40 protein-coding genes, 2 tRNA genes, 5 rRNA genes and 3 riboswitches (2 of these 50 only partly in view) are annotated in these 57671 nt (G+C 44.8%); of the genes, 40 read left to right on the forward strand and 7 right to left on the reverse strand.

Features of this window, described 5'->3' with window-relative positions:
* The 8 genes from AC4E8A_RS01520 to tsaD all read left to right on the forward strand — a co-directional run.
* Positions 1 to 1258: ribosomal RNA gene (locus AC4E8A_RS01520) — 23S ribosomal RNA — on the forward strand (it extends 1678 nt beyond the left edge of the window).
* Between the two features lie 129 nt (positions 1259 to 1387).
* Positions 1388 to 1504: ribosomal RNA gene (gene rrf, locus AC4E8A_RS01525) — 5S ribosomal RNA — on the forward strand.
* A gap of 19 nt (positions 1505 to 1523) precedes the next feature.
* Positions 1524 to 1597: transfer RNA gene (locus AC4E8A_RS01530), tRNA-Met, on the forward strand.
* 143 nt (positions 1598 to 1740) lie between these two features.
* Positions 1741 to 1817: transfer RNA gene (locus tag AC4E8A_RS01535), tRNA-Asp, on the forward strand.
* A gap of 164 nt (positions 1818 to 1981) precedes the next feature.
* Complete coding sequence (gene tsaE, locus AC4E8A_RS01540) at positions 1982 to 2437, forward strand: tRNA (adenosine(37)-N6)-threonylcarbamoyltransferase complex ATPase subunit type 1 TsaE (protein ID WP_490196407.1); 456 nt, start codon at positions 1982 to 1984, stop codon at positions 2435 to 2437.
* Positions 2434 to 3123 carry a tRNA (adenosine(37)-N6)-threonylcarbamoyltransferase complex dimerization subunit type 1 TsaB gene (gene tsaB / locus AC4E8A_RS01545; protein ID WP_490196408.1) on the forward strand — a complete coding sequence of 230 codons (690 nt, stop codon included), beginning with the start codon at positions 2434 to 2436 and terminating at the stop codon, positions 3121 to 3123. Before tsaE ends, tsaB begins: the two co-directional genes overlap by 4 nt.
* A gap of 15 nt (positions 3124 to 3138) precedes the next feature.
* Positions 3139 to 3597, forward strand: a complete 459-nt coding sequence (rimI, locus tag AC4E8A_RS01550) for a ribosomal protein S18-alanine N-acetyltransferase (protein ID WP_490196409.1) — start codon at positions 3139 to 3141, stop codon at positions 3595 to 3597.
* Positions 3590 to 4609 (forward strand): tRNA (adenosine(37)-N6)-threonylcarbamoyltransferase complex transferase subunit TsaD, encoded by a 1020-nt coding sequence (gene tsaD / locus AC4E8A_RS01555; protein ID WP_490196410.1) that lies wholly within the window; start codon positions 3590 to 3592, stop codon positions 4607 to 4609. Before rimI ends, tsaD begins: the two co-directional genes overlap by 8 nt.
* A gap of 661 nt (positions 4610 to 5270) precedes the next feature.
* On the opposite strand, the gene AC4E8A_RS01560 is transcribed toward tsaD, so the two are convergent.
* Positions 5271 to 7205 carry an ABC-F family ATP-binding cassette domain-containing protein gene (locus tag AC4E8A_RS01560; RefSeq protein WP_490196411.1) on the reverse strand — a complete coding sequence of 645 codons (1935 nt, stop codon included), beginning with the start codon at positions 7203 to 7205 and terminating at the stop codon, positions 5271 to 5273.
* Between the two features lie 463 nt (positions 7206 to 7668).
* On the opposite strand from AC4E8A_RS01560, the gene AC4E8A_RS01565 reads away from it, so the two are divergent.
* The 5 genes from AC4E8A_RS01565 (at position 7669) to AC4E8A_RS01585 (ending at position 12130) form a co-directional block, all read left to right on the forward strand.
* Positions 7669 to 8343, forward strand: coding sequence for a redox-sensing transcriptional repressor Rex (locus AC4E8A_RS01565; protein WP_490196412.1), 675 nt, complete (start codon positions 7669 to 7671; stop codon positions 8341 to 8343).
* A gap of 49 nt (positions 8344 to 8392) precedes the next feature.
* Complete coding sequence (locus AC4E8A_RS01570) at positions 8393 to 8569, forward strand: twin-arginine translocase TatA/TatE family subunit (RefSeq protein WP_490196414.1); 177 nt, start codon at positions 8393 to 8395, stop codon at positions 8567 to 8569.
* Between the two features lie 19 nt (positions 8570 to 8588).
* Positions 8589 to 9362 (forward strand): twin-arginine translocase subunit TatC, encoded by a 774-nt coding sequence (tatC, locus tag AC4E8A_RS01575; protein WP_490196415.1) that lies wholly within the window; start codon positions 8589 to 8591, stop codon positions 9360 to 9362.
* A gap of 124 nt (positions 9363 to 9486) precedes the next feature.
* Positions 9487 to 9720, forward strand: a complete 234-nt coding sequence (locus AC4E8A_RS01580; RefSeq protein WP_490196416.1) for a spore coat protein — start codon at positions 9487 to 9489, stop codon at positions 9718 to 9720.
* Between the two features lie 2257 nt (positions 9721 to 11977).
* A complete protein-coding gene (locus AC4E8A_RS01585; protein ID WP_490196417.1) occupies positions 11978 to 12130 on the forward strand; it encodes a hypothetical protein in 153 nt (50 codons plus the stop codon).
* Positions 12131 to 12723: 593 nt separating this feature from the next.
* Here the strand turns inward: AC4E8A_RS01585 and AC4E8A_RS01590 are convergent.
* Positions 12724 to 12930 carry a YdiK family protein gene (locus AC4E8A_RS01590; protein ID WP_490196418.1) on the reverse strand — a complete coding sequence of 69 codons (207 nt, stop codon included), beginning with the start codon at positions 12928 to 12930 and terminating at the stop codon, positions 12724 to 12726.
* Positions 12930 to 13670 (reverse strand): CPBP family intramembrane glutamic endopeptidase, encoded by a 741-nt coding sequence (locus AC4E8A_RS01595; RefSeq protein ID WP_490196419.1) that lies wholly within the window; start codon positions 13668 to 13670, stop codon positions 12930 to 12932. Before AC4E8A_RS01595 ends, AC4E8A_RS01590 begins: the two co-directional genes overlap by 1 nt.
* A 387-nt stretch (positions 13671 to 14057) precedes the next feature.
* Here AC4E8A_RS01595 and groES point away from each other — a divergent pair, with 387 nt between their 5' ends.
* Together groES and groL are read left to right on the forward strand one after the other, a co-directional pair.
* Entirely contained in the window at positions 14058 to 14345 is a 288-nt protein-coding gene (gene groES / locus AC4E8A_RS01600) for a co-chaperone GroES (RefSeq protein ID WP_148942392.1), read from the forward strand.
* Between the two features lie 50 nt (positions 14346 to 14395).
* Positions 14396 to 16027, forward strand: a complete 1632-nt coding sequence (gene groL, locus AC4E8A_RS01605) for a chaperonin GroEL (protein WP_490196421.1) — start codon at positions 14396 to 14398, stop codon at positions 16025 to 16027.
* Between the two features lie 320 nt (positions 16028 to 16347).
* Here the strand turns inward: groL and AC4E8A_RS01610 are convergent, their stop codons facing one another.
* Both AC4E8A_RS01610 and AC4E8A_RS01615 read right to left on the reverse strand, forming a co-directional pair.
* Positions 16348 to 17295: an IS30 family transposase gene (locus AC4E8A_RS01610; protein ID WP_490196423.1), complete on the reverse strand. Its 948-nt coding sequence runs from the start codon at positions 17293 to 17295 to the stop codon at positions 16348 to 16350.
* A 231-nt stretch (positions 17296 to 17526) separates the two neighbouring features.
* Positions 17527 to 18396, reverse strand: a complete 870-nt coding sequence (locus AC4E8A_RS01615; RefSeq protein WP_490196424.1) for a helix-turn-helix transcriptional regulator — start codon at positions 18394 to 18396, stop codon at positions 17527 to 17529.
* A gap of 139 nt (positions 18397 to 18535) precedes the next feature.
* Between AC4E8A_RS01615 and AC4E8A_RS01620 the strand changes: the two genes are divergently transcribed.
* The 3 genes from AC4E8A_RS01620 to AC4E8A_RS01630 all read left to right on the forward strand — a co-directional run bounded on the left by AC4E8A_RS01620 (position 18536) and on the right by AC4E8A_RS01630 (position 23217).
* Complete coding sequence (locus tag AC4E8A_RS01620; RefSeq protein WP_490196425.1) at positions 18536 to 19186, forward strand: hypothetical protein; 651 nt, start codon at positions 18536 to 18538, stop codon at positions 19184 to 19186.
* Positions 19187 to 20801: 1615 nt separating this feature from the next.
* Entirely contained in the window at positions 20802 to 21674 is an 873-nt protein-coding gene (locus AC4E8A_RS01625) for a YitT family protein (RefSeq protein WP_490196426.1), read from the forward strand.
* 496 nt (positions 21675 to 22170) lie between these two features.
* Entirely contained in the window at positions 22171 to 23217 is a 1047-nt protein-coding gene (locus AC4E8A_RS01630; protein ID WP_490196428.1) for a lactonase family protein, read from the forward strand.
* 204 nt (positions 23218 to 23421) lie between these two features.
* Here the strand turns inward: AC4E8A_RS01630 and AC4E8A_RS01635 are convergent, their stop codons facing one another.
* Positions 23422 to 24249: an alpha/beta fold hydrolase gene (locus AC4E8A_RS01635; RefSeq protein WP_490196429.1), complete on the reverse strand. Its 828-nt coding sequence runs from the start codon at positions 24247 to 24249 to the stop codon at positions 23422 to 23424.
* A gap of 549 nt (positions 24250 to 24798) precedes the next feature.
* A riboswitch (cyclic di-GMP riboswitch) is annotated at positions 24799 to 24885 on the forward strand.
* A gap of 100 nt (positions 24886 to 24985) precedes the next feature.
* Here AC4E8A_RS01635 and AC4E8A_RS01640 point away from each other — a divergent pair.
* The 22 genes from AC4E8A_RS01640 to rrf (AC4E8A_RS01745) all read left to right on the forward strand — a co-directional run bounded on the left by AC4E8A_RS01640 (position 24986) and on the right by rrf (AC4E8A_RS01745) (position 56355).
* On the forward strand, positions 24986 to 25354 hold the full coding sequence (locus tag AC4E8A_RS01640; protein ID WP_490196430.1) for a hypothetical protein: 369 nt from the start codon (positions 24986 to 24988) through the stop codon (positions 25352 to 25354).
* Between the two features lie 50 nt (positions 25355 to 25404).
* A complete protein-coding gene (locus AC4E8A_RS01645) occupies positions 25405 to 26115 on the forward strand; it encodes a hypothetical protein (protein WP_490196431.1) in 711 nt (236 codons plus the stop codon).
* 817 nt (positions 26116 to 26932) lie between these two features.
* Complete coding sequence (locus AC4E8A_RS01650) at positions 26933 to 27613, forward strand: methyl-accepting chemotaxis protein (RefSeq protein ID WP_490198748.1); 681 nt, start codon at positions 26933 to 26935, stop codon at positions 27611 to 27613.
* A gap of 597 nt (positions 27614 to 28210) precedes the next feature.
* Positions 28211 to 29191, forward strand: coding sequence for a YncE family protein (locus tag AC4E8A_RS01655; protein WP_490196432.1), 981 nt, complete (start codon positions 28211 to 28213; stop codon positions 29189 to 29191).
* On the forward strand, positions 29188 to 29859 hold the full coding sequence (locus AC4E8A_RS01660; RefSeq protein ID WP_490196433.1) for a response regulator transcription factor: 672 nt from the start codon (positions 29188 to 29190) through the stop codon (positions 29857 to 29859). The genes AC4E8A_RS01655 and AC4E8A_RS01660 overlap by 4 nt, the downstream gene beginning before the upstream one ends.
* The gene (locus AC4E8A_RS01665) at positions 29837 to 31276 is read left to right on the forward strand and encodes a sensor histidine kinase (RefSeq protein WP_490196434.1); all 1440 of its coding nucleotides are present in this window, start codon (positions 29837 to 29839) and stop codon (positions 31274 to 31276) included. Before AC4E8A_RS01660 ends, AC4E8A_RS01665 begins: the two co-directional genes overlap by 23 nt.
* Before the next feature lie 19 nt (positions 31277 to 31295).
* Positions 31296 to 32072: a FixH family protein gene (locus AC4E8A_RS01670; protein WP_490196435.1), complete on the forward strand. Its 777-nt coding sequence runs from the start codon at positions 31296 to 31298 to the stop codon at positions 32070 to 32072.
* A 285-nt stretch (positions 32073 to 32357) separates the two neighbouring features.
* Complete coding sequence (locus AC4E8A_RS01675) at positions 32358 to 33374, forward strand: LLM class flavin-dependent oxidoreductase (RefSeq protein WP_490196436.1); 1017 nt, start codon at positions 32358 to 32360, stop codon at positions 33372 to 33374.
* Between the two features lie 81 nt (positions 33375 to 33455).
* Positions 33456 to 33710 carry a hypothetical protein gene (locus AC4E8A_RS01680; protein WP_490196437.1) on the forward strand — a complete coding sequence of 85 codons (255 nt, stop codon included), beginning with the start codon at positions 33456 to 33458 and terminating at the stop codon, positions 33708 to 33710.
* A 509-nt stretch (positions 33711 to 34219) separates the two neighbouring features.
* Positions 34220 to 35692: a nicotinate phosphoribosyltransferase gene (locus tag AC4E8A_RS01685; RefSeq protein ID WP_490196438.1), complete on the forward strand. Its 1473-nt coding sequence runs from the start codon at positions 34220 to 34222 to the stop codon at positions 35690 to 35692.
* A gap of 82 nt (positions 35693 to 35774) precedes the next feature.
* Positions 35775 to 36605: an NAD(+) synthase gene (nadE, locus tag AC4E8A_RS01690; RefSeq protein WP_490196439.1), complete on the forward strand. Its 831-nt coding sequence runs from the start codon at positions 35775 to 35777 to the stop codon at positions 36603 to 36605.
* Between the two features lie 110 nt (positions 36606 to 36715).
* Positions 36716 to 37615, forward strand: a complete 900-nt coding sequence (locus AC4E8A_RS01695; RefSeq protein ID WP_490196440.1) for a nuclease-related domain-containing protein — start codon at positions 36716 to 36718, stop codon at positions 37613 to 37615.
* Between the two features lie 1981 nt (positions 37616 to 39596).
* Positions 39597 to 40553: an AAA family ATPase gene (locus AC4E8A_RS01700; RefSeq protein WP_490196441.1), complete on the forward strand. Its 957-nt coding sequence runs from the start codon at positions 39597 to 39599 to the stop codon at positions 40551 to 40553.
* On the forward strand, positions 40554 to 41771 hold the full coding sequence (locus tag AC4E8A_RS01705; RefSeq protein ID WP_490196442.1) for a DUF58 domain-containing protein: 1218 nt from the start codon (positions 40554 to 40556) through the stop codon (positions 41769 to 41771).
* Positions 41768 to 43972, forward strand: coding sequence for a transglutaminase TgpA family protein (locus AC4E8A_RS01710; RefSeq protein ID WP_490196443.1), 2205 nt, complete (start codon positions 41768 to 41770; stop codon positions 43970 to 43972). The genes AC4E8A_RS01705 and AC4E8A_RS01710 overlap by 4 nt, the downstream gene beginning before the upstream one ends.
* Positions 43973 to 44013: 41 nt before the next feature.
* A riboswitch (purine riboswitch) is annotated at positions 44014 to 44115 on the forward strand.
* 133 nt (positions 44116 to 44248) lie between these two features.
* Complete coding sequence (guaA, locus tag AC4E8A_RS01715; RefSeq protein WP_490196445.1) at positions 44249 to 45802, forward strand: glutamine-hydrolyzing GMP synthase; 1554 nt, start codon at positions 44249 to 44251, stop codon at positions 45800 to 45802.
* Between the two features lie 95 nt (positions 45803 to 45897).
* Positions 45898 to 45999: riboswitch (purine riboswitch) on the forward strand.
* Positions 46000 to 46162: 163 nt separating this feature from the next.
* Positions 46163 to 47497, forward strand: coding sequence for an NCS2 family permease (locus AC4E8A_RS01720; protein ID WP_490196447.1), 1335 nt, complete (start codon positions 46163 to 46165; stop codon positions 47495 to 47497).
* A gap of 308 nt (positions 47498 to 47805) precedes the next feature.
* Entirely contained in the window at positions 47806 to 48648 is an 843-nt protein-coding gene (gene glcT, locus AC4E8A_RS01725; protein WP_490196448.1) for a glucose PTS transporter transcription antiterminator GlcT, read from the forward strand.
* 178 nt (positions 48649 to 48826) lie between these two features.
* Positions 48827 to 50893 (forward strand): glucose-specific PTS transporter subunit IIBC, encoded by a 2067-nt coding sequence (gene ptsG / locus AC4E8A_RS01730; protein ID WP_490196450.1) that lies wholly within the window; start codon positions 48827 to 48829, stop codon positions 50891 to 50893.
* A 404-nt stretch (positions 50894 to 51297) separates the two neighbouring features.
* Positions 51298 to 52848: ribosomal RNA gene (locus tag AC4E8A_RS01735) — 16S ribosomal RNA — on the forward strand.
* Positions 52849 to 53172: 324 nt separating this feature from the next.
* A 23S ribosomal RNA gene (locus tag AC4E8A_RS01740) occupies positions 53173 to 56108 on the forward strand.
* 130 nt (positions 56109 to 56238) lie between these two features.
* Positions 56239 to 56355, forward strand: a 5S ribosomal RNA gene (gene rrf, locus AC4E8A_RS01745).
* The 16S, 23S and 5S rRNA genes sit together here, the layout of an rRNA operon.
* Positions 56356 to 57541: 1186 nt before the next feature.
* On the opposite strand, the gene AC4E8A_RS01750 is transcribed toward rrf (AC4E8A_RS01745), so the two are convergent.
* Positions 57542 to 57671, reverse strand: the 3' portion of a protein-coding gene (locus AC4E8A_RS01750) for a hypothetical protein (RefSeq protein ID WP_456274736.1). Its footprint extends 131 nt past the window's final position; 130 of the gene's 261 nt are visible here — the last part of the coding sequence; the start codon falls outside the window, past its right edge; its stop codon occupies positions 57542 to 57544.

Consider the following 57671-nt stretch of genomic DNA (forward strand, 5'->3'; position numbering starts at 1 on the left):
AGGAGAGAATCCTAAGGTGAGCGAGAGAACTCTCGTTAAGGAACTCGGCAAAATGACCCCGTAACTTCGGGAGAAGGGGTGCTCTGGTAGGGTGCAAGCCCGAGAGAGCCGCAGTGAATAGGCCCAGGCGACTGTTTAGCAAAAACACAGGTCTCTGCGAAGCCGTAAGGCGAAGTATAGGGGCTGACGCCTGCCCGGTGCTGGAAGGTTAAGGGGAGTGCTTAGCGCAAGCGAAGGTGCGAACCGAAGCCCCAGTAAACGGCGGCCGTAACTATAACGGTCCTAAGGTAGCGAAATTCCTTGTCGGGTAAGTTCCGACCCGCACGAAAGGCGCAACGATCTGGGCACTGTCTCAACGAGAGACTCGGTGAAATTATAGTACCTGTGAAGATGCAGGTTACCCGCGACAGGACGGAAAGACCCCGTGGAGCTTTACTGTAGCCTGATATTGAATTTTGGCACAGCTTGTACAGGATAGGTAGGAGCCTTGGAAACCGGAGCGCCAGCTTCGGTGGAGGCGCTGGTGGGATACTACCCTGGCTGTGTTGAACTTCTAACCCGCGCCCCTGATCGGGGTGGGAGACAGTGTCAGGTGGGCAGTTTGACTGGGGCGGTCGCCTCCTAAAGAGTAACGGAGGCGCCCAAAGGTTCCCTCAGAATGGTTGGAAATCATTCGCAGAGTGTAAAGGCACAAGGGAGCTTGACTGCGAGACCTACAAGTCGAGCAGGGACGAAAGTCGGGCTTAGTGATCCGGTGGTTCCGCATGGAAGGGCCATCGCTCAACGGATAAAAGCTACCCCGGGGATAACAGGCTTATCTCCCCCAAGAGTCCACATCGACGGGGAGGTTTGGCACCTCGATGTCGGCTCATCGCATCCTGGGGCTGTAGTCGGTCCCAAGGGTTGGGCTGTTCGCCCATTAAAGCGGTACGCGAGCTGGGTTCAGAACGTCGTGAGACAGTTCGGTCCCTATCCGTCGTGGGCGCAGGAAATTTGAGAGGAGCTGTCCTTAGTACGAGAGGACCGGGATGGACGCACCGCTGGTGTACCAGTTGTCTTGCCAAAGGCATCGCTGGGTAGCTATGTGCGGAAGGGATAAGTGCTGAAAGCATCTAAGCATGAAGCCCCCCTCGAGATGAGATTTCCCATCACTTTATGTGAGTAAGATCCCTGAAAGATGATCAGGTAGATAGGTCTGAGGTGGAAGCGTGGCGACACGTGCAGCTGACAGATACTAATCGATCGAGGACTTAACCACGTTAAAAAGCGCAGGCGGTTTTAATAGCCGCCGGAGCTGGATTGCAAAATAGAAACTCGGAATCCTTTCTGATTTCTTCATGACCTTTATCTAGTTTTGAGAGAACGATGTTCTTTCAACTTCATACAGTCTGGTGATTAAGGCGAAGAGGTCACACCCGTTCCCATGCCGAACACGGAAGTTAAGCTCTTCAGCGCCGATGGTAGTTGGGGGATCTCCCCCTGTGAGAGTAGGACGTCGCCAGGCTGGTATGAACTTATATCGTCGCGGGGTGGAGCAGTTCGGTAGCTCGTCGGGCTCATAACCCGAAGGTCGCAGGTTCAAATCCTGCCCCCGCAATACCATTTTTGTCAAAAAAGTCCTACCCTGGGGTAGGATGTTTTGACGCTTATATCTCTCCTTATATTAAGGAAGGATATTTTCACTCTAGTATCTGCTCCTTACATTAGGGAGAGATATTTTGCTTATCAGCAAAAATCTTTGGTCCGGTAGTTCAGTTGGTTAGAATGCCTGCCTGTCACGCAGGAGGTCGCGGGTTCGAGTCCCGTCCGGACCGCCATCTACTAAATTATGAAATTAGCGAAACGATGTTTCGTTATTTTTTTTGTCCTCATGAAAGATTTTTTGCTCAACTTGGCAAAATCGGGTAAACTACATATATACTTCATCCTTAGGAAATGACCATGATCCTAGGGTTTTTTTATACTATTAAAGGAGAAATGTATGTCAGCATATGAATTTATGACAATCTGCCCTGAACAAACAACTGAATTTGCCGCTAGGCTTGCTGAACAGCTTCAGGAAAATGATGTTTTGACCTTAGAGGGCGATCTGGGAGCAGGAAAGACCACTTTTACAAAAGGTCTGGCCAAGGGTTTGGGGGTCAGACGCAATGTGAACAGCCCTACTTTTACCATCATTAAGGAGTATCAGGGCCGGCTGCCGCTGTATCATATGGATGTTTATCGGTTGGATGATTCTTTTGAGGATCTTGGATTTGATGAATATTTCAATGGCGGCGGGGTAACGGTTGTCGAATGGGCGCATTTAATTAAAGAGCAGCTTCCAGATGAGAGGCTTGCGATATCTATTTTAAGGAAATCTGATGATGAGCGAACCATTACGCTGGAGCCATCTGGAATGAGATATGAAACGTTATGTAAGGAGATTTTTAAATGAAAATCCTCGGGATTGATACTTCCAATTATCAGTTGGGAATTGCACTTGCCAGTGAAGAGGAAGTCATTGGTGAATATATCACAAATATAAAGAAGAACCACTCTCTGCGGGCAATGCCGGCTGTGGAAATGCTTATGAAGGAATGCGGTGCATCACCTGCTGAATTGGACAGGATCGTGGTGGCTGGCGGTCCTGGCTCTTATACAGGTGTAAGGATTGGTGTGACGATTGCGAAAACACTTGCCTGGACACTGAATATCCCTGTCGTCGGTGTTTCCAGCCTTGCTGTTCTTGCTTCTTCGGGAAGGTATTTCAATGGATTGATTTCTCCATTATTTGATGCACGGAGAGGCCAGTTGTATACGGGTCTTTACAGGTTTAAGGAAGGCAAGCTGATGTGTATCAGGGAGGATGCCAATCTGCCGGCGGAAGAATGGGCGGATAGCTTAAGCAAGTATGGGGAGAAGATTCTATTCGTCGGGCACGATGTAAAAATTCATCATGATGTGCTGAGAGATAAACTTGGAGAACAGGCAGTGTTTGCTGATACGACAAGCCACAATCCTCGTCCTTCCGAACTTATCAGGCTGGGTATGGAAATGCCGGAAGAGAACGTACATGGACTTGTCCCAAACTACATCAGGCTGGCTGAAGCGGAAGCAAAGTGGAGAGAAACGCAAAAATAGCAGGTAAACTGGGGAATGGTTATGAGTGAGTACACAGTAAGATTAATGAATACAGAGGATTTGGATCAGGTCATGGAAGTGGAAAGCCATTCATTTTCCATACCGTGGAGCCGGGATGCATTTTTTAATGAATTGGAAACGAATCATTTTGCTACATATATCGTCATTGAAGATAAAGGCAGGGTCATCGGTTACTGCGGGGTCTGGATCATTGTGGATGAAGCGCATATCACAAATATCGCAGTCCTTCCGTCATATAGAGGCAAGGGCCTTGGCGGTAAGCTGATGGGAAGTATGATGGAGATTGCAAAGGAAATGGGTGCCAGGACCATGACGCTTGAAGTGAGGGTGAGCAATGATCCGGCCCAGTCATTATATAGGAAGTACGGATTCCAGGATGGCGGGATCCGCAAAAATTATTATTCTGACAACCAAGAGGATGCATTAGTTATGTGGGTGAAATTATATGAGTAAAGACACGTATATCCTGGGAATGGAAACAAGCTGTGATGAGACTGCTGTTGCCATTGTCAAAAACGGAGTAGAGATTCTTTCAAATGTCGTGGCCTCTCAAATTGAAAGCCATAAACGGTTTGGCGGGGTAGTGCCGGAGATCGCTTCAAGACATCATGTAGAACAAATTACGATTGTCATTGAGGAAGCTTTAAACCAGGCAGGGATGACTATGAAGGAGTTGGATGCGATTGCGGTAACGGAAGGGCCAGGACTGGTAGGTGCTTTGTTAATCGGTGTCAATGCGGCAAAGGCTTTGGCTTTTGCCCACGGACTCCCGCTTATTGGTGTACATCATATTGCCGGCCACATTTACGCTAACCGTTTAGTGAAAGAGATGAAGTTTCCTCTTTTGTCCCTGGTCGTATCGGGGGGCCATACAGAATTGGTGTATATGAAAGAGCACGGCTCCTATGAGGTTATTGGAGAGACCCGGGATGATGCTGCAGGTGAGGCTTATGATAAAGTAGCCAGGACTCTCGGCCTCCCTTATCCAGGAGGTCCGCATATTGACCGGCTGGCGGCTGAAGGGGAGCCGGAGATCGATTTGCCAAGGGCATGGCTGGAAGCTGATTCCTTTGACTTCAGTTTCAGCGGGTTGAAGTCAGCGGTCATCAACACGGTTCACAATTCGGAACAACGTGGAGAAAAGATTGCACCGGAAACCCTTGCGGCGAGCTTCCAGGAAAGTGTCATTGATGTGTTGGTCACAAAAACGCTCAAAGCTGCAAAACAATATGAGGTAGAGCAGGTCTTGGTTGCCGGCGGGGTCGCAGCGAATAGAGGCTTAAGAAGCAGATTGGAAAAGGAGTTTGAGGCTTTGGAAGGTATAGATCTTGTGATACCGCCCCTCTCCCTGTGCACCGATAATGCGGCGATGATAGCGGCGGCTGGAACAATTGAATTTGAAAAGGGAAAACGAGGGTCAATGGCGATGAATGCTAACCCTGGTCTTGATATTGAGAATTTTTAGGCTTGAAAGAGAAATCTTTCAAGTCTTTTTTAATTTACGGCTTGGTTTCTTGAGTTATGGGGATAAATTGTGACTATCCTTATGAATCAATGAAGGATTGGCAAAGGGGTGGCGATAGTTGGGGTAGAGCCGGAATGGAAAAGTGGATACAGCTAAGGATGGTGTGTGGATTCGTAAGTGAGAGGAGGCAAAGCAGGGAAACACCTCCAAAAGGCAGGCTTATTTGTATCAGCGTTGGCAAGGGGACGGTAAACCTACAATTCCTGTGTTGATACGGAGGGGAACCGCCTGTCCAATAAAAAGTTATCCCCAAAGCATCCACAATTAAGAAGTTTACGTTTACTAAAAGCAGGGAAAAAGAAATTGTACACGTTCGCCCAAATAGGAACAAGTGTTTTGTACACAATCTGTGGATAAGTTGTTAGTAAGTGTAGAGTAAGGTGTGTAAAAATACAAGGAAAAATTTCCTATTTTTTTGTGAATAATGGGGATAACTGTGGATTAAATTGTGGATAATGTGGAAAAGTATTGTGAATAAAGTGAAATAAACAATTTTTCTGTGAATAACATTGTGGAAGAACACCTACATGTTAAGAGCAACTCATACATTCTCACCTAAAAGTGGAAAACAGTCCAAGGGATTCCCCCTTGGACCGTTTTTTTAAGGTTGAAGCAACTCTTCGATTTCTGTCCATTCCTCCATGTATTCTTCCAGCGACTGCCTTGCCGCTTCTAACTCTTCATTCAGCTTGGTCACTTTTTCATGATCTTGGAACACATCAGGATCACATAGCTCTGTTTCAATGCTGCCAATGGTCCCTTCCAACTCTTCCATCAGCATCTCGAGTTCTTCTACCCGCCTTCTGCGCTGTCTTTCCCGTTTTTTAGCTTCTTTATCCTGCTGATAATGTTGTTTCTCAGTTTTTACAGGAGTGCGGCTTTGGACATGCTTGCTTTCTTCCAATTTAGCCAGTTCAAGAATCTCGTTTTTCTTTTGAAGATAGTAATCGTAATCTCCAAGAAACACTGTTGCTTTCGTTGGAGATAGCTCGACGACCTTTGTCGCAATCCGGTTGATGAAATAGCGGTCATGGGAAACAAAAAGGATGGTTCCCGGATATTCAATCAAAGCTGACTCCAATACTTCCTTGCTATCAAGGTCCAAATGGTTGGTCGGCTCATCCAGGATCAACAGGTTCGCCTTCTGGAGCATCAATTTAGAAAGGGCGAGTCTTGCCTTTTCACCTCCACTGAGAGTGGTGACAGGCTTCAGCACATCTTCACCGGAAAAAAGGAAGTTGCCCAATACAGTGCGGATTTCCTTCTCGTCTTTCAAAGGATATTCATCCCACAGCTCATTCAAAACGGTTTTGTTGGAAGATAACTCGGCCTGTTCCTGGTCATAGTAGCCGATGGATACATTGGAACCAAAGGTAAAACTGCCGTTGATAGGCTGCAGCCTCTTGATGAGTGTTTTTAACAGCGTCGACTTCCCGACTCCATTAGGACCGACAAGTGCAACACTGTCCCCTTTTGACATCGTCATGTTAATTGAAGAGGAAATCACATCATCTTCATATCCGATTGCCATGTCGTTCACCTTTAAGACATCATTTCCGCTTTGGCGATCAATGGTAAAAGAGAAGGTCGCCGATTTTTCATCACCCTGAGGACGGTCCATCAAGTCCATTCTTTCCAACTTCTTCCGCCTGCTCTGAGCAAGCTTGGTAGTGGAGGCACGGGCAATATTCTTCTGGATGAAATCCTGAAGTTTAGCAACTTCTTCTTGCTGGCGTTCATACTGCTTTATTTCTCTTTCATACATTTCCGCTTTCATTTCAAGGAATTGGCTGTAGTTGCCGTGGTACTTCTTTGAATTGGTCCGGGAGACTTCATATACCTGGTTTACGACTTTATCTAGAAAGTAGCGGTCATGGGAAACAATCAGAATCGCGCCTTCATATCCTTGAAGATATAGTTCGAGCCATGACAATGTATCGATATCAAGGTGGTTGGTAGGCTCGTCCAGAATCAGGATATCAGGCTTGGTCAGTAAAAGTTTCCCCAGGGCAAGACGCGTCTTTTGTCCGCCGCTCAAAGTTGAAATTGGCGTATTATAGTCAAATCCGGCAAAATTCAAGCCGTGAAGTACAGAACGGATATCGGCTTCAAACTGATAACCGCCGGATTCTTTGAATTTCACCTGAATGGTATCATAATCTTTCAGGATTCTATTATACTTATCCTGATTCTCGTAAACGGAGGGATCAGCCATTTCCTGTTCGAGTTTCCGAAGGTCTTGTTCCATCTTACGGAGGCCGTCAAAAACGGATAGCATCTCCTCCCAGATCGATAAGCCGGATTCCAGGCCGGTATGCTGAGCGAGATAACCGATGGAGACTTCTTTAGGTTTGATGATCTCTCCTGAATCATAGGAGAGCTGACCGGAAATAATCTTTAATAAGGTAGATTTACCGGCACCGTTTCGCCCGACAAGAGCAATGCGGTCACGGTTTTGGATTTCAAGTTTAATATTGGATAGAATCACATCGGCCCCGAAGGATTTTACGATTTGATTCACTTGTAATAATATCAATTTATTCACCTCTAAATAGTAGGCTCTAATTTTTGGGAAGGGCTCTTTCGTAAACTTTGTAGCGCTTTAATGCAAAGTCAAAGGACCTATTTAAAAAAATTCTACATCCGGTTTTAGGAATTTTTCCGGAAGCAACCATTTATGCGAAAAAAAGACTTAGAAAAAGAGTACGGAAAACATGCTGGGTTATTCAAGGTTCTATTAGTATAGTGTATCTTAAAATCAATGAGGACGGAAGCGGAAGCCACGTGCAAGACAGACAGGATATGCAAAATAGTGTATGATAATAGAGACGGAAACAGAGGGAATGCAAGGAATGCCATTAAATGGAATTGACATATGGCTGTAACAAGCACAAAATGAAAAGGATGATTTCGCATGTTCATTTGGAAGCGTTGTCAGTATAGATGGAGTGAGAGGTAAGCTAAAAAAGCTCAAGCGAATTTAACGTGGGGGAATAGCAATGAATCAGGAAAGTACAAAGATTCCACAAGCGACAGCTAAACGGCTGCCGTTATACTATAGATTTATCAAAAACTTACACTCTTCAGGAAAACAGAGAGTTTCCTCAAAAGAGCTGAGTGAAGCGGTAAAAGTAGACTCCGCAACGATCAGGAGAGATTTTTCGTACTTTGGTGCATTAGGAAAGAAGGGGTATGGGTACAATGTTAACTACCTGCTATCTTTCTTCAGCAAAACGCTCGACCAGGATGCTTTGACAAAAGTCGTGCTGATAGGTGTCGGAAATCTTGGAACAGCCTTTTTACACTACAACTTTATAAAAAATAATAACACAAAAATTGAAATGGCATTCGATGTCGATCCGGAAAAGGTTGGTTCAGTCATTGGGGATGTACCGGTGTACAGTCTGGATGACATGGAGAAGCATCTTGAGGATAATGGAATCGAAGTGGCTATCATGACGGTTCCGGCAGGTGCTGCCCAGAATATCACCGACAGGCTGGTACAGGCAAATATCAAGGGCATCTTGAACTTCACCCCTGCCAGGCTGACTGCCCCGGAGCAGATCAGAATCCATCATATTGATTTGGCTGTAGAGCTCCAGTCGCTGGTCTATTTCTTGAAAAATTATTCTGAAGATGACACCGAAATGTCACAAGAAGAAAATAGAACATAATAGCAAAAGCAAAGCCGATAAGTTATGATAGAACAAGGAGGTGAGCGTTATGCCACTAGGACCAGGTAGCCTCATATTGATCGCAATTGTTGCTCTATTAATTTTCGGACCGAAGAAATTGCCGGAATTGGGTAAAGCAGCAGGAAATACTTTGCGTGAATTTAAAAACGCAACAAAAGGCTTAGCAGATGACGACGATGATAATAAAAATAAAGATGCTAAGTAAAATGTAAGGATTGAACGCTATGAGTCATAATGAAATGACAGTTTACGAACATATAGGAGAACTCCGGAAACGACTCATGTTTGTAGTCGTTTTCTTCTTGTTGGCGTTTATAGGCAGTTTCTTTCTTGCTGAACCGCTGATCAGATATCTGCAGCATGCGGATGAAGCGAAGGAACTGACCATGAATGCTTTCAGACTGACAGATCCATTGAAAATCTATCTGGAGATGATGGTGTTCATTTCTTTGATCCTCACATCCCCGCTCATTCTTTTCCAACTGTGGGCTTTCATTAGTCCGGGCTTGCTGGATAGAGAAAGAAAGGTAACACTAAGCTATATCCCGATTTCACTGCTGTTATTTCTCGGAGGATTGTCGTTCTCGTACTTCATTCTCTTCCCGTACGTAGTCAAATTCATGATGAATTTATCGAATGAACTGAATATCCAGCAGGTAATCGGCATAAATGAATATTTTCATTTTCTCTTTCAGCTGACACTGCCTTTTGGATTGCTGTTTCAGCTCCCGGTCGTGATGCTGTTTTTGACAAGGCTGGGAATCATCACCCCAATGTTCATGGGGCAAATGAGGCGTTATGCCTATTTCGTTTTGCTTGTAATCGCAGCTTTCATCACACCGCCTGATATCGTCTCCCATATGATGGTGACCGTACCGCTGCTGCTTTTATATGAAATCAGTATCTGGATTTCGAAAATCGGCTATAAGAAAGTACTCCAGGCCGAACAGGAGCTGCAGAGAAAGCTATATGAAGAGGATAGAAGAAGAGAGGAATGACCTTTGGGTTGTTCCTTTTTTCTATTCCCATAAATTGTGGAAAACAAGGACGGAAACCCAAGAATTTTCCTCTTCTGGTTCATAGTCTATATGGACTCTGGCTGGAAAAAGAATGAGGAGGAAGATGCACATGAACCATTATGGATTTGATATTCAAGATCAAAGAATTTTCGGCCGTCCAGGGTTTGGGTTCGGCCGCCCGGGATTCGGATTTGGTTTCGAAAGACCATTTGGCTGGGGCTTTGGTGTCGGGGTTCCATTTTTGACAGGATTGGCGGCAGGAGCATTGCTGGCACCACGGCCATACTATGGCTACGGTTATCCTTATTATCCGTATGCCCCGTATCCTTACTACTAATAATCAGAATGGCTCTCCTGTTGATGCGGGAGAGCTTTTTATTTGAATAGGCAGGCGAGTGGGTTCCTCCTGTTGTAGGAATAAACGGCTGATATCAGGAAAAAGCTGCCTTGGAAGTGGCAATATTTATTGTGAATTTTGAGGTGGCTTAGTCATAGGGTCCAATCTATAGTTTTTGAGGAAGTTGAAGGTGTCAATAGAAGGTGTGGAAATCCTTTTTGAAGGAAATCGATGTGGTCATAGAGGGTGTATGAGGGCATGGAAATCCTTTTTGAAGGAAATCGATGTGGTCATAGAGGCCGAATGAGGACATGGAAATCCGTTTTGAAGAAAATCGATGTGGTCATAGAGGCCGAATGAGGACATGGAAATCCGTATTGAAGGAAATCGATGTGGTCATAGAGGGTGTATGAGGGCATGGAAATCCTTTTTGAAGGAAATCGATGTGGTCATAGAGGCCGAATGAGGCCATGGAAATCCGATTTGAGTAAATCGATGTGGTCATAGAGGGTGTATGAGGACATGGAAATCCATTTTGAAGGAAATCGATGTGGTCATAGAGGGTGTATGAGGGCATGGAAATCTGATTTGAGTAAATCGATGTGGTCATAGAGGCCGAATGAGGACATGGAAATCCGTATTGAAGGAAATCGATGTGGTCATAGAGGGTGTATGAGGGCATGGAAATCTGTTTTAAGGAAATCGATGCGGTCATAGAGAGTGTATGAGGGCATGGAAATCCTTTTTGAAGGAAATCGATGTGGTCATAGAGGGTGTATGAGGACATGGAAATCCATTTTGAAGGAAATCGATGTGGTCATAGAGGGTGTATGAGGGCATGGAATTCAGTTTTGAGGAAATCGAAGTGGTCAAAGAGGGTGTATGAGGGCATGGAAATCCGTTTTGAGGAAATCGATGTGGTCAAAGAGGGTGTATGAGGGTATGGAAATCCGTTTTGAGGAAATCGATGTGGTCATAGAGGATGTATGAGGGCATGGAAATCCGTTTTGAAGGAATCGATGTGGTCATAGAGGCCGAATGACGACATGGAAATCCGTTTTGAGGAAATCGATGTGGTCATAGAGGGTGTATGAGGGCATGGAAATCCGTTTTGAAGGAAATCGATGTGGTCATAGAGGGTGTATGAGGGCATGGAAATCCTTTTTGAAGGAAATCGATGTGGTCAAAGAGGGTGTATGAGGGCATGGAAATCTGATTTGAGTAAATCGATGTGGTCATAGAGGCCGAATGAGGACATGGAAATCCGTTTTGAAGGAAATCGATGTGGTCAAAGAGGGTGTATGAGGGCATGGAATTCCTTTTTGAAGAAAATCGATGTGGTCATAGAGGGTGTATGAGGGCATGGAATTCCTTTTTGAAGAAAATCGATGTGGTCATAGAGGGTGTATGAGGGCATGGAAATCCTTTTTGAAGAAAATCGATGTGGTCATAGAGGGTGTATGAGGGCATGGAAATCTGTTTTAAGGAAATCGATGTGGTCATAGAGGGTGTATGAGGGTGTGGAAATCCGATTTGAAGGAAATCGATGTGGTCATAGAGGGTGTATGAGGGCATGGAATTCCGTTTGGAAGAAAATCGATGTGGTCATAGAGGGTGTATGAGGGCATGGAATTCCTTTTGAAGAAAATCGTTGTGGTCAAAGAGGGTGTATGAGGGCATGGAATTCAGTTTTGAGGAAATCGATGTGGTCAAAGAGGGTGTATGAGGGCATGGAAATCCTTTTTGAAGGAAATCGATGTGGTCATAGAGGCCGAATGAGGACATGGAAATCCGTTTTGAAGAAAATCGATGTGGTCATAGAGGGTGTATGAGGGCATGGAAATCCGTTTTGAAGAAAATCGATGTGGTCATAGAGGGTGTATGAGGGTGTGGAAATCCGATTTGAAGGAAATCGATGTGGTCATAGAGGCCGAATGAGGCCATGGAAATCCGATTTGAGGAAATCGATGTGGTCATAGAGGGTGTATGAGGGCATGGAAATCCTTTTTGAAGGAAATCGATGTGGTCATAGAGGCCGAATGAGGACATGGAAATCCGTTTTGAAGAAAATCGATGTGGTCATAGAGGGTGTATGAGGGTGTGGAAATCCGATTTGAAGGAAATCGATGTGGTCATAGAGGCCGAATGAGGCCATGGAAATCCGATTTGAGGAAATCGATGTGGTCATAGAGGGTGTATGAGGGCATGGAATTCAGTGATGAGTAAATCGATGTGGTCATAGAGGGTGTATGAGGACATGGAAATCCATTTTGAAGGAAATCGATGTGGTCATAGAGGGTGTATGAGGGCATGGAAATCTGATTTGAGGAAATCGATGTGGTCAAAGAGGGTGTATGAGGGTATGGAAATCCGTTTTGAGGAAATCGATGTGGTCATAGAGGATGTATGAGGACATGGAAATCCGTTTTGAAGGAAATCGATGTGGTCATAGAGGCCGAATGACGACATGGAAATCCTTTTTGAAGGAAATCGATGTGGTCAAAGAGGGTGTATGAGGGCATGGAATTCAGTTTTGAGGAAATCGATGTGGTCATAGAGGGTGTATGAGGACATGGAAATCCATTTTGAAGGAAATCGATGTGGTCATAGAGGGTGTATGAGGGCATGGAAATCTGATTTGAGGAAATCGATGTGGTCATAGAGGCCGAATGAGGACATGGAAATCCGTATTGAAGAAAATCGATGTGGTCATAGAGGCCGAATGAGGACATGGAAATCCGTATTGAAGAAAATCGATGCGGTCATAGAGAGTGTATGAGGGCATGGAAATCCTTTTTGAAGGAAATCGATGTGGTCATAGAGGGTGTATGAGGACATGGAAATCCATTTTGAAGGAAATCGATGTGGTCATAGAGGGTGTATGAAAGGATGCAGGAATGGGTATTGCTTTTCGTAGACCCAGCAACCGGATTCGGACTCTTTTTATTCCAGGCATCCTGGCCGAATCACCGCCAAAAAAAGAAGCCCTCTAAAGGACTTCTTCTACTTTTTATTATTCAAATGTTTCTTAATCTTGAAGTGCATGGCGACCATCCTGATTCCGGAACCGAAATCAAGTGTGGCCAGAAGCACCATCAGATAAGAGAAAAATCCCCAACCATTATCATTTACATTTCGAATGGCAAAGTACGTAAATAAAACCCCGAGGAGGATATAAAGTATCCCGCTGAACAAAGGTGATCTCCTCATCAAAAGAATCCTCCTATAAATCCTTGTATTTTTTCCGCTTCCTGTATCATTTTTTCAATATCCTCCCTGAAAATGGACTGCATCAGCACCACCAGTGAGTTCATCGACACATGGGCAATGATCGGCACGATGATCCGCTTTGTTTTTACATAAAGGAAAGCAAACGTGAAGCCCATGGCCGAGTACAATAGAACATGCTCGGGCTCAAAGTGGGCAAAGGCAAAAATGACTGAACTGATCAGGGCGGAGATAATAAATGAAAAGCGCTCATATAAAAATCCGAATATGATCTTCCGGAACACGATCTCTTCAAGAATCGGGCCGATGACCGCAGCGACGATCATGGCCAGGGGCACATAATCAATGATGCGGACGATATTCTGTGTGTTTTCCGAGCCCATCTCAATTCCAATCAAGCGCTCGATATTGATTGCTATACTTTGTGCAAAGAATGCCATGAAAATACCTGCAATCGCCCATAGAGCTGAAAATAGGACTGACATGGGAGCTTCTCTTTCCAGCTTGGTGGTTGTCTCTGTTTTCCTTAATAGGACCCAAACGACAATCAGTGCAATCGAAAATGAAAAAATCAGCCAATATCCTGGAACAATCGCTTTGGCTTGTTCGCTCGACTGATTGAACCAATTTACAGCGATGTTATAAAATACCGGAATTCCGATAATGCTCGATAGCTGCATAATGATATAGGCAATAAGAACATAGCCATACTGTTTTTTCAAGATGATGTCTCCTTATATAGAATCAGTGAAGATGATCCGTATTAGCTTCTGCTTTTCCTTACAATTTTACTAATAAAGAGGCATTTTCGCAAAGAAAGAGGCCTTATACTTGTATACGAAAGTGCCCGTCTTAAAAGAACCCAAAGATAATCTTTCCTATAGATAAGTTGGCGAGCAAGTGCAGGTTAAAAGCAGATGTATAGGAAGAACCTGTCCCGCATAAGATAAGGAGGTGTGTTTTTTCAGGAATTTTGACGAAAAAATTTTAAGCAGGACTCTTGCAAAATGAAAACGAATTATTTATTATAATAGTTGTGTTAGCACTCAAGGTTATCGAGTGCTAATAATATAGAATACTTACATAATATTATGAGGAGGTTGTTTCACTTGTTAAAACCACTAGGTGATCGCGTCGTTATTGAGCTAGTAGAGTCAGAAGAAAAAACAGCAAGCGGTATCGTTTTACCGGATTCAGCTAAGGAGAAACCACAAGAGGGTAAAGTTATTGCTGTAGGTGCAGGCCGAGTTCTTGATAATGGTGAGCGTGCAGCTCTCGATGTGGCTGCGGGCGATAAAATCATCTTCTCTAAATATGCTGGTACAGAAGTGAAATACCAAGGCACAGAATACCTGATCCTTCGTGACAGTGACATTCTGGCTGTAATCGGCGAATAATCGATCTTTAACTAAAATATACCTAACCAATCATAAGGAGGTCTTTTTAAATGGCTAAAGATATTAAATTCAGCGAAGAAGCACGTCGTTCCATGCTTCGCGGTGTGGATCAATTAGCAAACGCAGTGAAAGTAACTCTTGGACCAAAAGGACGCAATGTGGTACTTGAGAAAAAATATGGTTCTCCACTTATCACAAATGATGGTGTGACAATCGCGAAAGAAATCGAACTTGAAGATGCATTCGAAAACATGGGTGCAAAGCTTGTAGCTGAAGTAGCAAGCAAAACAAATGAAATTGCCGGTGACGGTACAACGACTGCAACGGTACTTGCACAGGCAATGATCCGTGAAGGTCTGAAAAACGTTACAGCTGGTGCGAACCCTGTAGGTATCCGCAAAGGTATCGAGAAAGCGGTTCAAACAGCAGTTGAAGAACTGAAAGCAATCTCCAAACCAATCGAAAGCAAAGAGTCCATCGCTCAAGTTGCGGCTATCTCTGCTGCTGACGAAGAAGTCGGCCAATTGATCGCTGAAGCAATGGAGCGCGTTGGAAACGACGGCGTTATCACAATTGAAGAATCTAAAGGATTCTCTACAGAGCTTGATGTTGTGGAAGGTATGCAGTTCGACCGCGGATATGCATCTCCTTACATGGTAACAGACTCTGACAAAATGGAAGCGGTTCTTGATAATCCGTATGTCTTGATCACTGACAAGAAAATCGGAAACATCCAGGAAGTCCTTCCTGTGCTTGAGCAAGTAGTACAACAAGGCAAACCATTATTGATTGTTGCTGAAGATGTTGAAGGTGAAGCTCTTGCTACATTGGTAGTGAACAAACTTCGCGGAACATTCAATGCAGTAGCTGTAAAAGCTCCTGGATTCGGTGACCGCCGTAAAGCAATGCTTGAAGACCTTGCCATCCTTACAGGCGGTGAAGTGATCACAGAAGATCTTGGTTTGGATCTTAAATCTGCGAACATCACTCAGCTTGGTCGCGCAGCGAAAATCGTCGTTACAAAAGAAAACACAACAGTTGTTGAAGGTGCAGGCGAGCCGGATCAAATTTCTGCCCGCGTAAACCAAATCCGTTCTCAAATGGAAGAAACAACTTCTGAATTCGATCGTGAAAAATTACAAGAACGTCTTGCCAAGCTTGCAGGCGGTGTAGCGGTAGTTAAAGTTGGTGCTGCTACTGAAACAGAATTGAAAGAGCGTAAACTACGCATCGAAGACGCATTGAACTCAACGCGTGCAGCTGTAGAAGAAGGTATCGTTTCCGGCGGTGGTACTGCCCTCGTCAACGTATACAACAAAGTATCTTCTATTGACGCTGATGGCGATGTGAAAACAGGAATCAACATCGTTCTTCGCGCACTTGAAGAGCCAATCCGTCAAATTGCGCACAACGCAGGCCTTGAAGGATCTATCATCGTTGAGCGCCTGAAGAAAGAAGAAGTCGGCACTGGCTACAACGCAGCTACTGGCGAGTGGGTAAACATGATCGATTCAGGTATCGTTGACCCAACAAAAGTTACGCGTTCCGCACTTCAAAACGCAGGATCTGTTGCAGCGATGTTCTTGACTACTGAAGCTGTAGTTGCAGACATCCCTGAAGAAAATCCAGCTGGCGGCATGCCTGACATGGGCGGCATGGGTGGAATGGGCGGCATGATGTAATCTGCCCCTTGAACCCTTGATAGATAAGGGTTTTGAAATAATTTGCTAACAAAATGCTAACATATCATATGTAAATAGAAGAGGCTTCTCATTAGTTGATTAAACTTTTGGGAAGCCTTTTTCTGTAATTTGATTAATTCTTGGAAAGTCCCTAAAGCATTATTGTTTATGGTCCTTTCAGAAAATAGATCAGATGATGAAATATTGTTTTTACTGGGAAGCAGATTGATCAGATAATTGGAATGTCTTATGTGTTAAGTAACTTCAAAATGGTGCCTTTCCAAAAGAACTGGAAGGCTTCTTTTTTGCGTGACGGTTTGTCAAATTAAGCGCAACAGTTCCTCTTGAAAAGCTTCGTGTGCTGATTTCCACTCGAGACACTTTCTTGGTCTTCTATTGATAAAAGAGAGAGCTCCTACTAGCTCGTAATTGGATACTTTAGCTAAATCGGTTCTCTTTGGGAAAAATTCACGTATTAGACCATTGGCGTTTTCGTTACTTCCCCGTTGCCAAGATGAATAGGGATCGGCAAAGTAAACAGAGATTTCAAGGTCTTTCTCAATGTTTGGATAACACGAAAACTCTTTTCCCCGGTCAACTGTAGCGGTTTGAAAGGCTCCTTGAGGAAGTTGACTCTTTATTAGCCGAATCGCTTGTTCCATAGATTCTGCCGTACGATTAGGCATTTTAACTGCTTGGCACCACCTGGTTTTACGTTCGACAAAGGTAGCTAAGCACCCTTTACTATTTCCACGACTGGAAACTACGCTGTCAAGCTCCCAGTGACCAAACGTGGTTCTTTTTCGCACCTCTTTTGGACGCTGGCTAATGGATGTTCCGACATTGAAGCGTCCGCGTGTTTCCTTGGGCTTTTGGCGCTTTCCCTTTTGTCTGAGGACATGGAGGTCACCTTTAACCAGTAGCCCTTCGTAAATCCAGCGGTAAATGGTCTTAAAGCTTAGAACTCCTTGAAAAAGGCGTCCAACAATCTGTTCGGGTGACCACGTAGCTCGAAGCTTTTTATTAACTGTCTTAGCGAGCTCGAAAGACCATTTCCCAGGATGACCACATTTTTCTCGACGACTTTGATACGTTTTATGGGCTTTTTCGGATTGATAAACACCTTTGTCTTTATTTCGATTCAGTTCTCTGGAAATCGTAGAAGGGCTACGGTTCAATCGTTTGGCAATATCTCGCAGTGACTTTCCTTCGGCTTTTAGAGTTTCTATACGTGCACGTTCAAACGTGGTAAGATGTTGATAACTCATGACAGAACCTCCATGTAATGTTTGGTGTGGTAATCAACATTATACACGAGCTGTCATGGGTTATTTTTTTACCCTAATGTTAAGGTGTTGCACTTAATATTACAATTCGTCGCGTTATAAAAATTTTCTTATTTACGAATTGCAGCAAGATTTGGAAAGTTTCTTTACACTTATGATGGTATCCTTCTTATTAACATAACAAGTTTATTAACGTATATAGGTAGTTAGGCACTAAGCAATGTCGTCAGTGGAGAGTTTTTTGATTGGAACGAATATATGATAGGAAGAATCAAGGTTATGAATAGACTCAAAGACTTGGATAAGTTCAATATCGGTTTCCTCTGATTCTTGTTTCGATATTTTTAAAAACCTTGAAAAGTCAGTAATAAAGACATCCCCTATATCTAGTAAATCACCCAAATATTTAAACTTAGCACAAAAGAATTGTGGAACATCAAATGTGAAAAAATTTGGCTTATTGATTTTTATATTTTGTGGAATCCCGACTAAAGCCTTGAACTTAGTTGAGTTTGGCTGGCAATTGGAATAGATAATATAACAAGGACTACTGATCGTTTCCTCAATGCTGTTTATGAACATTTTTGAATAAGATCGAATCCTTTCTTTAAAATCACTTCTTGCTAAATCAACTTCAAATACTATCCCACTTATTCGGGATGTTTTAAAAATTGTTAGTGTAAAATCGGCAACGATATCCCCATTGATGTGTTTAATTGGTCTTTTAATGACTGGGGGAATGTCTTCAAGAGATAGGGTATTTCCATTCTTTCTTAGAGAGCTTGGGGCGATACCATATTGTCTTTTAAAAGCGCGGGTGAAGGACGATGGAGTTCCAAAGTTTAGTCGATAAGCAATTTCTGTTAATGATAAGTCTTCGTTTTGAAGGTATTGAACAGATGCATTTAATCTTCTTGATAAAATGTATTGGTTTAATGAACAGCCCATTATTGCAGAAAAAAGTCTATGAAAATAGTACTTAGACATATTGAAGGCATTTGAAACAGACTCCAATGATAATGGTTGTTGCAAATTATTTTCAATATGCAATAAGGATCTTTCAATTACCTCATAATGTTTCATCTCGCCACCTAATTTCAAAGGATTTGATTAACAATTACACACCTAACTTACTATATGACGTTTAAATTCTGCCATACCTATGGTCATTCATAAAATCTATAATTACTTAAGTGAAAAAACAAAAAATGGAGGTAATTAAATGAATAATTCAAATGAAAAAAAGCGAAGAATTACGGGGAAAAGCGTAGTGCGATATGCAGGTCTTTTTGCAATATTAGCAGGGATTTTATATATAGGTATTCAGTTCATACACCCGGAGGATCACATTTCTTCTGTTAGCACAAGTTTTTGGGTCATCATTGCCTGTACTACCAGCATAATGTCTCTATTTAGTCTGATAGGAATTACTGGGATTTATACAAGACAAGTGGAAGAAGTAGGCTTGCTTGGGTTTATTGGTTTTATTTTATTTAGTGTATTTTGGATAATTTCTATGATATTTAGTTTTAACGAGGCTTTTGTTTTGCCATTGCTTACCACGGAAGCTCCGAAGTTTGTAGAGGGAATTGTAGGGATTTTTGGTGGAACCACAAGCACAGTGAATCTTGGGATTTTCCCTATATTAGCACCGATTGCGGCGTTGTTATATTCTCTTGGTGGACTCTTGTTTGGAATCGCAACCTTACGTGCGGGAATCTTCCCACGTATAGCAGGTGCTTTACTTTCCTTTGCAGCAGTGGTCACGTTTGCAGCCGCCGTAATTCCTCATCCATTTGATAGGATATTGGCAATACCGATGGGAGTAGCTCTTATTTGGTTGGGGTATGCTCTTTGGTCAGAACGTTCTTAAAGGAAACTATTGGTGGTGACATAAGCTCCAAGAAATTAGCCAATTTCTTCAAACACTTCTTTCTGATAAAATTAGGCTTATAGTCTTTCACATTCATGCTCTTGTGAAATAATATCTTCTATTGAATAGTTATTTGTACTACGCAGCAAATGATCCTGTTTAAAATTTCAGTTCTTGTTCAACCAAAACCCTTAAAAACAGGGAAGATATAGTGAATTCCTGTGGTTTTAACCACTTACATTCTAGACTTGTGAAATTGCTGAAGTATTCACTTGAAATTGCTAACGCAATCCCATAAAAAACGGTAAATCCCGTTAAAGATGTTACAGTAAGAAACATCCAAAACGATGATTTACCGCACTATTTACACTCAACGTTAACAATATAACACTCTAGAAACCTGCGGGCAGCATGATGTAATCTGCCGACCGCTTCGCTCTTGTGAAGCAGTTCGATGTATAAATAGTTAGTAAGAAGAAGACTACTTCCTAGTTAAAGGGGGTAGTCTTTTTTGTGTGCTTTTAAAATCTCTGTATCAACTCTTTTAGAAGATCGTATGTTCAGAAACAGAACCTACGTTAATAGTAAAAACGACAGCATGGATTAAGAAATTTAGAAATCACTGACGCCAAAATGACGAAGAGAAGGATTGGGATTGAAAAAACAACATTCCATGCTTTCAGGGAACCGCAATGTTCCATTATCTTCGCCTTAAGCCGGGAATCAGCCCACTCTGATCAGTGTGTTTTAAATTGAAATCAGATTGTAGCATATCTATCCCCATACCGGTGGAGGGTTATTATTAATTTATAGTCAGGTGTGAGTATCAGATAGAGTCGTAGGGAGGTAATTCAGATATTAGTCTTTTGCAATGATATAGTACTTTCTCCAAAAGGATTTGATAATAGTTGTTCCAAATGTCCTGCTTTTGTGAACGGAAGACTTTTTGGAAATGAAGGTCTTCTGGTTGTACTTCTCTATCAATCATCATGTACTTAGATATTTGCGGATTGGTTGATGCGACAAACTCTACGTTCTCCCTATCTTGGTGTGTAGGGGATTCGATACCAATTATTATTGTCGATATATCGTCGTGAAAGTGTTTGTAGATATTCAATGGGGTCAGCCGACAGTGTTTGATTTCCGGATAACCTTTCTTTTCTTTCACCAAACGTGTCATCTACTCAGTTTCTGCGATTCTCTCCACACTCCTAGGCATGAACATTGGCCCGTGGAAATAAGTTTGAGCGATCCTGAAGGAGCAGTTTCTCCAAACACGTGCATTGCCTGATGTTGCTTCTGCCGCAACCTGCCTGCGTCAATTGTCATGAAAGTGGAATCCATGGTCGTTTTTTTGGGATTCTCATGTCTTAATGCAGACCTGTTCTTGTTTTTCGTTCACCAAGTTATTTTGGGCTAAGAAGAAGTTGCGGTACTCTTCACCTGCGCAGAAGTTGATCCTGCCCCTTAAGTTTTTACAGAGCCAATTCCATGACCATTCACAATTCGGCGGTTGCCTGCTTTTTATTATGGAGCCATCGTCTTTTAAGGTATAATTGGGGAGGTGAACAGTTAGTGTAATAGCGGTGAATCTATTCTTGGAGTGAACTTATATATGAGTAAAAATAAGAATCATAAACGAATTAGGCTGAGAAGAATCCTGCAAGTCATCATGGTCATAATAGGAGGTTTCATCGCAGCATATGGATTGGAGACCGTATTGATTCCCAATAGTGTGTCGGATGGAGGGGTCACCGGGGTAAGCATCGTCGGTTCGCAGCTTTCAGGCATGCCCCTGGGAATCCTGATCGCAGCCCTTAACATCCCGTTTATCTGGCTGGGATATAAGCAGATTGGCAAAAGCTTTGCTATCCGTTCGATTATCGGTATTGTGTCTCTTGCTGCCGGAACAAGTCTCATGCATCATACTCCGGCCATCATTCACGGTGATACCTTGCTGGTAACCGTGGTTGGAGGAATCATTCTTGGGTTTGGTATGGGATTGGCGTTGCGTAATGGCGGTGCGCTGGATGGGATCGATATGCTTGCTGTCCTGCTGTCTCGCAAGCTGCCGTTTGGTACAAGTGACCTCATTTTATTCTTGAATATCTTTGTATTCATTTTTGTATCGACTGTATTTGGTTTGCAGGGTGCTTTTCTATCTGCCATTGCTTACTATATAGCCTCCAAAGTGATTCATATTGTGGAGATAGGGTTAAGCGGGTCGAAAACCTTTCAGATTATTACGACCCATCCTGAAATCATGGTTGAAACCATCCGTGACCGGTTAGGGCGCAGTGCAACCTATAAAGAGGCGTACGGCGGATTCTCCCACGAGAGGTTTAAAGAGATTACCTGTGTCATCAATCGTCTCGAGGAAACGAAGCTGAAGGAAATCATAAATGAAATTGATGAGGGTGCCTTTGTGACCGTTTATGATGTGGCGGAAGTCAAAGGCGGCAATTTTAAGAAACATAATATCCATTAGAGTCTGTGAAGCCCCGTTTCCCGCGGGGCTTCTTTTGAAAGAAAATTAGCAAGGTACGTTGCCGACAAAAGTAAATAGATGTATAACTCGGTTTGATTCAGGCTGTCGATTTGCCGATCCTGCCGGGCGTTTATTGTAGATGGTATGATACGGCAGGTGAAATGAATCTGAGGAGTTCGCAGGACTGAGAAACTTTGGTGGTTAAACTTTTGGCTGGAGCTCTGTTAAGGATAAAAGTTGCTCTTATCCCGGTTAAAAATCTTTTTCCAAAGAACGGCTTCTTTGCCATACAAACTGCAGTTGAAATGCAGGCATCTGTAAGATCCCCAACTATGTTTGGGGATTTCAATTTGTTGCGAAATAGGATGTACTTCTATTAACATCATCTTAGGCGGTCAAATTTGCAAAGCTGGGTCATAATAAGGTCAACGTGAGTATCTATCACTCACAATTTGCCACCTCGAAACTAAAAAATAACTGTTAGAGGAGTTTTTAGATGCAGAAAATCATTGGATATGTTGGGACTTATACAAAAGAGGATAGCAAAGGAGTCTATCAGTTTACGCTCGATACAGAGAAAAGAGAGCTTGCGGATGTAAAGCTGGCAGCCGAATTAAGCAACCCTACATATGTGACGGTCAGCGAGGATAATGGAAATGTATATGCTGTCCATAAAGAGGGAGAAAAGGGGGGCGTTGCTGCCTTTTCCGTAAATAAAGAATCGGGGGAGCTGTCAAAGCTGAATAGTCAAACCTCTGCAGGCTCACCTCCATGCCATGTTAGCGTCAATCAAGATAACAGTAATGTGGTAACAGCCAATTACCATACAACGAAAATCGCATCCTATTTGGTAAATGGAGATGGATCACTGAAACCAGCCGCTTCAGTAATAGAGCATCATGGATCCGGCCCCCATGAAAGACAGGAAAAGCCTCACATGCACTTTGCTGGTTTCACTCCAGATGAGAAGTATGTGATAGCGATTGATTTGGGGAGTGACCGGGTAATAACCTATTCTGCAGTTGATGGCAAATTAGAGAAGGAACAAGAGTACACGCTAAAGCCTGGAAGCGGCCCACGGCATATTACATTTCATCCAAATAAAAGTATTGCATATGTCATGACCGAGTTAAGCTCAGAAGTCATTGTGCTTCATTATGATGAAAAAGATGGAAGCTTTACAGAACAGCAATCCATTTCCACTATTCCGGAGGATTTTGAGGAAACAAATGATGGAAGTGCGATTCACATTTCTGCTGATGGAAAATTTGTATATGCGGGAAATCGGGGCCATAATAGTATTGCCATATTTAAGGTGGATGAAGAGACGGGCCAACTAACGTTTGTAGAATGGACATCAACAGAAGGGAATTGGCCGCGTGATTTTGTATTGGATCCATCCGAGGAATTTCTCGTTGCTGCCAATCAAAAATCAAACACCATGACTTTGTTCGGCAGGGATAAAGCTGCCGGAAAGCTCACATTAATCCAGTCAGGTGTAAAAGTTCCAGAACCTGTCTGTGTAAAGTTTTTAAATTTGTAGGATGAGTATATCATCTTGCGAACCTGACAGTAAGAGTTAAGCATACCTTTACCTTTGGCCACAAGCATGTAAACTTTTCCGAAGGCTCACCTTAGGGAAGGTATGATGTGATCATTGGAACCGGGCAATCTATATAAGAAGAAAAAGCTACCTTTAAATGCAGAAGGTAGCTTTTTTGTGCTGAAAGGGCCAGCTGGGGAATGACTAATCACTCCTTTCACCTAAAAACTCCCCAACAGTTTCATTGAATTTCACGCTATGCTCCCAAAACATCAGATGCCCGCCAAGTACTTCCAAGGATGCTTTCGGAGCCAGCTTGCTGAGGTAAGCCACCGCTGTGTCCGCCCAATGCTCAGCGACAATAAACAGAGTCGGAACAGACTCACTGCCGAGAGCGGCCTCTTTACGGTAATCTGAAAAAAGCCCTGATGAAAATAGATTGGCCGCAATATAATAGGGTGTCTTCAGTGATTGTTCAACGATCCATGTTAATTCTGTTTCTTTTAGTTCGCGTTGAATCATTACACCGGAAGCGTAGGCGGAGATGAATTCCCGTTGTCCTTTCGGGTTGCGAAGGTAGTTTGTATAGGCTGAAGCCATGTCATCCAGTAGTCCTTCAACCCAATCCCGGTCTTGCTGCAACGATAAAGATTTTGGCGGCATATCAATCAAAACAAGTGACTTGATTTGATCTGTTCCAAACTGGCGAATATATTCCCATACAGTTAAACAGCCGAATGACCAGCCGGCAAGCACTGGTTTTTCGACGTTTAGAGCTTCCAATACTTTTTGCAGATCAGTTCCATGTGTAACATAGTCGTTTCCGTGAACAGTCATCGTTGACCGGCCGTGGCTCCTTGGGTCGATAACGATTGTCCGGTGAGTTTTTGAAAAATGCTGGAGCTGTTCTGAAAAAACTTCTGTCGTGAATGTGAACCCTGGAATGAACACGATGGGGTCCCCGGTTCCGGCATCCTGGACAAATAACTCAATTCCCGGTTCAACTTCAATATACGTTCCTTTAGCTTGCATTATTTCCCCCCCTGTTACTGTAAATTGGCAAAACCCATAACCTAAATGTTACTTCTAAATACTATTCAATACAGAGTCATTCCATTTCATTTTTTAAAAATATCTATGGTGATAAAGAAAGGGGGACTGCGGGGGAATTCTTGGGGATCGCAACCATCACGGGTGTTCCCCGTGAAGATTTATAGATTGATCAGTCAGAAAGGAGCTCAGACAGCATGGAATTGAAGGAAACAGCATTCATCAATAGAGAGAAAGTGATTTGCTTCTCTTGCGGTCCAATCCTCTTGCTCTTCCCTAATAGCTGTGGATGATTTTCGCCGATTTCCCAATACTAAAGTTCGCCATTGGTCATATAAAAGTAAGCAGCCTTTCCTCTTACATAAATAGCGTGTGAGCCATGCAAAACATCTGCCTTATAGAATTTTATCCTTAATCAATGGACCGTACTATCATTATTTAATGGAATAGCATACAAGTATCGACAAAAAACGGCAAATTCTTTATACTATTATAGTACTATGTCATCGGGATATTTGTACTATTTTAATAAAGTGAAAACGGCAAACTTATCGAAAGGTAAGGACGCAAAGCTGCGAGTCTAAAATCCTCCGGGATAATGATAGTCGGGTTGCCAATGAATAATGATTATTTGGCTATCCCTGCCTATTTGGGGATGGCTTTTTTGTTTGGCTCCTGCGTAAAAGCCGTCACGACTAAAAGGAAAAGGAGATCAGAGATGATAGTCATAGATAAGAAGAAATATAAGATGGCCATTAATGAGGCAGCGAAGGAAGTTCATGTACAGGTTCTCGGATTAATGAGGGAAGAAGATGCTGAGGGCTATATGATTGACTTGCAGGATACCATTAATAGAGTCAATAGACGAGAGTATACGTTTGTTGTCGATGGGACCCATCAAACACCAGTCCCGTCAAAAGTTGTGCCGCAGCTGGAGCAGACCATGCAGTTCTATTCCACCCTGGGTTTTAAGGATACCCTCGTAGTAAAACCTTCATCTAAAATCGCTCAAGTGCAAATCAGGAATGCTCTTGAGAGGATAGATTTCACGGGTACATTTATCGATCAAGTGCCTCATTCCATTTAAGACAGACCAGGGAATACTTACATATTTTAAATTCGAAAGGATGTCGGCAAGTGCAAACAAAACTGGATTTATATACCTATGAAATCATCACAAAGGAACAAACAGAGTTGGTTCAAAAGGCAGCTGAGTGTCTGGCACAATCATTTATTGGATTGACTGTATCAGGCAAGTGGGTGCAGGAGCCGATGGTAGGGCAATTAAACTTAAAGTATGAAGATTTCTATGAGTTTACCAGGGAATATTTAGACTCTACCGTCCAGCAGGGATATTGTGCGGTCGCTATAGATGCTGAGGATCATGTTGTTGGTGTTCTTGCCGGGGACACAAACGCGCCAGAGATCATCGGAGAAGATGTATTTGAAGAATCGTTTTATGACATGAACGTCATTCTGCGTGTTTTGGAAGATGTGGATAAACGGTTTATGGAGGACTATGAAAAACGGAACGGAAAAGAGATTGAAGACGGGGAGCTGCTGCACTTATTCATGTTAGGAGTAACGGCTGAACAGGATCGCCATGAAGTTATTCAGCGATTAGGAAATATGCTGATCACAAAAGCGGCAGCACAAGGATTGAAGGCTGTTTTGGGAGAAGCGACAAATCCGAAATCGATACGCGTAATGGAGAAATATCATGATATGAAAAAGTATAAAGATCTGGAAGGGAATTTCATCGTTCATAAATATCGGGATAATAGTAAGCTGCATGGCATTTCTTCGGATATTGCCGATGGCACATATATACTTTTAAAAGAGTTGTAATGGGATTTCACTTCAAAATAGGGCTGCTTCAAAAACATTGTTGCTTTTAGAAGAGTTGTTTTGCTTTGCAGGGATTCACCTATTTTTTAGTTCTGGAAGTTCATATAAATCGTTTTTTTCACAGAGAAGGGTTTGATTAACTCTCATGGCTAAATCGCCAGTCAGTCATTTCAGTTGGCGATTGGTGGTTTAATGGACTGGTCCTTTAGCCGGTTTAATTGGAGACGCCAGATCGACATACCCTAATGAAAATCATAGCCATAATTCTGAGAAGGGCCTACTACTAGAGACAGGAGATTAAATGATCATGGAAGCTGTAATGCTGGGAATAATAATTGTATTGCTCGGAACATCCGTGTATTTTGCTTACCGGTATTTTTCGCTGAAAAAATATTCGCATATAAATAGAGAAATAGTAAATGGACTCAAGGAACTATCAGCAGGTAATGTCATAAACAAAGTTAATGAGAAAAATTCGGAACATACTGCTTTTAACGAGCTGATCAACTATTTAAGCCGTGTCAGGGAAAAGTTTTTCACATTCGCAAAAGATGTGCATGATACAGGGGAAAGCCTCGCTGAGAGCGGTGAGTATGCTTCTGAGAAGGCAGATATTGTAAGAGCTGCAATTGATGAGGTTGGAAGGGGGCTGCAGAAACAGTTAGTTGCAACCGAAGAAAGTTCCGTATCTATGGAAGATATGGCACAGGCGATTGAAGACTTGTCCGTGAGATCTCATCAAATTTCAGAACAATCGAATACGACCTTGGAACTGACTCAGGAAGGGAACGGAAAACTGAAAGACTCCTTGGAAAAAATGGAGAAGTTTAATCAAACGGTAAGTACAACAAATGAGGCAATAGAAAAACTAGGAGAGAAATCTCATGAAATTGGCACCATTGTAAAAGTGATTACAGGGATTTCTGAACAAATCAATTTACTTGCTTTGAATGCAGCCATAGAAGCAGCTCGTGCGGGTGAACATGGTAAAGGATTTGCAGTTGTTGCGGATGAGGTTCGAAAGCTTGCAGAACAATCGCGCCAGTCCTCTTCTGAGGTATCAAATATAGTAAAGAATATTCAAGAAGAAACAGACGTCGTGGTAAGTTCAATGAAACAGGGAACAGAGGAGTTTTCAGATACCAATTCTACTATTGTAGAGGTTGGATCCATGTTCGAAAAGATCCTTGCTACTACAAAAATCATTGCGGAAAACAACGCAAATTCTTCAGCAAGTACAGAAGAACTATCGTCCAGTTCCCAGGAGATCATGTCAACAATCAAAGAAATAGCATTCATCTCCCGGGAGTCGGTGGAAATGTTTGAAGAACTGATTGAAATCAGCGACGATGAATTACAGACGATGCAAAAATTAGTTAGGGAAGCAAACAGAATTGCAGAGTTGAAGAGTAATGTGGAAAAGTTCCTGTTCACTTGGAATCAAGCTATGGAATCAAAGGAGTCACTAGGCGGCCAAGATCCTGAAAGAGCAGCATAGCGGGAAAAGGACACCGGCAATTGCTTAGGTTCTAGTGTGGATACGTTTTATTCAATGTACAGGCACTCAACTTTATGAGGTGCCTCAGCTTATAAACAAAGTCCAATACGGATGATGTTTATAGGCTTTTTGTATATAAGTCAAGTCATCACCATTCTTGTCACCTTACAAACCTAGGTGTGTGAGTGGAGCGGAAGGCACATGGCCTCCTGTGGATAGAGGGGAGGTCCCGCAGGCTCCTGCGGGCGGTGCCTTGCGATAAGCCTACATCGGCTTGCGTGTTATAGTTCCTTTGTATTCTAATTTATACGCTGCTGAACGGCGGCTTTTTATGCCAACGAGGGGGGGCACCTCCATCAGGGCGGAGTCGTGCGCCTGGAGAAGGAATCACTTTTTTAAAAAAATGAGCTACAGTCTGAGTCACCTCCGCTTTATTGAGATACCTGTTTTATGATCACGGGAATTCTCCTTTCAATACAGAAAAAAGTTACTCAATTCACAATTCATCCTTAATACTTCGCAAAGATTTCAAATTTTTATTCTATACTATAGAGTGTTGGGTAAACTTGAACTAAAAGAAAGGATTCGAGGTCCTTTATGAATAGAACTCTTATTTATATTTTGGTAAGTTTAATGTTAATTGTATCCGGCTGTAAAAATAATAGACTGTCACTTCCCGATAATGCAGAGAACACACTCATGGTTTCGCATTTGAAGGATGCCGGGTTGACGTTTATTGATAAAGACACGCAGAAGGTGACGGGTACGGTTAAATTGGATGAAACGATAGCAGATATGGTCCGGATTGATGAGGAGAATATTGCTTACACCAGTAAAGACAGCGGCAGCTTAACCTTATTGGACACCAGGAGCGGAAACCGGAAGCAGTGGGAAGACCTGGGTTCAGGCGTCAATGAGCTGTTATATAGCGATGACACAAAGCAGCTTTTCTTGGCGGACAGCGCTAATAATGAGATCAAGGTATTTAATATAGAAGAGGAAAAAGTGACGGCGTCGATTCCTGTAGGGGATTTTCCTTTATCGATGGCAGTGGATGAGGAGGAAGGTCTCCTATTCGCCGTGAACCAGCAAAGCTCTTCTGTATCTGCGATCGACATGAATAAGCTTGAAGTGACGAGAGAGTTTCTGGTTCCTTATCTGCCCGAGGGCGTTTGGTTTAAAGATTCGAAGCTTTATGTCGGCGGGCATGGACCTGTCCACGGAGACTTGAACCGTTTTGTCTATGTAATCGACCCAAAGAGCGGTGAACAGCTTGACCGTATCAGGGTCGGGCTGATGCCTGTTAAATTTTTCAGCCCCCCGGCCAGTGACGATCTCTATGTGGTTTGTCATGGGTCACATGAACTTTACAAGATTTCTACGGATGTCTCCGATACGGAAAATATCAAGGTGGGGGCCAACCCGTATGATGTCATTGGAAATAAAGATTCACTTTATGTCACAAGCATCGATAGCAATTCTCTTTTTATATTGAATCTTGACACATTTGAAATTACATCAGAGGTTGACATAAAAGGGGGCCCTGTTGCCATTATCGAGGGAGGTGGGCCGGAGTGAATATACTCGTTGCAGATGATGAAAAAGATATGATTGGACTGTTGAGCTCTTATTTGAAGGCACATGATTATTCTGTCTTTTCGGCAGGCAACGGCAGAGAAGCCATCAATGTATTGAAAAGGGAAAACATTGATTTAGTTTTGCTCGACATAATGATGCCATTGATGGACGGACTGGAGGCAGCGAAGGAAATTCGGACCTTTTCAGATGTCCCCATCATTATCCTGACAGCAAAAGGGAACGAGGATGACCGCGTGACAGGCCTGAAAGCCGGCGCAGATGATTATGTAGTGAAGCCTTTCAGTCCAAAGGAACTCATAGCCAGAATTGAGGCCGCTCTCCGAAGGTCAAAAGGATTTACTAGTGAAAGCCTCAAGAGCCGAACGATCCGCCATGAAGAGTTAACGGTTGATTTGAAAGGGCATGTGGTGAATGTCGATGGCTCCACAGTAACGTTGACTAGAAAAGAATTTCTGCTGCTGTCCCTTCTTATGCAGAATCAAGGTCAGGTATTCAGCAGGGATCAGCTCCTGGATAAGGTTTGGGGGTTTGAGAGTGAAGGTACCGCCCGCACCGTTGATACTCATATTAAAACACTGAGATTGAAACTGAAATCCGCAGGCTCATATGTGCAGACGGTTTGGGGTGTTGGTTATAAATTCAATTAAAAAGAGATTCACACGTATCGGCCTGCGGCAGAAAATCTGGCTGACAATTGCTGTAGTTACGATCATCACGGTTATGATCACGATTGGGCTGACCTTTTACTTGTATGAAAAGTTATATGTAGATAAACAGAAGGACTTGATTCATCTCCAAGGGCAAAACTTAAAAGAAGCTTACCTGGAGGAACGGGATGGGGAACAATTCCAAGAACTCGTGGAGTGGACAAAGAAAAATTCGGAAGCTGATATCATTTTTACCAAAGATCCCATGAAACTCAGCGCCTCTCTCCCATATGGGGATATGGCGAGTGAAACATTGATCACGTTTGAAGAAAGGCAGAGACTTTTAGACGGGGAAACCGTAACAATGGTCCGTCAGCATCCGGTATTTGATCAGGACATCTTAGCGGTGGCAATTCCTTTGCTGGAAGGAGATATTCTTACAGGAGCCATTTTTCTGTACATGCCTTTGGAGGATGTATATGCCCCTTTCGAATCGATTCGATATGTGCTGGCTGGCTTGGCAGTTTTCATCGTTTTAATGGTTGTGTGGTCAGGGAGAAAAATTGCCTCACAGATGATTCAGCCGCTGAAGAAGATGGAAATGGTTTCGGGAAGGATGGCATCCGGTGACTTTTCAAAAAGGATTGAGGTTCCCTCATCTGACGAGATAGGCTCGCTGGCTCGGTCATTCAACCAGCTGGCTAAATCATTGGAAGAAGTGGAGAGTAATAGGAGAGAGTTTTTACAAAATGTTTCCCATGAGCTCAGAACTCCTTTGAGTTATATGAGAGGATATACTGAAGCCATCCTGGAGGGAGTCATTGAAAGTGAGGAGGATCAGCGGAAATACCTGCGGATCATCCAGAACGAAACAGCCCGTTTGACACGGCTTGTCAATGATTTATTGGACCTCGCCCAGCTGGAAGGGGATTCGTATCCAATGAAGCATGAACCGATTCCGTTCGCTCAGGTGGTTATGGATGTGACCGAAAGATTCAGGCTTCCCTTGGAGAAGAAGAACATCCATCTCTATCTTCAGCTTGATGAAGAGGCAATCATAGAAGGAGATGCCGACCGGCTTGAGCAGGTGATCAGCAATCTCCTGGATAATGCGATTCGGTATACCCAAGGGGCAGGAGAAATTATAGTGGAAATGCGACAAACAGAGGGATTCAGTGTTCTCAGGATAAAAGATACCGGGCGCGGCATTCCGGAACAGGACCTGGAAAACATCATGGATCGTTTTTACCGGGTCCATAAGCCGCGGACAAGGGATGAAGGTGGATTTGGATTGGGGCTGGCCATCGTCAGGCAGATTGTGTGGAAGCATGGCGGCACCATTGATATACAATCCAAACCGGGAAAAGGAACGTCGATATCACTGGCATTCCGTTCCATGTCCTTTGAGGACGAATAAATTTAGGAGGATGTTTTAAATGAAACCCAATTCTTTATGGATGACAATCACACTGGGCAGTGCACTGTTTCTCGCAGCCTGCGGAGCTCAGGATAATGAACAGAACACGTCGGAAACCGAGGAGATGATCCAGCCAGTGGAGGTCGAAATCACCACTGAACCAGGGCAGGATGAGCTCAAGGATGGAAAAGAGTTCACGTTACAGGCAAAAGTCACCCAGGGTGATGAAGGTGTTGATGACGCGGATGAAGTGGAATTCGAATTCTGGAAAGAAGGACAAGAATCGGAAGAACATGAAATGCTTGAGGGTGAGTCCCAGGAGGAAGGCATTTACTCCACCAGCAAGACGGTGGACGAACCGGGAGTTTATTATGTCATCTCCCATGTGACAGCAAGGGACATGCACACGATGCCTAAACTGGAGTTGGCTATTGGTGATGTTGAAGAGACAGAACATGCCCACGAAGAAGGAGAAGGCCATGGAGATAAAGGTTCCCACGATCATGGAGAAGCCTCCGCACATATCATGGCAGATGATACAGTGAAAGCGGGCGAAGAAGTCGAATTGATTGGCCATGCCATGAACGGGGAAGAGCCATTGACAGAAGCGGATGTCCGGTTCGAGATATGGAAGGATGGAGAAGAAAAGCATGAGTTCATCGATGCAGAGGAGACTGATACAGGAAAATACCAAGCGCTCCATACCTTCGCAGAACCAGGGTCCTATCAAGTGAAGCTCCATGTGGAGAAAGGTGAACTGCACACTCATAAAGAGAAAGTGATGACGGCAAACTAAACACAGGAAATAAATACACGTTTTATGAACAGCCTATTGTGAGAAAGATAAATACAAATCAGGAAGGAAGCAGATGTCTGAAACATCGCTTTCTTTTTTATTATCACTGTGACGCTTTACCACTTTAAAGCATCCGGGGACAGTCCCTCATTGCTTTAAAGCGCTAAAAGGGACAGTCCCTCTTCATGCTTTAAAGCGGGAAAGTGCATGTGCTGAGCCTTCCTGAATGACCCATACCTTCAATTTCTTTATAATATCAGCAACAATAGATAAAGGAGATCTAATATGATTTCATTGAGCGTACTGGATTATTCGCCGATAGATGAAGGAGCAGACGCGCATCAGGCACTTTGGGAGACGACGGCACTTGCGACGTATGCCGACTCACTGGGGTACCGGCGGTTTTGGGTATCGGAGCATCACATGGTCGACTCCGTTGCAAACAGCAGCCCTGAAATGTTGATGATGCACTTGGCGACCTCGACTTCCACCATACGTATCGGATCGGGAGGTGTCATGCTGCCCCATTACAGCAGCTATAAGGTCGCAGAAAACTTCCGCATGATGGAAGCCCTGCATCCAAACAGAATCGACCTCGGGATTGGCAGGTCACCAAGCTACAGGGTTGTCAATACTGCCTTGAATGAAGGAAAGACAAAGAAGAACTCCTATGAACTGCAGGTGGCTGACCTGAATAACTATTTTACAGACACCACAACAGAAGAACACCGGTTTCCATCACTGATTGCAGCACCCAGGATTCCTACCGCACCACAGATGTGGATGCTGGGCTCGGGGGAAAGAGGGGCCAGGGTGGCTGCTGCGCAAGGGACCGGATATGTTTTTGCCCATTTTGCGAAACCGGGGAGCAGAGGGGTAACGATCGTTGAAGACTATCGCAAGCAATTCCGGCCTTCTGCTTTCCTTGAACACCCCAAGACAATCGTTTCCGTATTTGCTGTAGTCGGGGAAACAGAAGCGGAAGCAGAAGACCTGGCGAAAGCATTCGATCTGTGGCTGTATTTTGTGGAGTCGAATAATCAGCCGCCGTATTACCCATCAATTGAGACAGCAAAGAAGCGGGGCTTTACTGCCAGCGAGGAGCAGGGAGTCCGGCAGAACCGCAGGCGGATGCTCATCGGGACGCCGCCAAAAGTCAAAGCAGAGATTGAACGCATTGCAGACGCATTTGAGACGGATGAGATCATGGTCATTCCAAATGTTTCAGGCATAGAAAATCGGAAAAAGGTGATTGGGCTGCTAGCTGAAGAATTCAGATTGAGTGATAATAAAGACCTGTAAATGGTTAAGCTGAGCAGGCCTTTGGTTTAAGATGCCACTCCTCGGGAAATCTAACTAGAAAAAGAGTAAAGGAGTGGAATCTTGGAATTTTCATTAAGTTTTATCGTTAATATAATCATCGCGATCTATTTGTTTGTCGATGCCAGAAAACGAGGAAAGAATCCATGGCTCTGGGGAATTCTCGGGCTCATTTTTGGTACGCTCGTCCTGGGCATTTATTTTATTCAGACAGGCAGGAAGGGCCTGGGCTGGGTCATTGTCATCCTATCCATTCTTTGGTTCATCCTTGCGTTGATCCTGGGAATCATCGGGACGCTGTTTGGATTATTAATATAGGTAGAGAGCCCGGATTTTCCCCCAGGGGCACGAATGCTATTCTCTCGCAATTGCTTACTTCCGGAGATTTTCCAGCTGAATGAGGGTCATATTCTTTAGCTTTCGTATTAAATTGTAAAAGTTCAAGAAGAAAGCCTTTATTTTAGGCTCTTTTCGTAAACTTTGTTGCTATTCAATATAAATTTCAACTAATATCCTGGTAAATCGTCGTTAAAACCGCGGTGAGCAGGAAAGAAAAGAGCTGCCCGTTCTTTTTCGAGAGTAAAACCCTATGAATACAGGGGAAAAATCCGACACTTGGGATTTTTCCGAAAGCAACAATATATGCGAAAACAGCCTTATTTTAAAAGGTGAGACGCCAGCTGGATTGATGCCTGCTGGCGTTTTAAGTTGTGAGGGAAAATCCCCATTCCGGTGAAAATCGCAATTTATGGTTAAAATATAAAAAATAGTCTATTTATATAGAATGAAGACTGACTAGACAATCGCAACCCGAAGGAGTGAATAAGATGTACAACTACCCTGATGACAGCCTTGCTTTACATACAGACCTTTATCAAATCAATATGGCAAAAACGTATTGGGAAGACGGACTGCACGAAAAGAAAGCGGTATTTGAATTATTTTTCCGGAAGCTTCCTTTCGGCAACGGATATGCAGTTTTTGCCGGCCTTGAGAGAGTGATCCGTTTTATCGAGAACTTTCAATTCAGTGAAACGGACATAGAGTATCTCCGTGAAGAAATCGGGTATGAAGAAAATTTTTTACAATACCTGCAGGAAATGAGGTTCACAGGCAGCATCCGCTCGATGAAGGAAGGGGAGCTTGCATTCGGAAACGAACCGATGATTAGGGTGGAAGCGCCTCTAGGGCAGGCTCAGCTCCTCGAAACCGCACTGCTGAACATTGTGAACTTCCAAACATTGATTGCCACCAAAGCAGCGCGCATCAGGGAAGTTGTTGATGATGAAGTCGTGATGGAGTTCGGTACAAGGCGCGCGCAGGAAATGGATGCGGCAATCTGGGGAACCCGGGCAGCGTTCATCGGCGGCTTTGATGCAACGAGTAATGTCCGTGCAGGCAAGCTGTTCGGTATTCCAACAGCCGGGACCCATGCCCATTCATTGGTTCAGGCCTATCGTGACGATTATACTTCTTTTAAAAAATACGCTGAATCCCATACAGACTGCGTTTTCCTGGTGGATACATACGATACCCTGCGCTCCGGAGTGCCGGCTGCCATTCAGGTCGCTAAGGAAATGGGAGATAAGATAAACTTCAAGGGGATCCGCCTGGACAGCGGGGATATGGCCTATCTTTCAAAAAGAGCGAGAGAAATGCTCGATGAAGCAGGATTTCCTGAAGCAAGAATCGTCGCTTCCAATGATCTGGATGAGTATACCATCATGAACTTGAAAGCCCAGGGAGCGAAAATCGACACTTGGGGAATTGGGACGAAACTGATCACCGGGTACGACCAGCCTGCGCTCGGTGCTGTATACAAACTGGTCTCGATCGAGAATGAAGACGGTAAAATGACGGATACCATCAAGATATCCAGCAACGCTGAAAAAGTCTCGACCCCCGGGTTGAAAAATGTGTACAGAATCATCAATAGGACGAGCGGAAAGTCAGAAGGGGATTATATCACCTTGGAGGAAGAAAAACCTCAGGAACAGGATCGAATAAAAATGTTCCATCCTGTCCACACCTTTATAAGCAAATTTGTCACTAATTTCGAAGCCATAGACCTTCATACCGATATCTTTGAAAATGGCAGACTGGTTTACGAGACACCATCACTGCAGGAAATCCGTGAATACTTCAAAAAGAATATTGAAGTGCTCTGGGACGAGTATAAACGCCTGATGAATCCTGAAGATTACCCCGTCGATCTCAGCGAAAAATGCTGGAACAACAAGATGCGGAATATTGAAGAGGTCAAACAAAAGGTGCAGGCATACCAGGAGAGCAAACAGTAACGAATGTTTGTGGCTTTAGAAGCAATGGTATTATAATAATAGAATATTTTTAAAAATCCTGGCAGGAGAGTGAAATAACAAGATGGATTCTTTGCAAAAACAAATCGTTGAAGAAATGAATGTGAAACCAGAAATTGATCCAAAAGAAGAAATCAGACGCAGCGTCGATCTCATGAAAAACTACTTGAAGAAAAATTCTTTCTTAAAAAGCCTTGTACTGGGAATCTCCGGCGGACAGGACTCCACTCTTGTCGGGAAGCTTGCCCAAAAAGCGGTGGATGAACTGAATGAGGAGAACGGGACGGATGAATACCAGTTTATTGCCGTGCGCCTTCCATACGGCAAACAGAATGACGAGCAGGATGCCCTGGATGCAGTCGAATTCATCCAGCCGAGCAAATCATTCACTGTCAACATTAAAGGGGCAGTGGATGCCAGCGCCACGGCAATGAAAGAGGCTGGAGTCGCGCTGTCGGATTTCACAAAGGGAAATGAAAAAGCGCGCGAACGCATGAAGGTCCAATACAGCATGGCTGCAATGAATAAAGGTGTTGTTCTGGGGACGGACCATTCCGCAGAAGCGGTAACAGGGTTCTACACAAAGCACGGTGATGGAGCCGCCGATCTGGTACCGATCTTCCGCTTGAATAAGCGTCAGGGAAGAGCGCTGTTGAAAGAGCTGGGTGCACCGGAGCATCTCTATACTAAAGTTCCGACTGCCGATCTCGAAGATAACAAACCAATGGTTCCGGATGAAGAAGCACTTGGTGTAACATACGAAGAAATTGACGACTTCCTGGAAGGAAAAGAAGTTTCCCCGGAATCTGCGAAGACAATCGAGGGACACTTCCTGAAAACAAGGCACAAACGGGAACTGCCCATCACTGTGTTCGACGACTGGTGGAAAGAATGATCTTGCTGGCCGGCCGGCTGGGAGCTTTAAGCCCCTGGCCGGTTTTTATGATGGATTCCGGGCGGGATTTTGTATAAGATTTACATATGAAGTGAAAGGAGCGATGCTGATTGATTTTTAAAAAGCGGAACGTGCCAAAGGAGCTGCAACTATTGAGGGCGCTGCGGCCGCGGATGAATTTTACCGAAGAGGAAGAAAGCTACTACCAGTACAAAGAAAAAGGGTACCTAGGAGAAGTGAACTTCGATAAGTGGGCAGACCCCCTGAAGGATATGATTTTCCTCCATGACGCAACCTTCACTGTGCACAACAACCACTTCCAAAATGACTCCCTCGGAATCACCGCAGGAACCCTTCATATCTTTGAAATCAAGAACTTCGAAGGCGATTACCTCATCAAAAAAGACAAATGCCACTCCCCGAAAGGAAATGCAGTCAAAAATCCCCTCCTCCAGCTCGAAAAAGCGGAAACCCTCATCAACCAGCTTGTCAAAAGCATGGGCTGGCGCATCTTTGTAAAACCCCATCTTGTGTTTGTCCATCCGGAATTCCACCTATACGATGTCCCATCCACTTTACCAATCGTTTATCCCAGCCAGCTCATGCGCTTCAGAGAAAAACTGCAGCAGCAAAGCTCGAAACCGACTCGCCCCGACATCCAGCTTGCAGAGAAACTGTGCTCTCTCCTGAAGGACGACCTGCCTTATACCAGTGTGCCCGCCTTTACCTATGAGGGACTGCGGAAGGGGATTGTTTGTCCTGGTTGCGGGGTGTTTTATGGATCAGTCCAAACTACTTTAATTTGTAAAAATTGCGGTAAGCGGGAGAAGTGTACGGAAGCAGTTTTACGGAGTGTCAGGGAGTTTAGATTGTTATTTCCAAATCTAAAGATGACCACAAACACAATTTATAATTGGTGCGGGACTTTTAAAGATATCAGAACAATACAAACAGTATTAAGAACTAATTTTACACTTAAAGGGCATGGGAAATCAGCACACTATTTATAATTTTGAGGTCTTTAGCTATCAGGGGAGTGATTCTGGAAGCTAAGGGTGTCTATGAGGTGGTCGAGTCTGGGGAAAAAGAAAATCGATGTGGTCATAGAGTGTCAATGAGGCGGTGGATTCCGGAAAAAAGAGAATCGATGTGGTCATAGGGCGTCAATGAGGGGGTCGAATCGAGAAAAAAGAGAATCGGTGTGGTCATAGAGCGTCAATGAGGCGGTGGATTCCGGAAAAAAGAAAATCGATGTGGTCATAGGGCGTGAATGAGGCGGTGGAATCCGTAAAAAAGAAAATCGATGTGGTCATAGAGCGTCAATGAGGGGGTCGAATCGAGAAAAAAGAGAATCGGTGTGGTCATAGGGCGTGAATGAGGCGGTGGAATCCGTAAAAAAGAAAATCGATGTGGTCAAAGGGCATCAATGAGGGGGTTGAATCCGTAAAAAAGAAAATCGATGTGGTCATAGAGCGTCAATGAGGCGGTGGAATCCGGAAAAAAGAGAATCGATGTGGTCAAAGGGCGTCTATGAGGAGGTCGAATCAGAAAAAAAGAGAATCGGTGTGGTCATAGAGCGTCAATGAGGCGGTGGAATCCGGAAAAAAGAAAATCGAAGTGGTCATAGAGTGTGAATGAGGTGGTCGATCCCGGGATAAAAGAAAATCGATGTGGTCATAGGGCGTGAATGAGGCGGTGGAATCCGTAGAAAAGAAAATCGATGTGGTCAAAGGGCGTGAATGAGGCGGTGGAATCCGTAAAAAAGAAAATCGATGTGGTCATAGAGCGTCAATGAGGGGGTCGAATCGAGAAAAAAGAGAATCGGTGTGGTCATAGGGCGTTAATGAGGCGGTGGAATCCGTAAAAAAGAAAATCGATGTGGTCATAGAGCATCAATGAGGTGTTCGAACCAGAAAAAAGACCAATCGAGGTAGTCAAAGGGCGTCAATGAGGCGATGGAATCCGTAAAAAAGAGAATCGATGTGGTCATAGAGCGTCAATGAGGTGGTCGAATCCGGAAAAAAGAGAATCGATGTGGTCATAGGGCGTCAATGAGGAGGTCGAATCAGAAAAAAAGAAAATCGATGTGGTCAAAGAGCGTCAATGAGGCGATGGAATCCGTAAAAAAGAAAATCGATGTGGTCATAGAGCATCAATGAGGAGGTCGAATCAGAAAAAAAGAAAATCGATGTGGTCATAGAGCATCAATGAGGAGGTCGAATCAGAAAAAAAGAGAATCGAAGTGGTCATAGAGCGTGAATGAGGTGGTCGAATCCGAAAAAAGAAAATCGGTGTGGTCATAGGGCGTGAATGAGGCGGTGGAATCCGTAAAAAAGAAAATCGATGTGGTCATAGAGCTTCAATGAGGCGGTGGAATCCGTAAAAAAGAAAATCGATGTGGTCATAGAGCGTCAATGAGGTGGTCGAATCAGAAAAAAAGAAAATCGATGTGGTCATAGGGCGTCTATGAGGAGGTCGAATCAGAAAAAAAGAGAATCGGTGTGGTCATAGGGCGTGAATGAGGCGGTGGAATCCGAAAAAAAGAAAATCGATGTGGTCATAGAGTGTGAATGAGGTGGTCGAAACAAGAAAAAAGACCAATCGAGGTAGTCAAAGGGCGTCAATCCAGTCGGTTCAATCCAAAAAAAGAATCGAGGCAGCCATAAAATGTTATGTTGTAAAAAGGTGATTCGCATTGAATGCCAATAATCACCACCAACCCCTCCCCAATTTCCAAATCCTAAATTTTGTTATATAATTGTAACAGAAAATTCTGATTTGTCGTGAACGTAGTTAAATGCAAAACTAACAGAACCACACCCAGGGCATAAGCACCTAATAAACCAATAACCACCCAAAACAACAAACTAAAGAAAATTAGACAAATTACCCAATAATTCTATTTATTTGAAAAGGAATTCTTCTATTTCTACAGAATGTAATAAGTAATTAGGCAGATAAATGTCAGTCAGAGTCTCAGGAGGGAATAGAATGACGACGAATGTAATGAATCCAAAGTTACAGCATGTAATTGAAAATATTGAAAAGGTGATGATCGGGAAAAGGTCGGTGGCGGAATTGAGTTTGGTGGCGCTGCTGGCAAACGGACACGTGCTTCTTGAAGACGTGCCGGGTGTCGGGAAGACGATGATGGTCCGCGCACTTGCAAAGTCAGTAGGCGCGGCATTCAAACGCATCCAGTTTACGCCGGACCTGCTTCCTTCAGATGTCATCGGAGTTTCTATATATAATCCAAGAGACAGTGAGTTCCACTTCAGGCCGGGGCCGATCATGGGAAATATCATTCTCGCAGACGAGATCAACCGGACCTCTCCAAAGACACAGTCGGCGCTTCTTGAGGGGATGGAAGAGCACAGTGTCACAATCGATGGAGTGACACGCAAGCTGGATAAGCCGTTCTTCGTTATGGCGACTCAGAATCCGATCGAATATGAAGGCACATATCCGCTTCCGGAAGCGCAGCTGGACCGGTTCCTCCTCAAAATGAAAATGGGGTATCCGGAAATGGAAGAAGAGATGGAAATCCTCACACGTGCTCAGAAAAGGGCACCGATTGAAGAACTTGAAGCCGTTATCACGCTTGAGGAGCTGCGCATGATACAAGAAGATGTAAAGGAAGTCACCGTGGATGATACCTTGAAAAAATATATTGTGGACATCGCACATAGGACGAGACTTCACTCCCAGGTTTACCTAGGCGCCAGCCCCCGCGGTTCCATCGCATTGATGAGGGCCTGCCAAGCATATGCTTACCTGAACAGCAGGGATTATGTTATCCCCGATGATGTGCAATACCTGGCTCCATTTGTCTTTTCCCACCGCATCATTTTGAAATCAGAGGCAAAATATGAGGGCATCACAGCGGAGGAAGTGGTAGCGCGTGTGATCACAGGGATGCCGGTGCCTGTTCAAAGGCTTGTGAGATAAATGAAAAAGAAATTACAGATTGTAAAGGTGATAGGGAAGCTGCTGCTGCTCATCGTTCTATGGGCGGTCACACTTGTCTATGCGTTATTCCAGGGAGGGTTCGTCAGCTGGTTCCTGTTTTACAGTTTCTTGCCCTTTGCCTTGTATTCTCTTCTTATCTCCATCTACCCGCTTTCAGACTTCGAAGTGGAACGCTCCTTTAAATCAACCGATTTTAAAGCGGGGGATTCCATGGAAGTGCTGCTCATCATCAAAAGAAGGCTTCCTTTTCCCTTGTTTTATGTAGTTGCGGATGATATTGTGTCTTCTTCGGTTTTTTACAGGTCTTCTTTTCAGAAGGCCAAGTCCATGATTTATCCGGGCTTCAGGCGGGAGATACATTTGAAGTATACGATTAATGAGCTTCCGCGGGGGGAACATCAATTCAGTGCCGTCCGGTTAAAGACCGGGGATTTCTTCGGTATTTTTGAAAAAGAGGTCACGATCCCTTGCACCAATACGCTTCTTGTTTATCCGGCGTTTGTCGATGTCATCTACAGGCCGCTTGAAAGCCGCTATGATCAAGGGATGGCTTCTTCCAACGTGAAGATCCAAAAGGATACGACGATGGCGACAGGGGTCAAGGAGTATCAGCCTGGGGACCGTTTTTCATGGATTCACTGGAAATCATTTGCGCGGACAAATGAACTGATGACGAAGGAATTTGAAGAAAGACAGTCTCATGACGTACTGGTGGTCCTGGACCGCGAACCTTCACAAGCTTTTGAACCTATGGTGACTTTTACTGCCTCTGTTTTAAAAGCGGCATTGAAAAGAGGGGCACAGGCAGGGCTGCTTTCGATTGGGGGAGACCACGTCTCCTTTCCGATCCGAGGGGGAGAAGAACACCAGCGTCAGCTCTATCATCATTTGGCAAAAGTAAAAGCGGACAGTAAATTTGATCTGTCAAAGGTTCTTCATGGAGAAGGAATCAACTATCAGCAGTCGGCGACAGTCATGCTGGTCACCAGTTCTATTTCCAAAGTGCTGATCTCGACTGCCAGGTCCTATGCCAAGCGCAATTCTTCGGTCGTGATCTTTCTGATAAAAGAAAAAGGATCCCAGTTGTCGACTGAAGAAAAGGCGCTGAAGGCCATGGCAGCCGGAAGAGGCATCTGGCTGAAAGTCAGCTATGAAGGCGAATTTGGTTCTGCGTTTTCGGAGGTGAAGAACGCATGAGTGGGGGAGTGAAAAAAAGGAATCTTCAGCGGGGGCTGCTTTATGGACTCGCCTTCATCTTACTGTGGGAGTGGCTTAGGCCATTGGAGGACATCACTGATACAGGTAATCTTGGGTATTTTGTTGTGTTTATCCTCCTGTCGATCACCCTCTATTATTTGAATATAAACAGGTATTTGTCATTTGCAGTCAAACTGATTTTCATCAGTTATTCGCTGTATCACTTGTATGCGGATGATACATTCATGAATCCTGTGGCCTCCATGATTACAGATCTATGGGATAATATCGGGCTGACGATCGGACGCGAGTGGTCAATGCTTTCTGATATGTACCGCAGCCTTCTGTTTTTTATTCTGCTGTGGTTGATGACCTATCTGATTCATTACTGGTTATCTGTCAGAAAAACGATGCTTTTGTTTTATATCATGACGGTCATTTATGTCAGTTTGCTGGATACGTTTACTCCGTTTGATGCGAAGGCAGCCATCATCAGGGTCATCCTTCTGGGATTCTTGCTCTTGGGGATGCTGGCGCTGCTTCGCTTGAAAGATCAGGAGAGCCTGCGTGGATCGACCCGGACCAATGGAAGGTGGATGATCCCGCTTGTGGTCATGATTGGATTCAGTTCGGTCCTTGCTTTTGCAGCACCGAAAATTGACCCTGTCTGGCCGGATCCCGTTCCTTATCTCAAGGCATTTTCCGATGATAGTGGGGGCGGAAGCGGTGTATCTAGGCTTGGGTATGGGGAAGATGACAGCAAGCTTGGCGGTCCTTTCCTTGGCGACCCCAAAACCGTCTTTACAGCTGATGTTATCCGTGAGCACTATTGGAGGATTGAAAGTAAAGATATCTATACCGGAAAAGGGTGGGAAAGAACCGGCTCCGCAGAAACAGAGCAGGCCATTACATTCAATGCAGGGGAAGAAGTACCGCTCGACCTGACTGAACCGGACCCGGAAAGAGAACGGGACACAGAGGTTATCAGTGTGAAAGAACAGTATTCACATGTTGTGTACCCTTATGGAGTCAATACTTTCCGAGGGAATGAAGAGGGATCGTTCTCCCTCAGCCTGGACACGACAAAAATTACAACCTTTCAAGGCGAAGAGGAAACCAAATTGGAAGAATACGGTGTCGAGTACACCAATCCGGTATATTCCCTGAAAGGGCTGGAATCTGCTTCAGCCGAGACACTGCCAGAGGGATCTGAAAGCTTTCTGGAACGATACACACAGCTTCCTGAAACACTTCCTGAGAGGGTAAGGGAGCTGGCGGAGACGATTACGGCTGAAGAGGAGAACTGGTATCGAAAAGCAACAGCAATTGAAGAATATTTTGAAAAAGAAAACTTTGTCTATGAACAGTTTGATGTTCCCGTACCTGAGGAAGGGCAGGACTATGTAGACCAGTTCCTGTTTGACACACAAATGGGTTATTGTGATAACTACTCCACAGCGATGGTTGTCATGGTCCGTTCCCTCGGCATCCCGGCGAGATGGGTAAAGGGATATACGGAAGGTGAATACCAAAGAAGTATCGACACCCAATACAAAACCTATCAGGTCACTAATAATAATGCCCACTCCTGGGTAGAGGTCTACTTTCCTGGACAAGGGTGGGTACCGTTCGAGCCGACAGTCGGTTTCACTGGAAACTCCATTGTGAATTACGACTATGAACTGCCGGATACAGAAGAAACAGCTGTCCCGCCTATCGAGCAGGAAACGCCGGAAAAAGACCTGACACCGGATGATGACAAATCTGCTGACAGCGGTTCTGCAAGTTTTTCCCTTAAAGGATTATGGGATGATGCGGTGACGTTTGCGGAAGACAATTGGGGCAAAATTCTACTGGCGGTCCTCATGCTGGTGATCATTGCGTTTGGGGTATTCCTGATCAGAAGGCGTTGGCTGCCATATATGCTCATCCTCTATTACAAATTCAAGAATGATGATGATGCTTTCCAGGAAGCGTATGTTTCGTTATTGAGACAGCTGAAGCGATATGGATTGAAGATAGACGATGGGCAGACGCTGCGCTCTTATTCCCGATATGTGGATGCATTTTTCGGCACGAGGGAAATGACATCGCTTACGGATAAATATGAACGTGCGCTGTATGGACAGAAGCTTACAGACCATGACTGGAAGCAGCTCCGCAAATTGTGGGAAAATTTAATTAAAAGGACAACAGGTTGACCAACGCTCCAACTCATTATAAAATGAGGTCGAAATGTAGATAAATACGGTTTGCATACCTTCATATATCCTCGATAATAGGGTTCGAAAGTTTCTACCGGATCACCGTAAATGATCTGACTATGAAGGCAGTATTCATTTTGATGTGATAGTGAGCGAAGTATATCAAAACCAGAATTCTGCCTTTATATAAGGCAGAATTCTGGTTTTTTTTACTTTTGGGGCAAACTGTATAGAGTCATAGATTCAACGAAATAATTTAATGAGGTGAGCAGGATGACGGGAAAAACGGAACTGCATAATCAGGAAATGATTGTTGTATTGGATTTCGGCAGTCAGTATAATCAGTTAATCACAAGAAGGATTCGTGAATTCGGGGTCTACAGCGAACTTCATCCCCACACGATTACTCTAGAGGAAATCAAGGAAATGAATCCGAGCGGCATCATTTTTTCCGGAGGGCCGAACAGTGTTTACGGAGAAAATGCCTTCCGCTGTGATGAAAGAATCTTCGATTTGAATATTCCGGTTTTGGGCATCTGTTACGGTATGCAGCTGATGACCATGCACTTCGGCGGTAAAGTCGAAAGAGCGAAGCACCGTGAGTATGGAAAAGCTAAAATCGATGTTCAGCATTCTTCAAAGCTGTTCGGGAACCTTCCTGAAGAGCAGGTGGTATGGATGAGCCACGGCGATCTGGTTGTGGAAGCGCCTGAAGGCTTTACAGTGGATGCCATCAATCCTTCCTGCCCGATTGCTTCAATGAGTGATGAGGAAAGAGGGCTGTATGCAGTGCAGTTCCACCCTGAAGTGCGCCATTCTCAATACGGAAACGATATGCTGAAGAATTTCGTGTTTGATGTGTGCGGATGCAGCGACGAGTGGTCCATGGAGAACTTCATTGAAATCGAGATGGAAAAAATCCGCAAGACGGTTGGAAATAAAAAGGTTCTATGTGCGCTGAGCGGCGGAGTGGACTCTTCCGTTGTTGCAGTTTTGATCCACAAGGCAATCGGCGATCAGCTTACTTGCATTTTTGTCGACCATGGCTTGCTGCGAAAAGATGAAGCGGAAGGTGTCATGAAGACGTTCTCGGAAGGCTTCAATATGAATGTCATTAAAGTGGATGCAAAAGACCGATTCTTAAATAAGCTTAAAGGTGTTTCAGATCCTGAACAAAAACGCAAGATCATCGGGAATGAATTCATCTATGTGTTCGATGATGAAGCAACCAAGCTGGAAGGGATTGAGTACCTTGCGCAGGGCACCCTTTATACAGACATCATCGAAAGTGGTACAGCGACTGCTCAGACAATCAAGTCTCACCACAATGTCGGGGGTCTTCCTGAAGATATGCAGTTCCAGTTGATAGAGCCTCTCAATACTCTTTTTAAAGATGAGGTCCGTGCGCTTGGAAGCGAGCTTGGAATTCCAGATGAAATCGTTTGGCGCCAGCCTTTCCCTGGTCCCGGCCTTGGAATCCGTGTGCTCGGCGAAATTTCTGAAGAAAAGCTTGAGATTGTAAGGGAGTCCGATCATATCCTTCGCGAAGAAATTAAGAAGGCAGGGCTTGACCGCGATATCTGGCAGTACTTCACGGTTCTTCCTGATATCCGCAGTGTGGGTGTCATGGGGGATGCCCGTACCTATGATTACACAATCGGCATCAGAGCGGTGACATCCATCGATGGTATGACTTCCGACTGGGCAAGGATTCCGTGGGATGTATTGGAATTGATCTCAACAAGAATTGTCAATGAAGTCGATCACATCAACCGCGTTGTGTATGATATCACGAGCAAGCCGCCAGCAACGATTGAGTGGGAGTAAAGTGATTTTACGAACGTTATAAAAATAATTGTCGAAAACGTTCGGATTTTGTATTGACTAGTCAGGTTCAGCTTGTTACAATAACAGTGAACTTAATAAGAACTGAAACATTACGTCGTATAATTTTGGGGATAAGGCCCAGCAGTTTCTACCGAGCTACCGTAAATGGCTTGACTACGAGGTGATGGTTTGATGAAAACTAGTCGATACAAATTCATGCTATTATCTTTTCTATAACACTAGTTTTTTTCTTTCCCTTACCAGTATGTCACGCCCTGAACGACGGTTGTTCAGGGCGTTTTTTTCGTCCAGGAGGGACCTCTCAGCGATTACGATGGACATTTTAGAGGAGGTAAGGAAATGAAAAAGTTTTTCCAGTTTGACCAGCTTGGGACTAATTACAGCCGCGAAATCATCGGCGGACTGACAACATTTTTATCCATGGCTTATATCCTGGTGGTCAATCCGATCACACTTTCGCTGGAGTCGGTGCCGGATCTTCCAGACAGCATGAGAATGGATTATGGGGCGGTTTTCGTGGCGACTGCATTGGCTGCTGCAATTGGTTCCCTCATTATGGGACTTATCGCCAAGTATCCGATCGCGCTTGCGCCTGGTATGGGATTGAATGCATTTTTCGCATATACAGTTGTCCTCACGATGGGGATTTCATGGCAGGCTGCCTTGACTGGCGTATTGATTTCCGGTTTGATCTTTATTCTTTTAACCTTAACAGGTCTTCGTGAAAAAATAATCAACTCCATTCCTGCTGAGTTGAAACTTGCGGTAGGGGCAGGAATCGGTCTTTTTATTACATTTGTAGGTTTTCAAAATGCGAATATTATCACAAATAATGACGCAACCCTTGTTGGACTTGGTGATTTGACAGATGGAAACACCCTTCTGGCGGTTTTTGGGATTTTTGTGACCGTCATCCTGATGACAAGAGGAGTCAAGGGTGGAATTTTCTTCGGGATGGTGATTACAGCCATTGCCGGAATGATCTTTGGCCTGATTGATCTTCCTGAGAAAATTGTCGGTGCTGTGCCAAGTTTGGAACCGACATTCGGAGCTGCGGTTGAACCGCTTTTCACTGATATCTCAAGTGTTTTCACAATCCAAATGCTTGTCGTGGTACTTACATTCCTGTTTGTTGACTTCTTTGATACAGCAGGCACATTGGTGGCCGTTGCCAACCAGGCCAACCTTATGAAAGATAACAAGCTTCCGAGAGCAGGAAAGGCGCTTTTTGCAGATTCCTGTGCAACGGTAGTCGGAGCAGTGCTTGGTACTTCGACAACCACTTCTTACATTGAATCTACTGCAGGGGTTGCGGCAGGTGCAAGATCAGGATTCGCTTCCGTCGTTACAGCTGTGTTGTTCTTGCTGTCACTGTTCTTCTTCCCGCTGCTTGAAGTAATAACAGCGCCAGTTACCGCCCCTGCATTGATTATTGTCGGTGTCCTGATGGTATCCGCCATTGGTAAAATCGACTGGAACCGGTTCGAAATTGCAGTGCCGGCATTCTTGACCATCATTGCCATGCCGTTGACGTACAGTATCGCAACAGGGATTGCAGTTGGATTCATCTTTTACCCGATCACGATGATCATGAAGGGACGCACGAAAGAGATCCATCCCATTATGTACCTTCTATTCATAATCTTTGTACTCTATTTCATTTTCTTGATTTAATTGTTGATGCAGCTTCTCTTTTGAGGGGCTGTTTTTTGTTAGGTTTTTGAAAGAGGCATTTGAACGTTGTGTATAGAATTGACTCAAAGTTCTCCGGAGCAGCCAAAGGTTTTTATCACGCATCATACCACAGAAATAACTGCCGCAAGTACAAAAAAGGTAGGTGAACCTGATAATAAACGACAGGACAAATGGTCTTCTTCCATCATTCTGCACCAATATAATGAAGCATTTTGCATTGAAAAAAGTATGCGCTTTCGCTAGAATCATTAAATACGAGAAGTCTCAACTGAAAGAGGAAATCATCCATGATTCATATAGAAGTAGAGAAAGTGCTGAATAATAATGTTCTGATTGCCAAGCATGAAGGATATGGAGAAGTTGTGCTGATCGGAAAAGGGATCGGCTTCAATGCGAAGAAGGGAGACTTTATCGCAAACGATATAGCAGAGAAGATGTTTGTGTTGAAAGGGGAAAAAGAACAGGAGCAATATAAGATGCTGCTGCCTTATCTTGAAGGAAACATGCTGGATACAATCATTTCAGCCATTGAGTTGATACGGAACCGAACAAACTCTTTTTTGAATGAACACATCCACGTTGCCCTTACCGACCATATCCTGTTTGCGATAAACCGGCTGATGAAAGGGATGGCAATACGCAACCCGTTCTTAATGGAAACAAAGGCACTGTATCCATTTGAATATGAAGTGGCCAGAGACGTAGTCGTTCTCTTGAATGAAGAGACAAATGTCGAACTGCCAGAAGGGGAAATCGGGTTCATTGCCCTGCATATCCATAGTGCTATGATGAATAAAGACCTGTCGCAGGTCAACCAGCACTCACAGTTAATCGGAATATTAACCTCCACGATCGAAGATACATTAAAAGTCGATATCGATAAGGAAAGCGTTCATTATATGAGGCTTGTCCGCCATCTTCGTTATACGATCGAGCGGGTGTTAAGGCAGGAAAGAGTTCAGGAACCGGAAAAAATCGCTTTGCTGTTGAAAGAAGAATATCCACTGTGCTATAATCTCTCCTGGAAACTAATTAAGATAATGCAGCAAACACTGAAGAAACCAGTGGATGATGCGGAGGCAGTCTACCTGACGATGCATCTGCAGCGAATACAAAATAAAGTTAAATAACGAACTTATCTTTTAACGTGTTACTGATACGATCAGGCATGAGTTAAAGAAGATGATTGATTCGTGTATTTTGGGGGAAGTCTATCCTTGTACACGATCGCCGTCTCCTTTTACTCATGCCTTTTTTGTGTTTGCGGCTATTATTTTTCCATAAAAATGTACTTAGGAGGTTATCATTTTGTTTAAAAAAGCTTTCGGTGTTTTGCAAAAGGTGGGGAAAGCGTTGATGCTGCCGGTTGCGATTCTTCCTGCAGCGGGGATTCTGCTTGCGTTGGGGTCGGCGTTGGAGAATCCTACGCTGCTGGATATTGCCCCTTTCCTTGAGACGGGATGGGTTGCAAATGTTGCAGCTGTCATGAAACAGGCTGGTGGGATCATCTTTGACAATCTCGCGCTGCTGTTTGCAGTCGGAGTTGCCATTGGTCTTGCGGGTGGTGAGGGAGTTGCCGGTCTCGCCGCAATAGTAGGGTACTTAATTATGAATGCCACCATGGGAGCCGCCCTTGGCATTACGGCAGAAGAAGTTGCAGACAATACAGCATACGCTAGTGTATTAGGGATCCCGACACTTCAAACAGGCGTTTTCGGAGGGATTATCATTGGTATACTTGCCGCCTATATGTACAATCGTTTCTTTAAGATAGAACTGGCGTCATACTTAGGTTTCTTTGCAGGTAAGCGCTTTGTCCCGATAGCGACTGCTGCTTCAGCCGTACTGGTTGGATTACTGATGCTGTTGGTGTGGCCGCCTGTTCAATCAGGATTGAATACATTCTCTAACTTCATGCTGAATGAAAATAGAACATTCGCTGCGCTTATCTTCGGAATCGTAGAACGTTCTTTGATTCCATTCGGGCTGCATCATATTTTCTATTCACCGTTCTGGTTCGAATTCGGATCCTATACAACGGAAGCCGGAAATATCGTACGCGGCGACCAGGCAATCTTCATGAAGCAGATCCAGGATAATGTACAAGACCTGACAGCAGGAACCTTCATGACAGGTAAATATCCATTCATGATGTTCGGTCTTCCTGCAGCTGCGTTGGCGATTTATCATGAAGCACGTCCTGAAAGAAAGAAAATCGTAGCAGGTATCATGGGGTCCGCTGCATTGACTTCATTCCTGACAGGTATCACAGAACCGCTTGAATTCTCATTCCTATTCGTCGCACCGGTTCTTTTCGGAATTCACGCTGTCTTTGCCGGATTATCGTTTATGACCATGCACTTACTTAACGTAAAAATCGGTATGACATTCTCAGGTGGATTGATAGACTTTATCCTGTTCGGTGTCATCAACCCGCAGACAAACTGGTGGCTCGTCATCCCGGTAGGTTTGGTCTTTGCTGTCATTTATTACTTCGGTTTCCGGTTTGCCATACGCAAATTCAACCTTGCGACGCCAGGCCGTGAAGATGTGGAAGAAGATGAAGAAGAAGGAACACCTTCCAAAGGATCCGACCTTGCCAATGATGTACTCGAGGCAATGGGCGGAAAAGAAAACATCGCCCACCTTGATGCATGTATCACTCGTCTTCGTGTATCGGTAAATGATGAGAAGCAAGTAGATAAAAACAGGCTGAAAAAACTCGGAGCTTCCGGGGTACTGGAAGTAGGGAACAGCATCCAGGCAATCTTCGGACCGAAATCAGATACATTGAAATCACAAATGAAAGATATCATGATGGGGAAAACACCTCGAAAAGCTGAAACCAATGCAAACGAAGAAGTGGAACAGCAGATAGAAGAGGTAAACCCTGATGCGTTACAAAATGAAGAAGAATTTGCAAATGAAAAATTCGTTTCTCCTATTACAGGGGAAATAAAAGATCTTTCAGAAGTGCCAGACCAGGTCTTTTCACAAAAAATGATGGGTGACGGATTCTCCATTCTGCCAACAGACGGGCTCATCGTATCTCCGGTGGATGGGAAAATCGTCAATGTATTCCCTACCAAACATGCCATCGGCCTCGAGTCGAAAGGCGGAAAAGAAATCCTGATCCATGTTGGAATTGACACAGTCAAACTTGAAGGGAAAGGTTTTGAATCCCTGATCAAAGAAGGAGATCAGGTGGTAGCAGGGCAGCCGCTATTGAAAGTGGACCTGGATTATATTAAAAAGAATTCTCCTTCTACTATTACACCTATCATCTTTACGAATCTTAAAGAAGGACAAGCCGTTACAGTTGAGAAAGAAGGTAGCGTCAAAGCTAAAGACGAAAATATTATCAGTATCGATTAATACCATGAAGACCGGATTCCAAGCGGGGGATCCGGTCTTTTCTATAGACTTTTCGGAAGGGAATAAAAATTAAAAAGGTTGTTGACTTAAGAGGCATACCTTGTTATACTTTGGAGACCGTCGCAGGAAACGGGGCGGGACAAGCGCTTCTGAAAAAAAGTCAACAAAACTTGTTGACAGAAAGCGCTTCTGATGATAAGATATAAAAGTTGCTTCAAACGAGAAACGGAAAATAGTTTTTCGCAGAAGTTGACACAAACGAAGCGATGTGTTATGATAGGCTTCTGAGCGATTGAACCTTGAAAACTGAACAAAACAAGACAAAACGTCAACGTTAATCTAGTAAGAACTTGATTCTTACAAAGTTGCTAACACTTTAATTAGCAAATGAGCAAGTCAAACTTCTTTCGGAGAGTTTGATCCTGGCTCAGGACGAACGCTGGCGGCGTGCCTAATACATGCAAGTCGAGCGGACGGATGGGAGCTTGCTCCCTGAAGTCAGCGGCGGACGGGTGAGTAACACGTGGGTAACCTGCCTGTAAGACTGGGATAACTCCGGGAAACCGGGGCTAATACCGGATAGTTCCTTTCCTCACATGAGGAAGGGTGGAAAGGTGGCTTCGGCTACCACTTACAGATGGACCCGCGGCGCATTAGCTAGTTGGTGAGGTAACGGCTCACCAAGGCGACGATGCGTAGCCGACCTGAGAGGGTGATCGGCCACACTGGGACTGAGACACGGCCCAGACTCCTACGGGAGGCAGCAGTAGGGAATCTTCCGCAATGGACGAAAGTCTGACGGAGCAACGCCGCGTGAGTGATGAAGGTTTTCGGATCGTAAAGCTCTGTTGTTAGGGAAGAACAAGTGCCGTTCGAATAGGGCGGCACCTTGACGGTACCTAACCAGAAAGCCACGGCTAACTACGTGCCAGCAGCCGCGGTAATACGTAGGTGGCAAGCGTTGTCCGGAATTATTGGGCGTAAAGCGCGCGCAGGCGGTCTCTTAAGTCTGATGTGAAAGCCCACGGCTCAACCGTGGAGGGTCATTGGAAACTGGGGGACTTGAGTACAGAAGAGGAAAGTGGAATTCCACGTGTAGCGGTGAAATGCGTAGATATGTGGAGGAACACCAGTGGCGAAGGCGACTTTCTGGTCTGTAACTGACGCTGAGGCGCGAAAGCGTGGGGAGCAAACAGGATTAGATACCCTGGTAGTCCACGCCGTAAACGATGAGTGCTAAGTGTTAGAGGGTTTCCGCCCTTTAGTGCTGCAGCTAACGCATTAAGCACTCCGCCTGGGGAGTACGGTCGCAAGACTGAAACTCAAAGGAATTGACGGGGGCCCGCACAAGCGGTGGAGCATGTGGTTTAATTCGAAGCAACGCGAAGAACCTTACCAGGTCTTGACATCCTCTGACAACCCTAGAGATAGGGCGTTCCCCTTCGGGGGACAGAGTGACAGGTGGTGCATGGTTGTCGTCAGCTCGTGTCGTGAGATGTTGGGTTAAGTCCCGCAACGAGCGCAACCCTTGATCTTAGTTGCCAGCATTCAGTTGGGCACTCTAAGATGACTGCCGGTGACAAACCGGAGGAAGGTGGGGATGACGTCAAATCATCATGCCCCTTATGACCTGGGCTACACACGTGCTACAATGGACGGTACAAAGGGCAGCAAGACCGCGAGGTTTAGCAAATCCCATAAAACCGTTCTCAGTTCGGATTGCAGGCTGCAACTCGCCTGCATGAAGCTGGAATCGCTAGTAATCGCGGATCAGCATGCCGCGGTGAATACGTTCCCGGGCCTTGTACACACCGCCCGTCACACCACGAGAGTTTGTAACACCCGAAGTCGGTGAGGTAACCTTTTGGAGCCAGCCGCCTAAGGTGGGACAGATGATTGGGGTGAAGTCGTAACAAGGTAGCCGTATCGGAAGGTGCGGCTGGATCACCTCCTTTCTAAGGATATATGAGACGTGACGCGTTGATTTTGTTTTGTTCAGTTTTGATGGTTCAATAAGATTTTTTGCGAAAGCAAACAAATCCACCATCAAACATTGTTCTTTGAAAACTAGATAAAGATAGTCATGAAGAAAGTCAAGAAAGAACCGAGAATTCGCCATTTTAGGATATCTCTTATGAGATATTGTTTTAAACTAAGGTGAAGGAGAAGCGAGGAGTGCAAGGCGCCCGTGTTTCTGAGCAGCGGAGTGTACCTTACCGTACATGAGCAGCGGAAGAAACGAAGGCAACGCCGCAATCCGAAGCTTATCGTTCGCCGATGGTTAAGTTAGAAAGGGCGCACGGTGGATGCCTTGGCACTAGGAGCCGATGAAGGACGGGACTAACACCGATATGCTTCGGGGAGCTGTAAGTAAGCTTTGATCCGGAGATTTCCGAATGGGGGAACCCGCTGCACGTAATGGTGCAGTATCCATACTTGAATACATAGAGTATGGAAGGCAGACCCGGGGAACTGAAACATCTAAGTACCCGGAGGAAGAGAAAGCAAACGCGATTCCCTGAGTAGCGGCGAGCGAAACGGGATTAGCCCAAACCAAGAGGCTTGCCTCTTGGGGTTGTAGGACACTCTATACGGAGTTACAAAGGAATGAAGTAGACGAAGAAGTCTGGAAAGGCTCGTCACAGAAGGTAACAACCCTGTAGTCGAAACTTCGTTCCCTCTTGAGTGGATCCTGAGTACGGCGGGACACGAGAAATCCCGTCGGAAGCTGGGAGGACCATCTCCCAAGGCTAAATACTCCCTAGTGACCGATAGTGAACCAGTACCGTGAGGGAAAGGTGAAAAGCACCCCGGAAGGGGAGTGAAATAGAACCTGAAACCGTGTGCCTACAAGTAGTCAGAGCCCGTTAACGGGTGATGGCGTGCCTTTTGTAGAATGAACCGGCGAGTTACGATCCCATGCAAGGTTAAGTCGGAAAGACGGAGCCGCAGCGAAAGCGAGTCTGAATAGGGCGAATGAGTATGTGGTCGTAGACCCGAAACCAGGTGATCTACCCATGTCCAGGGTGAAGTTCAGGTAACACTGAATGGAGGCCCGAACCCACGCACGTTGAAAAGTGCGGGGATGAGGTGTGGGTAGCGGAGAAATTCCAATCGAACTTGGAGATAGCTGGTTCTCTCCGAAATAGCTTTAGGGCTAGCCTCATGTAGTAAGAGTCTTGGAGGTAGAGCACTGTTTGGACTAGGGGCCCTCATCGGGTTACCGAATTCAGACAAACTCCGAATGCCAAAGACTTATCCATGGGAGTCAGACTGCGAGTGATAAGATCCGTAGTCGAAAGGGAAACAGCCCAGACCACCAGCTAAGGTCCCAAAGTATACGTTAAGTGGAAAAGGATGTGGAGTTGCTTAGACAACCAGGATGTTGGCTTAGAAGCAGCCACCATTTAAAGAGTGCGTAATAGCTCACTGGTCGAGTGACTCTGCGCCGAAAATGTACCGGGGCTAAACGTATCACCGAAGCTGTGGATTGACACCATTTGGTGTCAGTGGTAGGAGAGCGTTCTAAGGGCTGAGAAGCTGGACCGTAAGGACTGGTGGAGCGCTTAGAAGTGAGAATGCCGGTATGAGTAGCGAAAGACAGGTGAGAATCCTGTCCACCGAATGCCTAAGGTTTCCTGAGGAAGGCTCGTCCGCTCAGGGTTAGTCGGGACCTAAGCCGAGGCCGAAAGGCGTAGGCGATGGATAACAGGTTGATATTCCTGTACCACCTCTTTTCCGTTTGAGTGATGGGGGGACGCAGGAGGATAGGGTAAGCGCGCTGTTGGATATGCGCGTCTAAGCAGTTAGGCTGGTGATGAGGCAAATCCCGTCACCATAAAGGCTGAGCTGTGACAGCGAGGGAAATATAGTACCGAAGTTCCTGATTCCACACTGCCAAGAAAAGCCTCTAGCGAGGAAAAAGGTGCCCGTACCGCAAACCGACACAGGTAGGCGAGGAGAGAATCCTAAGGTGAGCGAGAGAACTCTCGTTAAGGAACTCGGCAAAATGACCCCGTAACTTCGGGAGAAGGGGTGCTCTGGTAGGGTGCAAGCCCGAGAGAGCCGCAGTGAATAGGCCCAGGCGACTGTTTAGCAAAAACACAGGTCTCTGCGAAGCCGTAAGGCGAAGTATAGGGGCTGACGCCTGCCCGGTGCTGGAAGGTTAAGGGGAGTGCTTAGCGCAAGCGAAGGTGCGAACCGAAGCCCCAGTAAACGGCGGCCGTAACTATAACGGTCCTAAGGTAGCGAAATTCCTTGTCGGGTAAGTTCCGACCCGCACGAAAGGCGCAACGATCTGGGCACTGTCTCAACGAGAGACTCGGTGAAATTATAGTACCTGTGAAGATGCAGGTTACCCGCGACAGGACGGAAAGACCCCGTGGAGCTTTACTGTAGCCTGATATTGAATTTTGGCACAGCTTGTACAGGATAGGTAGGAGCCTTGGAAACCGGAGCGCCAGCTTCGGTGGAGGCGCTGGTGGGATACTACCCTGGCTGTGTTGAACTTCTAACCCGCGCCCCTGATCGGGGTGGGAGACAGTGTCAGGTGGGCAGTTTGACTGGGGCGGTCGCCTCCTAAAGAGTAACGGAGGCGCCCAAAGGTTCCCTCAGAATGGTTGGAAATCATTCGCAGAGTGTAAAGGCACAAGGGAGCTTGACTGCGAGACCTACAAGTCGAGCAGGGACGAAAGTCGGGCTTAGTGATCCGGTGGTTCCGCATGGAAGGGCCATCGCTCAACGGATAAAAGCTACCCCGGGGATAACAGGCTTATCTCCCCCAAGAGTCCACATCGACGGGGAGGTTTGGCACCTCGATGTCGGCTCATCGCATCCTGGGGCTGTAGTCGGTCCCAAGGGTTGGGCTGTTCGCCCATTAAAGCGGTACGCGAGCTGGGTTCAGAACGTCGTGAGACAGTTCGGTCCCTATCCGTCGTGGGCGCAGGAAATTTGAGAGGAGCTGTCCTTAGTACGAGAGGACCGGGATGGACGCACCGCTGGTGTACCAGTTGTCTTGCCAAAGGCATCGCTGGGTAGCTATGTGCGGAAGGGATAAGTGCTGAAAGCATCTAAGCATGAAGCCCCCCTCGAGATGAGATTTCCCATCACTTTATGTGAGTAAGATCCCTGAAAGATGATCAGGTAGATAGGTCTGAGGTGGAAGCGTGGCGACACGTGCAGCTGACAGATACTAATCGATCGAGGACTTAACCACGTTAAAAAGCGCAGGCGGTTTTAATAGCCGCCGGAGCTGGATTGCAAAATAGCGAAACTCGGAATCCTTTCTGATTCTTCATGACCTTTATCTGGTTTTGAGAGAACGATGTTCTGTCAACTTCATACAGTCTGGTGATTAAGGCGAAGAGGTCACACCCGTTCCCATGCCGAACACGGAAGTTAAGCTCTTCAGCGCCGATGGTAGTTGGGGGATCTCCCCCTGTGAGAGTAGGACGTCGCCAGGCGACCAAAAGAGTACCCGAGGGGTGCTCTTTTTTTGTGTAAAAAAGAATCAGAAGAACGAACAGGTTATGTAGTTCCGGCCTTTAATCAAGAGCACTGCTCGGGTGGAGAGGAGCAAGAAGGTCAAGGACGCGAGGGAGTGAGCACCGGAATGGGCTCTGCCCATGAGGATGTGAACGAGCGAAGCGGACGAAGAGATTCGCCGCACATCGCCGTCCGAGCCTTCAGTGGCGATGGTAGCTGGGGGCTCCCCCTGTGAGAGTAGGACGTCGCCAGGCGACCAAAAGAGCACCCGAGGGGTGCTCTTTTTTATGGAAAGAGGATAAACCAAGAGTGTTTAGTTCTGATCCTTGATTCAAGAGCAGAGCTCGGGCGGAGAGGAGCAAGAAGGTCAAGGACGAGAGGATGTGAACGAGCGAAGCGGACGAAGAGATTCGCCGCACATCGCCGTCCGAGCCGTCCGAGCCAATGGAAGTTTGGGCACCCCTGTGAGAGTAGGACGTCGCCATGCGACCAAAAGAGTATCCGGAGGGGGGGCTTTTTTAAAGATATAAAAAATCTATTTTAGTTCAAGAGTTTAATCAGAAGAAGGAGCGAGGAAAATTGGTGCTTGACGCAAAAAGTCTGAATTAGCAGCAAATTCCCTCCGACTAGACGCAAATAATATGTGGATACGATGTAATTATGAATAATTAGAAGCAATTATCCTCAGTTAGGCGCAATTAAGGTATTCTGCCAGATTGCGGAGGGGTTCATTTTCCCCTGGGTATCTATTAATCAGACAGATAGTTGTCCAAAGATTCTCGTTTTAAAGTTCTACATGATGAATACCAAACAAAAAGAGAGAAAGAAATCCCGCTTTTGGTTTATGATTCGAAAACCAATCAGATAACCAGCTTCGCGCATAACCTATGAATTACGTGCAAACCTCCCCTTGCTTGGTGCAATACTTTCTTACTTTCGTGCATAACAACCCAATGTCGATGCAGAACACAAAATGGTGTGGCCGCCAGATAAAGTGGAACAGTTTCTGCTCATTTAAATGACACACATTACTGGAAATTATCTTCCCTATTAGACTGAACTGCAGCTAAAAGAAGGCAAACAAAGTCATATTTTAAATTTTCGAATAAAATTTTGTATAGTTGGAATCTTTGATATTTTAGTGTTATTGGATTAACACCCCCGTTAGCTTAATAAGAAGACGTAAATTATAAACAGTAAAGAAATCGCTATGATAGATTTAATCCATAATATTTTTTTACTTATACCAGCTTTCCCTTCAAGATAATTTAAGTAAATCATTGTAAAAGGAAAA

This window comes from Bacillus sp. SRL337 (assembly GCF_984799155.1).

Excerpts from the sequence above, each read along its gene's own strand:
- AC4E8A_RS01670 (WP_490196435.1), top strand. The coding sequence starts at position 31,296 with ATGAAACCCAATTCTTTATGGATGACAATCACACTGGGCAGTGCACTG.
- AC4E8A_RS01590 (WP_490196418.1), bottom strand. The coding sequence starts at position 12,930 with ATGAGGAGATCACCTTTGTTCAGCGGGATACTTTATATCCTCCTCGGG.
- AC4E8A_RS01580 (WP_490196416.1), top strand. The coding sequence starts at position 9,487 with ATGCACATGAACCATTATGGATTTGATATTCAAGATCAAAGAATTTTC.
- guaA (WP_490196445.1), top strand. The coding sequence starts at position 44,249 with ATGACGGGAAAAACGGAACTGCATAATCAGGAAATGATTGTTGTATTG.
- AC4E8A_RS01705 (WP_490196442.1), top strand. The coding sequence starts at position 40,554 with ATGAAAAAGAAATTACAGATTGTAAAGGTGATAGGGAAGCTGCTGCTG.
- AC4E8A_RS01700 (WP_490196441.1), top strand. The coding sequence starts at position 39,597 with ATGACGACGAATGTAATGAATCCAAAGTTACAGCATGTAATTGAAAAT.
- AC4E8A_RS01610 (WP_490196423.1), bottom strand. The coding sequence starts at position 17,295 with ATGAGTTATCAACATCTTACCACGTTTGAACGTGCACGTATAGAAACT.
- AC4E8A_RS01565 (WP_490196412.1), top strand. The coding sequence starts at position 7,669 with ATGAATCAGGAAAGTACAAAGATTCCACAAGCGACAGCTAAACGGCTG.
- AC4E8A_RS01585 (WP_490196417.1), top strand. The coding sequence starts at position 11,978 with ATGGAAATCCATTTTGAAGGAAATCGATGTGGTCATAGAGGGTGTATG.
- AC4E8A_RS01685 (WP_490196438.1), top strand. The coding sequence starts at position 34,220 with ATGTACAACTACCCTGATGACAGCCTTGCTTTACATACAGACCTTTAT.
- tsaE (WP_490196407.1), top strand. The coding sequence starts at position 1,982 with ATGTCAGCATATGAATTTATGACAATCTGCCCTGAACAAACAACTGAA.
- AC4E8A_RS01710 (WP_490196443.1), top strand. The coding sequence starts at position 41,768 with ATGAGTGGGGGAGTGAAAAAAAGGAATCTTCAGCGGGGGCTGCTTTAT.
- AC4E8A_RS01720 (WP_490196447.1), top strand. The coding sequence starts at position 46,163 with ATGAAAAAGTTTTTCCAGTTTGACCAGCTTGGGACTAATTACAGCCGC.
- AC4E8A_RS01635 (WP_490196429.1), bottom strand. The coding sequence starts at position 24,249 with ATGCAAGCTAAAGGAACGTATATTGAAGTTGAACCGGGAATTGAGTTA.
- AC4E8A_RS01630 (WP_490196428.1), top strand. The coding sequence starts at position 22,171 with ATGCAGAAAATCATTGGATATGTTGGGACTTATACAAAAGAGGATAGC.
- AC4E8A_RS01625 (WP_490196426.1), top strand. The coding sequence starts at position 20,802 with ATGAGTAAAAATAAGAATCATAAACGAATTAGGCTGAGAAGAATCCTG.
- rimI (WP_490196409.1), top strand. The coding sequence starts at position 3,139 with ATGGTTATGAGTGAGTACACAGTAAGATTAATGAATACAGAGGATTTG.
- AC4E8A_RS01655 (WP_490196432.1), top strand. The coding sequence starts at position 28,211 with ATGAATAGAACTCTTATTTATATTTTGGTAAGTTTAATGTTAATTGTA.
- glcT (WP_490196448.1), top strand. The coding sequence starts at position 47,806 with ATGATTCATATAGAAGTAGAGAAAGTGCTGAATAATAATGTTCTGATT.
- AC4E8A_RS01570 (WP_490196414.1), top strand. The coding sequence starts at position 8,393 with ATGCCACTAGGACCAGGTAGCCTCATATTGATCGCAATTGTTGCTCTA.
- AC4E8A_RS01650 (WP_490198748.1), top strand. The coding sequence starts at position 26,933 with ATGGAGAAGTTTAATCAAACGGTAAGTACAACAAATGAGGCAATAGAA.
- AC4E8A_RS01615 (WP_490196424.1), bottom strand. The coding sequence starts at position 18,396 with ATGAAACATTATGAGGTAATTGAAAGATCCTTATTGCATATTGAAAAT.
- tsaD (WP_490196410.1), top strand. The coding sequence starts at position 3,590 with ATGAGTAAAGACACGTATATCCTGGGAATGGAAACAAGCTGTGATGAG.
- AC4E8A_RS01620 (WP_490196425.1), top strand. The coding sequence starts at position 18,536 with ATGAATAATTCAAATGAAAAAAAGCGAAGAATTACGGGGAAAAGCGTA.
- tatC (WP_490196415.1), top strand. The coding sequence starts at position 8,589 with ATGAGTCATAATGAAATGACAGTTTACGAACATATAGGAGAACTCCGG.
- nadE (WP_490196439.1), top strand. The coding sequence starts at position 35,775 with ATGGATTCTTTGCAAAAACAAATCGTTGAAGAAATGAATGTGAAACCA.
- AC4E8A_RS01675 (WP_490196436.1), top strand. The coding sequence starts at position 32,358 with ATGATTTCATTGAGCGTACTGGATTATTCGCCGATAGATGAAGGAGCA.
- tsaB (WP_490196408.1), top strand. The coding sequence starts at position 2,434 with ATGAAAATCCTCGGGATTGATACTTCCAATTATCAGTTGGGAATTGCA.
- AC4E8A_RS01640 (WP_490196430.1), top strand. The coding sequence starts at position 24,986 with ATGATAGTCATAGATAAGAAGAAATATAAGATGGCCATTAATGAGGCA.
- groL (WP_490196421.1), top strand. The coding sequence starts at position 14,396 with ATGGCTAAAGATATTAAATTCAGCGAAGAAGCACGTCGTTCCATGCTT.